At 57.4% G+C, this 57,382-nt stretch carries 54 protein-coding genes (2 of these 54 cut by a window edge); 24 read left to right on the top strand and 30 right to left on the bottom strand.

What is annotated here, in order from left to right:
• The 5 genes from mltG to fabD all read right to left on the bottom strand — a co-directional run.
• On the bottom strand, positions 1-160 hold the 5' portion of the coding sequence (mltG, locus tag DSL70_RS09305; protein ID WP_119307627.1) for an endolytic transglycosylase MltG. It extends 1,277 nt beyond the left edge of the window; 160 of the gene's 1,437 nt are visible here — the first part of the coding sequence; its start codon is at positions 158-160; the stop codon falls past the left edge of the window.
• Between the two features lie 315 nt (positions 161-475).
• A complete protein-coding gene (fabF, locus tag DSL70_RS09310; protein WP_119307628.1) occupies positions 476-1,738 on the bottom strand; it encodes a beta-ketoacyl-ACP synthase II in 1,263 nt (420 codons plus the stop codon).
• A 279-nt stretch (positions 1,739-2,017) separates the two neighbouring features.
• Positions 2,018-2,254 carry an acyl carrier protein gene (locus DSL70_RS09315; protein WP_101533410.1) on the bottom strand — a complete coding sequence of 79 codons (237 nt, stop codon included), beginning with the start codon at positions 2,252-2,254 and terminating at the stop codon, positions 2,018-2,020.
• Positions 2,255-2,589: 335 nt separating this feature from the next.
• On the bottom strand, positions 2,590-3,330 hold the full coding sequence (gene fabG / locus DSL70_RS09320; RefSeq protein WP_119307898.1) for a 3-oxoacyl-[acyl-carrier-protein] reductase: 741 nt from the start codon (positions 3,328-3,330) through the stop codon (positions 2,590-2,592).
• Between the two features lie 170 nt (positions 3,331-3,500).
• On the bottom strand, positions 3,501-4,442 hold the full coding sequence (gene fabD / locus DSL70_RS09325) for an ACP S-malonyltransferase (protein ID WP_119307629.1): 942 nt from the start codon (positions 4,440-4,442) through the stop codon (positions 3,501-3,503).
• Positions 4,443-5,277: 835 nt separating this feature from the next.
• On the opposite strand from fabD, the gene rpsF reads away from it, so the two are divergent.
• The 5 genes from rpsF (at position 5,278) to DSL70_RS09350 (ending at position 8,474) form a co-directional block, all read left to right on the top strand.
• On the top strand, positions 5,278-5,727 hold the full coding sequence (gene rpsF, locus DSL70_RS09330; RefSeq protein WP_119307630.1) for a 30S ribosomal protein S6: 450 nt from the start codon (positions 5,278-5,280) through the stop codon (positions 5,725-5,727).
• 14 nt (positions 5,728-5,741) lie between these two features.
• Positions 5,742-5,975 carry a 30S ribosomal protein S18 gene (gene rpsR, locus DSL70_RS09335; protein ID WP_119307631.1) on the top strand — a complete coding sequence of 78 codons (234 nt, stop codon included), beginning with the start codon at positions 5,742-5,744 and terminating at the stop codon, positions 5,973-5,975.
• A gap of 158 nt (positions 5,976-6,133) precedes the next feature.
• Entirely contained in the window at positions 6,134-7,135 is a 1,002-nt protein-coding gene (locus DSL70_RS09340) for a DUF2232 domain-containing protein (protein WP_162916525.1), read from the top strand.
• Positions 7,136-7,215: 80 nt separating this feature from the next.
• Positions 7,216-7,821 carry a 50S ribosomal protein L9 gene (rplI, locus tag DSL70_RS09345; protein ID WP_119307633.1) on the top strand — a complete coding sequence of 202 codons (606 nt, stop codon included), beginning with the start codon at positions 7,216-7,218 and terminating at the stop codon, positions 7,819-7,821.
• A gap of 227 nt (positions 7,822-8,048) precedes the next feature.
• Complete coding sequence (locus tag DSL70_RS09350) at positions 8,049-8,474, top strand: DoxX family protein (RefSeq protein ID WP_119307634.1); 426 nt, start codon at positions 8,049-8,051, stop codon at positions 8,472-8,474.
• A gap of 105 nt (positions 8,475-8,579) precedes the next feature.
• On the opposite strand, the gene DSL70_RS22735 is transcribed toward DSL70_RS09350, so the two are convergent.
• Complete coding sequence (locus DSL70_RS22735; RefSeq protein WP_119307635.1) at positions 8,580-9,266, bottom strand: GntR family transcriptional regulator; 687 nt, start codon at positions 9,264-9,266, stop codon at positions 8,580-8,582.
• 438 nt (positions 9,267-9,704) lie between these two features.
• On the opposite strand from DSL70_RS22735, the gene DSL70_RS09360 reads away from it, so the two are divergent.
• From DSL70_RS09360 to DSL70_RS09385, 6 genes are all read left to right on the top strand, one after another.
• On the top strand, positions 9,705-11,192 hold the full coding sequence (locus DSL70_RS09360; RefSeq protein WP_119307636.1) for a replicative DNA helicase: 1,488 nt from the start codon (positions 9,705-9,707) through the stop codon (positions 11,190-11,192).
• 243 nt (positions 11,193-11,435) lie between these two features.
• Positions 11,436-12,566 carry an alanine racemase gene (gene alr / locus DSL70_RS09365; RefSeq protein ID WP_205563223.1) on the top strand — a complete coding sequence of 377 codons (1,131 nt, stop codon included), beginning with the start codon at positions 11,436-11,438 and terminating at the stop codon, positions 12,564-12,566.
• A gap of 44 nt (positions 12,567-12,610) precedes the next feature.
• The gene (gene radA, locus DSL70_RS09370) at positions 12,611-14,017 is read left to right on the top strand and encodes a DNA repair protein RadA (RefSeq protein WP_119307638.1); all 1,407 of its coding nucleotides are present in this window, start codon (positions 12,611-12,613) and stop codon (positions 14,015-14,017) included.
• A gap of 122 nt (positions 14,018-14,139) precedes the next feature.
• Positions 14,140-14,697: a CvpA family protein gene (locus DSL70_RS09375; RefSeq protein WP_119307639.1), complete on the top strand. Its 558-nt coding sequence runs from the start codon at positions 14,140-14,142 to the stop codon at positions 14,695-14,697.
• Between the two features lie 331 nt (positions 14,698-15,028).
• The gene (gene purF, locus DSL70_RS09380; protein ID WP_119307640.1) at positions 15,029-16,588 is read left to right on the top strand and encodes an amidophosphoribosyltransferase; all 1,560 of its coding nucleotides are present in this window, start codon (positions 15,029-15,031) and stop codon (positions 16,586-16,588) included.
• 14 nt (positions 16,589-16,602) lie between these two features.
• The gene (locus DSL70_RS09385; RefSeq protein WP_119307641.1) at positions 16,603-17,355 is read left to right on the top strand and encodes an SDR family NAD(P)-dependent oxidoreductase; all 753 of its coding nucleotides are present in this window, start codon (positions 16,603-16,605) and stop codon (positions 17,353-17,355) included.
• Between the two features lie 162 nt (positions 17,356-17,517).
• Here DSL70_RS09385 and DSL70_RS09390 read toward each other — a convergent pair whose 3' ends face one another.
• The 3 genes from DSL70_RS09390 to DSL70_RS09400 all read right to left on the bottom strand — a co-directional run bounded on the left by DSL70_RS09390 (position 17,518) and on the right by DSL70_RS09400 (position 21,631).
• Positions 17,518-19,446 carry an ABCB family ABC transporter ATP-binding protein/permease gene (locus DSL70_RS09390; RefSeq protein ID WP_119307642.1) on the bottom strand — a complete coding sequence of 643 codons (1,929 nt, stop codon included), beginning with the start codon at positions 19,444-19,446 and terminating at the stop codon, positions 17,518-17,520.
• Positions 19,447-19,529: 83 nt separating this feature from the next.
• Positions 19,530-19,910: an ArsR/SmtB family transcription factor gene (locus DSL70_RS09395; protein WP_245418146.1), complete on the bottom strand. Its 381-nt coding sequence runs from the start codon at positions 19,908-19,910 to the stop codon at positions 19,530-19,532.
• Positions 19,911-20,158: 248 nt separating this feature from the next.
• Positions 20,159-21,631: a LysM peptidoglycan-binding domain-containing protein gene (locus DSL70_RS09400; RefSeq protein WP_119307643.1), complete on the bottom strand. Its 1,473-nt coding sequence runs from the start codon at positions 21,629-21,631 to the stop codon at positions 20,159-20,161.
• 272 nt (positions 21,632-21,903) lie between these two features.
• Here DSL70_RS09400 and DSL70_RS09405 point away from each other — a divergent pair, with 272 nt between their 5' ends.
• Complete coding sequence (locus DSL70_RS09405) at positions 21,904-22,515, top strand: LOG family protein (protein ID WP_119307900.1); 612 nt, start codon at positions 21,904-21,906, stop codon at positions 22,513-22,515.
• A 136-nt stretch (positions 22,516-22,651) separates the two neighbouring features.
• Positions 22,652-23,116, top strand: a complete 465-nt coding sequence (locus DSL70_RS09410; RefSeq protein WP_162916527.1) for a DMT family transporter — start codon at positions 22,652-22,654, stop codon at positions 23,114-23,116.
• Positions 23,117-23,135: 19 nt separating this feature from the next.
• On the opposite strand, the gene rarD is transcribed toward DSL70_RS09410, so the two are convergent.
• From rarD to cysS, 3 genes are all read right to left on the bottom strand, one after another.
• Positions 23,136-24,113 carry an EamA family transporter RarD gene (gene rarD / locus DSL70_RS09415; RefSeq protein WP_205563209.1) on the bottom strand — a complete coding sequence of 326 codons (978 nt, stop codon included), beginning with the start codon at positions 24,111-24,113 and terminating at the stop codon, positions 23,136-23,138.
• A 52-nt stretch (positions 24,114-24,165) separates the two neighbouring features.
• The gene (gene cimA / locus DSL70_RS09420) at positions 24,166-25,752 is read right to left on the bottom strand and encodes a citramalate synthase (RefSeq protein ID WP_119307645.1); all 1,587 of its coding nucleotides are present in this window, start codon (positions 25,750-25,752) and stop codon (positions 24,166-24,168) included.
• Between the two features lie 92 nt (positions 25,753-25,844).
• Positions 25,845-27,245, bottom strand: a complete 1,401-nt coding sequence (cysS, locus tag DSL70_RS09425) for a cysteine--tRNA ligase (protein WP_119307646.1) — start codon at positions 27,243-27,245, stop codon at positions 25,845-25,847.
• 939 nt (positions 27,246-28,184) lie between these two features.
• Between cysS and DSL70_RS09430 the strand changes: the two genes are divergently transcribed.
• From DSL70_RS09430 to DSL70_RS09445, 4 genes are read left to right on the top strand one after another with little or no spacing between them, the layout of a single operon-like run.
• The gene (locus DSL70_RS09430) at positions 28,185-28,481 is read left to right on the top strand and encodes an ArsR/SmtB family transcription factor (RefSeq protein WP_119307647.1); all 297 of its coding nucleotides are present in this window, start codon (positions 28,185-28,187) and stop codon (positions 28,479-28,481) included.
• A 14-nt stretch (positions 28,482-28,495) separates the two neighbouring features.
• Positions 28,496-30,028 carry an aminodeoxychorismate synthase component I gene (gene pabB / locus DSL70_RS09435; protein ID WP_119307648.1) on the top strand — a complete coding sequence of 511 codons (1,533 nt, stop codon included), beginning with the start codon at positions 28,496-28,498 and terminating at the stop codon, positions 30,026-30,028.
• Positions 30,025-30,627, top strand: coding sequence for an anthranilate synthase component II (locus DSL70_RS09440; RefSeq protein ID WP_119307649.1), 603 nt, complete (start codon positions 30,025-30,027; stop codon positions 30,625-30,627). Before pabB ends, DSL70_RS09440 begins: the two co-directional genes overlap by 4 nt.
• Positions 30,624-31,484, top strand: a complete 861-nt coding sequence (locus DSL70_RS09445) for an aminotransferase class IV (protein ID WP_119307650.1) — start codon at positions 30,624-30,626, stop codon at positions 31,482-31,484. The genes DSL70_RS09440 and DSL70_RS09445 overlap by 4 nt, the downstream gene beginning before the upstream one ends.
• A gap of 18 nt (positions 31,485-31,502) precedes the next feature.
• Here DSL70_RS09445 and DSL70_RS09450 read toward each other — a convergent pair whose 3' ends face one another.
• The gene (locus DSL70_RS09450) at positions 31,503-32,009 is read right to left on the bottom strand and encodes a CreA family protein (RefSeq protein WP_119307651.1); all 507 of its coding nucleotides are present in this window, start codon (positions 32,007-32,009) and stop codon (positions 31,503-31,505) included.
• A 274-nt stretch (positions 32,010-32,283) separates the two neighbouring features.
• On the opposite strand from DSL70_RS09450, the gene DSL70_RS09455 reads away from it, so the two are divergent.
• The gene (locus DSL70_RS09455; RefSeq protein WP_119307652.1) at positions 32,284-33,882 is read left to right on the top strand and encodes a SulP family inorganic anion transporter; all 1,599 of its coding nucleotides are present in this window, start codon (positions 32,284-32,286) and stop codon (positions 33,880-33,882) included.
• A 109-nt stretch (positions 33,883-33,991) separates the two neighbouring features.
• On the opposite strand, the gene DSL70_RS09460 is transcribed toward DSL70_RS09455, so the two are convergent.
• Positions 33,992-34,462: a flavin reductase family protein gene (locus tag DSL70_RS09460; protein ID WP_119307653.1), complete on the bottom strand. Its 471-nt coding sequence runs from the start codon at positions 34,460-34,462 to the stop codon at positions 33,992-33,994.
• Positions 34,463-34,844: 382 nt separating this feature from the next.
• Here DSL70_RS09460 and DSL70_RS09465 point away from each other — a divergent pair, with 382 nt between their 5' ends.
• The gene (locus DSL70_RS09465; protein WP_119307654.1) at positions 34,845-35,957 is read left to right on the top strand and encodes a DUF2865 domain-containing protein; all 1,113 of its coding nucleotides are present in this window, start codon (positions 34,845-34,847) and stop codon (positions 35,955-35,957) included.
• Here DSL70_RS09465 and gltX read toward each other — a convergent pair.
• The 7 genes from gltX to DSL70_RS09500 form a co-directional block, all read right to left on the bottom strand.
• Positions 35,920-37,260, bottom strand: coding sequence for a glutamate--tRNA ligase (gltX, locus tag DSL70_RS09470; protein ID WP_119307655.1), 1,341 nt, complete (start codon positions 37,258-37,260; stop codon positions 35,920-35,922). The genes DSL70_RS09465 and gltX overlap by 38 nt on opposite strands.
• Positions 37,261-37,305: 45 nt before the next feature.
• A complete protein-coding gene (locus DSL70_RS09475; protein ID WP_245418147.1) occupies positions 37,306-38,964 on the bottom strand; it encodes an NAD+ synthase in 1,659 nt (552 codons plus the stop codon).
• 259 nt (positions 38,965-39,223) lie between these two features.
• Entirely contained in the window at positions 39,224-40,606 is a 1,383-nt protein-coding gene (locus DSL70_RS09480) for a class II 3-deoxy-7-phosphoheptulonate synthase (RefSeq protein WP_119307657.1), read from the bottom strand.
• Positions 40,607-40,864: 258 nt separating this feature from the next.
• Positions 40,865-42,316 carry a ribosome biogenesis GTPase Der gene (gene der, locus DSL70_RS09485; protein ID WP_119307658.1) on the bottom strand — a complete coding sequence of 484 codons (1,452 nt, stop codon included), beginning with the start codon at positions 42,314-42,316 and terminating at the stop codon, positions 40,865-40,867.
• Positions 42,317-42,532: 216 nt separating this feature from the next.
• The gene (locus tag DSL70_RS09490; RefSeq protein WP_119307659.1) at positions 42,533-43,900 is read right to left on the bottom strand and encodes an outer membrane protein assembly factor BamB family protein; all 1,368 of its coding nucleotides are present in this window, start codon (positions 43,898-43,900) and stop codon (positions 42,533-42,535) included.
• Positions 43,897-44,595, bottom strand: a complete 699-nt coding sequence (locus tag DSL70_RS09495) for a tetratricopeptide repeat protein (protein WP_162916529.1) — start codon at positions 44,593-44,595, stop codon at positions 43,897-43,899. The genes DSL70_RS09490 and DSL70_RS09495 overlap by 4 nt, the downstream gene beginning before the upstream one ends.
• 315 nt (positions 44,596-44,910) lie before the next feature.
• Positions 44,911-45,480, bottom strand: a complete 570-nt coding sequence (locus DSL70_RS09500; RefSeq protein ID WP_162916531.1) for an NnrU family protein — start codon at positions 45,478-45,480, stop codon at positions 44,911-44,913.
• A 377-nt stretch (positions 45,481-45,857) separates the two neighbouring features.
• On the opposite strand from DSL70_RS09500, the gene DSL70_RS09505 reads away from it, so the two are divergent.
• Together DSL70_RS09505 and DSL70_RS09510 are read left to right on the top strand one after the other, a co-directional pair.
• Entirely contained in the window at positions 45,858-46,211 is a 354-nt protein-coding gene (locus tag DSL70_RS09505; RefSeq protein ID WP_119307662.1) for a TraR/DksA family transcriptional regulator, read from the top strand.
• 350 nt (positions 46,212-46,561) lie between these two features.
• Entirely contained in the window at positions 46,562-46,963 is a 402-nt protein-coding gene (locus tag DSL70_RS09510) for a L,D-transpeptidase (RefSeq protein WP_119307902.1), read from the top strand.
• Positions 46,964-47,035: 72 nt separating this feature from the next.
• Here the strand turns inward: DSL70_RS09510 and DSL70_RS22425 are convergent, their stop codons facing one another.
• Positions 47,036-47,311 carry a hypothetical protein gene (locus DSL70_RS22425; protein ID WP_205563230.1) on the bottom strand — a complete coding sequence of 92 codons (276 nt, stop codon included), beginning with the start codon at positions 47,309-47,311 and terminating at the stop codon, positions 47,036-47,038.
• 37 nt (positions 47,312-47,348) lie between these two features.
• Here DSL70_RS22425 and DSL70_RS09515 point away from each other — a divergent pair, with 37 nt between their 5' ends.
• Positions 47,349-47,732, top strand: a complete 384-nt coding sequence (locus tag DSL70_RS09515; RefSeq protein WP_245418148.1) for a L,D-transpeptidase — start codon at positions 47,349-47,351, stop codon at positions 47,730-47,732.
• Between the two features lie 190 nt (positions 47,733-47,922).
• Here DSL70_RS09515 and DSL70_RS09520 read toward each other — a convergent pair whose 3' ends face one another.
• The gene (locus DSL70_RS09520) at positions 47,923-48,342 is read right to left on the bottom strand and encodes a DUF2000 domain-containing protein (RefSeq protein ID WP_119307664.1); all 420 of its coding nucleotides are present in this window, start codon (positions 48,340-48,342) and stop codon (positions 47,923-47,925) included.
• Positions 48,343-48,479: 137 nt separating this feature from the next.
• Here DSL70_RS09520 and DSL70_RS09525 point away from each other — a divergent pair, with 137 nt between their 5' ends.
• Entirely contained in the window at positions 48,480-48,950 is a 471-nt protein-coding gene (locus DSL70_RS09525; RefSeq protein ID WP_119307665.1) for an Lrp/AsnC family transcriptional regulator, read from the top strand.
• A 116-nt stretch (positions 48,951-49,066) separates the two neighbouring features.
• On the opposite strand, the gene DSL70_RS09530 is transcribed toward DSL70_RS09525, so the two are convergent.
• From DSL70_RS09530 to DSL70_RS09550, 5 genes are all read right to left on the bottom strand, one after another.
• Positions 49,067-49,882, bottom strand: coding sequence for a hypothetical protein (locus tag DSL70_RS09530; protein WP_162916533.1), 816 nt, complete (start codon positions 49,880-49,882; stop codon positions 49,067-49,069).
• A 124-nt stretch (positions 49,883-50,006) separates the two neighbouring features.
• On the bottom strand, positions 50,007-50,708 hold the full coding sequence (locus DSL70_RS09535) for a sulfotransferase family 2 domain-containing protein (protein WP_119307667.1): 702 nt from the start codon (positions 50,706-50,708) through the stop codon (positions 50,007-50,009).
• A gap of 167 nt (positions 50,709-50,875) precedes the next feature.
• On the bottom strand, positions 50,876-52,423 hold the full coding sequence (guaA, locus tag DSL70_RS09540) for a glutamine-hydrolyzing GMP synthase (protein WP_119307668.1): 1,548 nt from the start codon (positions 52,421-52,423) through the stop codon (positions 50,876-50,878).
• A 239-nt stretch (positions 52,424-52,662) separates the two neighbouring features.
• Positions 52,663-53,232, bottom strand: coding sequence for a MarR family winged helix-turn-helix transcriptional regulator (locus DSL70_RS09545; RefSeq protein WP_119307669.1), 570 nt, complete (start codon positions 53,230-53,232; stop codon positions 52,663-52,665).
• A gap of 130 nt (positions 53,233-53,362) precedes the next feature.
• Positions 53,363-54,658 (bottom strand): RsmB/NOP family class I SAM-dependent RNA methyltransferase, encoded by a 1,296-nt coding sequence (locus DSL70_RS09550; protein WP_119307670.1) that lies wholly within the window; start codon positions 54,656-54,658, stop codon positions 53,363-53,365.
• A 267-nt stretch (positions 54,659-54,925) separates the two neighbouring features.
• On the opposite strand from DSL70_RS09550, the gene DSL70_RS09555 reads away from it, so the two are divergent.
• Entirely contained in the window at positions 54,926-55,405 is a 480-nt protein-coding gene (locus DSL70_RS09555; RefSeq protein ID WP_245418149.1) for a GFA family protein, read from the top strand.
• Between the two features lie 21 nt (positions 55,406-55,426).
• On the opposite strand, the gene DSL70_RS09560 is transcribed toward DSL70_RS09555, so the two are convergent.
• Positions 55,427-56,398 carry a zinc transporter ZntB gene (locus tag DSL70_RS09560; RefSeq protein WP_119307672.1) on the bottom strand — a complete coding sequence of 324 codons (972 nt, stop codon included), beginning with the start codon at positions 56,396-56,398 and terminating at the stop codon, positions 55,427-55,429.
• A gap of 58 nt (positions 56,399-56,456) precedes the next feature.
• A protein-coding gene (gene guaB / locus DSL70_RS09565; RefSeq protein ID WP_119307673.1) for an IMP dehydrogenase crosses the window boundary here: on the bottom strand, positions 56,457-57,382 show its 3' portion. 577 nt of this gene lie beyond the right edge of the window; 926 of the gene's 1,503 nt are visible here — the last part of the coding sequence; its start codon lies beyond the right edge, outside the window — the gene reads right to left on this strand; it ends in the stop codon at positions 56,457-56,459.

Genomic DNA, 57,382 nt, shown 5'->3' on the forward strand with positions numbered 1-57,382 from the left:
ATGTCTTTTCGGTGTCGGACGTCTCATCCGACGGGGCCTTCTCGTCTGAGGTATCCGTTTGGGAGGACTGCTCGCTCTTCTCCGCAGCTTCCTGCGTTTCTGCGCGCTTGTCTTCGTCAGCACCCAGAAGCTCGTCCTTGTCGTCTTTTCCGTCTACCATATCTGCCTCAAGTCAAGATGGTCATCAATTGCGAAAGACCCGGCAAGGATATACCGGGAAGGCCTGCTGGCCCGAAATCGAAATGGAACCCGCACCCGGTCATTAAATCAGCCCGGCATCAGGGATCAAATAGCTGTCACATAAAATATCTGCGCCCTCAAGCAATCAAGCATTCATAGGTCAGACGCTGTACGGAAGTTTCGTGGCGAAAAAGAGACGGCCCGAGGCCGCCTCTTGTCCATGGTCGTGGGTTGCCGTCTCGCGGTGCGTCGGCATAAGGCCGCCAGTACTCCGCGATGCCTCACCCCGGATTTGTCAGTCTACCGCCCGCAAGATCAGCGACGCATTGGTGCCGCCAAAGCCGAAGGAGTTGGACAGCACGACCTTGATGTCCATCTTCTTGGGAGTGTGGGGAACCAGGTCGATCTTGGTATCGACGGAAGGGTTGTCGAGGTTGAGCGTCGCAGGTGCTATCTGATCGCGAATTGCGAGGATCGAGAAAATGGCCTCGACAGCCCCGGCAGCGCCCAGAAGATGGCCGACAGCCGATTTCGTCGACGACATGGTGAGACCATCAGCCGCATCACCGACCAGCCGTTCGATGGCCCGAAGCTCGATTTCGTCCCCAAGTGGCGTCGACGTGCCGTGAGCGTTCACATAATCGATCTGGTCCGGCGTGATACCGGCACGCTTCATGGCTGCACTCATGCAACGGAAGGCACCATCGCCATCCTCGGACGGAGCAGTGATGTGATAGGCGTCACCGGACATGCCATAGCCGATGACTTCGGCATAGATCTTGGCACCGCGCGCCTTGGCATGTTCATATTCTTCCAGAACGACCACACCGGCGCCCTCACCCATGACAAAGCCATCGCGGTCCTTGTCATACGGGCGGGAAGCCTTCTCCGGCGTATCGTTGAAATTGGTGGACAGGGCCCGGCAGGCAGCAAACCCTGCAAGGGCAAGACGCCCGATAGGCGATTCGGTGCCACCGGCGACCATCACGTCCGCATCCCCCAAGGCAATCAGTCGGGCTGCATCGCCGATGGCATGGGCACCGGTTGAGCAGGCCGTAACAACCGCATGGTTGGGGCCCTTCAGACCGTGCCGGATGGAAACATAGCCGGACGCCAGGTTGATCAGACGGCCGGGAATAAAGAATGGGCTGATGCGGCGCGGGCCCTTTTCCTGCAAGTCATAGGCAGCCTTCTCGATGCCCAGCAGACCACCGATACCGGACCCGATCATCACACCACTGACGATCTGGTCTTCATAGCTCTCAGGCTTCCAGTTTGCATCGGCCAAAGCTTCGTCAGCCGCTGCAATCGCGTAGACGATAAAGGGGTCGATCTTGCGCTGTTCCTTGACAGGCAGAACATCATCGGGGTTGAACGTCCCGTTGGTGCCATCGCCCAAAGGCAGCTGACAGGCCACACGACAGGCCAGATCGTCGGTCTCGAAGCCGGTTGGACGTTTCGCGCCGCTCTTGCCTGCAAGTATATTTGACCAGGTCGTTTCAACTCCATTGCCAAGCGGGCTGACCATCCCCAAACCGGTTACGACAACTCGTCTCATCCTCAGTCTCCAAATATTCTTGTTTATACCCTCGCCTCTTCCGGATTCTATCGGGGGCGAGTGAACCTTCACACTTTTATTACCCGGAAAAGCCACAGGACGTAAGCTTTTTTCAGGAGTTATTCATTTCAGACTTACCCAGCCAGTTCAAGCAGGTAAAAAGCCCAGCTTGGGCAAATGGGTGCCTTGGTCGTGAAAACAAAAAACCGGAAGGAGCAAGGCCCCTTCCGGTTTCAAAATCACCATTTGGACCAAGATAGAATGGTCCCGCCGAGCAGATTAGCTGGCAGCCTTGGTCAGGAAGGAGACAGCGTCGCCGACCGTCTGGATGGTCTCGGCAGCGTCATCAGGAATCTCGGTTCCGAATTCTTCTTCAAAAGCCATGACCAGCTCAACGGTATCAAGGCTGTCTGCGCCCAGATCGTCGATGAAGCTTGCAGTGTCGGTAACTTTTTCAGCGTCAACGCCGAGATGTTCGATCACGATTTTTTTTACGCGTTCAGCGATATCGCTCATTTTCTTTCCTCAAAATTAGCGTTCGATCAAGTTTGGAAAAACAGCTTGCTTTGGCCAATTGCCGAACAAATCTCTTTCCCGATTTTGCACACTGCCAATTGGCCCACCAGATCCGACCTTAGAATCCTGCACAGTGAACCTGGCTGTTAAACCGCTTCCAATCAGCCAATTACAGATGGCCATCACCGGAATTCGCGCGGTTCGTAACACACTTTCTTGCGCTTGAGAAGATCAGGAATGAGCCAGAGAAGCAATTGTTTCCTTCTTCCCATCCTTTTCCAAGCAATTAAAACCGTCTTTTTAAGAAATTCAACCAAAAAGACGCTTCGATCCTGTCAGATCATTGCCATGCCGCCGTTGACATGGAGAGTTTGACCCGTGACATAGGCCGCTTCGTCACTAGCCAAGTAAACTGCAGCACTTGCTACTTCTTCAGGCAGCCCCATGCGCGCGGCCGGAATCGCCGCATTGATGGCTTCCTGCTGCTTCTCATTGAGCTTGTCGGTCATCGCCGTCTTGATGAAGCCCGGCGCGATGCAGTTGGCCGTGATGCCCCTGTTGGCAACTTCCTGAGCGAGGGATTTGGTCATGCCGATCATCCCAGCCTTGGCTGCGGCATAATTACCCTGCCCCGGATTGCCGGTTACACCGACCACCGAGGAGATGGAGATGATGCGACCATGGCGGCGTTTCATCATGCCGCGCAGAACGGCGCGCGACAGACGCATGGCCGACGTCAGATTGACCGTCAGCACCTGTTCCCAATCCTCGTCCTTCATCCGCATGAAGAGGCCATCACGAGTAATGCCAGCATTGTTCACCAGAATGTCGAGCTGTCCCATGGCCGCTTCCGCATCGCTGGCCAGAGAGGCGATGGATGCAGCGTCGGACAGGTTCGCAGGTGTGACAAACACGCGCTCGCCCCCCAGTTTCTCCGCCAGAGCCTCAAGAGCTTCAACACGGGTACCAGAGAGGGTCACAGTTGCCCCCTGAGCATGCAGCGCCACAGCAATCGCTTCGCCGATTCCACCACTGGCTCCGGTCACCAGAGCGCACTTCCCGCTCAAATCGAACATAATGTCTACCTCCAAGAGCACCACCCGTTCATCCATCATGAAATGATGGGCTCATTGTTTCAGTCAAAGGAAGCCAAAGACAGCATCTTCTGCGAGCAGATCCGCCGTCTTGGGCTAAAGGATATTCGAGCCTTGGATATACGCATCCATATCGGATTTGCAAATGCCTGTCAGGCGAGTTTTCCAAGAGCAAGGTCGATATCGGCAGGTTCGCCCACGTTGAACGTCTCGATTCCCTTGACAATCCGCTTGGCAAGACCGGACAGCACCTTGCCGGTGCCGATCTCGAACAGGCAGTCAACCCCGTTGCCAGCAAGCCATGCAACAGATTCGGACCAGCGCACCATGCCGGTAACCTGATCAACCAGATGCTTGCGAATGGCTTCCGGCTCCGACACGGAGCTGGCCAGAACGTTGGCAACAACCGGAACAGCAGGCTTGTGGATGGTAATACCGGCCAGCGCTTCGGCCATGGCTTCGGCAGCAGGCGCCATCAGGGCGCAATGGAAAGGTGCGCTCACCGGCAGCAACAGAGCGCGCTTGGCGCCCTTCTCCTTGGCAAGGGCAGCTGCGCGTTCGATGGCATCCCTGGCACCGGAGATCACGACCTGACCGGTCGCATTGTCATTGGCCACCTGGCAGACTTCGCCATCGGCGGCTTCTGCGGTAATCGCCTTGACTTCATCCATGGTCAAACCGAGCACGGCTGCCATTGCGCCTTCTCCGACCGGAACAGCTTTCTGCATGGCATCGCCACGGATGCGCAAAAGGCGGGCCGTGTCGCCAAGGCTCAGAGCGCCCGAAGCGGCAAGCGCGGAGTATTCCCCAAGGGAGTGCCCTGCGACATAGGCAACCTTCTTGGCCAGAACCAGTCCCTTCTCTTCCAGCACCCGCAGCGCAGCGATGGACGCAGCCATCAGCGCCGGCTGGGCGTTGCGCGTGAGGGTCAGCACATCGGCCGGGCCATTCCACATGATGTCGGAGAGCTTTTCACCCAGAGCGTCGTTGACTTCTTCATACACTGCACGTGCGACAGCGAACTCGTCGGCCAGAGCCTTGCCCATGCCAACAGCCTGACTACCCTGTCCGGGAAAAGTAAAAGCTACACTCATGACGTTTCAACCTTGTTCGTTATTTCGGGCGCTTCGTTTTCTTGCGCCTCGATACTTCCTGCGCCCAAAGCGCACCCTTTCAAAAGAGCCATCCGGACCGGACAACAAGCGCTCAATCGGGCCATTCTTGACAGCTTTTTGACAGCTTTATGAAATTCTTCGTTCGCTAATGGATTTATTGATCGACAGAGTCAAGACTTTAGCAGCAGAACGATGCGGATTCTTGGGCTTTTCACGCAAAACAGGCACCACCGGTGACGCTTATTCACGGCGCAAGTTCGCCAAATGGCCAAAATAGCAGACCACCTGCCCATGGAAAAGGTAACGACTTTACCTCATTCACAAGCCTGTCACACTAGAAAAGGCAACGCTGGACAACAGATCACTGGCGCCATGTTACAGACATCCGCAAGCAGCGGCACCTCAAAAGGTGTTTCAAACAGCGGCAGCGCCTCACGCCCCCCCATTACAACTGGCAAATAGGAACTGAGGCCGATCCAATCAGCCGCAGGAAACATCGCGCGCATGGTTGCGATGCCCACATTTCCCGCAGAAACGTTGAATTTTGCCTTGCCAATTGAAAAAATTCGGCTATAAAGCCCGGATCAGCTTGGCGAGGCCGAGGGCTGAAAGGAAGACTATTGTCCGCATTCTGCACTGTTCCATGGAACAGCCAGAAGCGAGATCGATAGCAGGAAAGAGATCTTTCCGACTTCCGGTGTCTTCGCTCTTTAAAGCAATTAATTCTCAAAAGAGCCTTGTCTTATAAGGCTTTTTGGAGGCTTAGCGCCGGTCGGGCTGATGTGTTGAAACTCTAATAGACAAGGCAGGAACAATGGCGCTTTACGAGCACGTTTTCCTTGCTCGCCAGGACATCTCTCAGCAGCAGGTTGAGGCACTGGTTGAGCAATACAAAACCCTTATCGGTGAATATCAGGGCACTGTCGGCAAAGTCGAATTCTGGGGCCTGAAATCCATCGCTTACCGTATCAACAAGAACCGCAAGGCTCATTATGTTCTGATGAACATCGACGCGCCTTCCGAAGCCATTGTTGAAATGGAACGTCAGATGCGCATCAACGAAGACATCATGCGCTTCATGACCATTCGCGTTGAAGAACACGAAGAAGATCAGTCTGCCATGATGCAGAAACGCGACCGCGAAGACCGTCGTGGTGGTGGCCGTGGTGACCGTGGTGACCGCAACGATCGTGGCCCGCGCGGTGATCGTGGTGACCGTCGCCCGCGTCGCGAAGATCGCGACTTTGACAAAGTAGCTGAGTAAGAGGAGCAAGAATCATGTCTGGAGCACGTCGTCCTTTTTTCCGTCGTCGCAAAACTTGCCCTTTCTCTGGTGAAGGTGCACCGAAAATCGATTACAAAGACGTTCGTCTTCTGCAGCGCTACGTTTCCGAGCGCGGCAAGATCGTTCCGTCCCGTATCACGGCAGTTTCTGCCAAGAAACAGCGCGAACTGGCTCGGGCCATCAAACGCGCTCGCTTCCTGGGCCTGCTGCCTTACGTTATCAGCTAATCGCGGATAGCCATGAAGATCCTGTGAAGGGCGCTTGTCGCCCTTCATTCTCCCCTCTCAGGGGACTTGCAATCGATCTATCGTTGGGACAGGCAAAGTGACCTGCCTCTAACCGCCAGCAAACGACCATGCAACGGTCAAGCGGGACAGCCAAGAGAATGAACAACTACCTGATCATAGGCATTGTCGCCGGTCTCTGCACCGCGCTTCTGAACCTCTCCGGCTATGTCGGCGGGATGTTCGGCCTCGGGATCATTCTCATCGTTCTTTCCCCGCTTCCGCTCATGATCGCCACGCTCGGCTGGGGATCCTTCACCGGTCTTGTAGCCGTCATCAGCTCCGGCGTTGCTCTGGCTCTGCTGATCAGCCCGCTGGCCGGTCTTCTCTTTATGCTGGTCAACAGCATCCCGCCCTGGTGGCTGTCCCGTCTGGCAACGCTCAATCAGCAGAATGCCGAAACGGGCGAAATCGTCTGGTATCCTGTGGGCCGTCTGCTGATGTGGATTGCCGGAATCGCCGGCATCACCAGCCTTGCCATGTTCATTCCCTTCGGCTTCAGCATGGATCAGTATCGCGACGCGATTGCGACCATGATGAACGAGGTCTACAAGGCCGAACGGATGGCCCTGCCACAGGGAACGGCGCTGACCATCGACGATCTGGTGACCATCATCACCTGGATGGCACCAATGGCTTCCGTGCTGACGGTGATGTTCGGCTCGATCATCAATCTCTATCTGGCAGGCAAGATTGTCCAGAAGTCCGGACGTCTGGCGCGCCCGTGGCCGGACCTGCATCAGTTGACGGTGCCGCCCGTGGTTATCGCCATTTTTGTCGTCAGCCTCATTCTGGTGCTGATGCTCAAGGGCCTGCCGCAGCAGTTGGCGCAGATCGTCATGTCCGCGACAGGGGCTACGCTTTTTCTGGTTGGCCTGTCGGTCCTGCACTTTGCGATCAGACGGTCGCCTGCCCGACAGATCATTCTTTGGACAAGCTATTTCCTCATGGCCATTTTCCAATGGATCGGCGCGCTGCTGGTTCTGCTGGGCGCCATGGAAATCCTCTTCAATGTCCGCTCCCGTTTGCCCCGTTTGCCATTGCCACCGCGCAGATCCGGCACCAACGGGGAAACCGAAGACAGGGATGGCGGAGATACCTGACTACGGGGGCAACCCCGACCGAATTCAAATATAGACAATGGAAATCGCCATCACCTCACGATGGCTAAATGGAGACTAAAATGGAACTGATCCTTCTTGAACGCGTTGCCAAACTTGGCCAGATGGGTGACATCGTATCTGTACGCACCGGCTATGCTCGCAACTATCTTCTGCCTCAGGGCAAGGCAATCCGTGCTTCCGAAGCCAACAAGAAGCGCTTTGAAGCCGAACGCGCCCAGCTCGAAGCACGCAACCTGGAAGCCAAGAGCGAAGCAGAAGCACTCAAGGAACGCATTGGCGAAAAGACTGTCATCGTCATCCGCGCCGCTTCCGAAACCGGCCAGCTCTATGGTTCTGTTTCTCCGCGCGACCTTGCTGACGCCCTGTCTGAAGGCGGCATTTCCCTCACCCGCACCCAGATCTCTCTTGACCGTCCGATCAAGACCATCGGCATGCACTCTGTAACCGTGATCCTGCATCCGGAAGTCGAGCTGATCGTTACTGCCAACGTTGCCCGTTCGCAGGATGAAGCCGAACGTCAGGCTGCTGGTGAAGATCTGTCCCAGACCGAACGCGACGAAGCATTCGAGTTCGAAGAGGATCTGGAGCTGGACGAAGAGCTGCTCGAAGAAATCGAAGGCGAAGAAGTCGCTGAAGAAGCTGCTGACGAAGCAGAAGAAGAGTAAGCCACTCTTCCCGACGCTGGGAGGCTTCCTGACGTCGAACAAAAGATATCTGATGAAAACCCGGCCTCTGGTCGGGTTTTTTGTTGGCTGCGGAAGATTTTCTCGCTCTGATGACGCAAATCAAATTGGATTTTGTATTGTATAATATACTGCATACAAGAAAGAATCCTCCTTGGAACAATCAACAATCCTGATCTTGACAAAAGACCAAATCAACGGAGCCATCAATGAAACCAGCGTTCGAGCTAACCCCTTTTGCCCTGCTTCGCATCGTTACCGGCCTCATCTACATTCCTCACGTCCTGTTCAAGTTTCAGGCGTTTGACATGCTGCTGGGATACTTCGCCAAGGTCGGTCTTCAGCCAGCCCTCTTCTTCCTGATTCTGGCCATGATCACCGAAACGGCAGTTGTCATCGGCCTGACGTTCAACATCCTGACCAAATGGCTCGGCCTTGCCTCCACTGGTACCATGATGTTTGCCGCCTACACGACGCTCTTCACCAAAGGCGAATTCGTCTGGACATGGAACAAGGGCGGCATCGAGTATATTTTCCTGCTTGGCTTCGTGTCATTCATTATCGCGTGGGAAGCATGGCGGCAGGAAAAAGCGGAATATGGCCGTTACTTCTTCCTGTGGCCCAAGAAGGCCTGACAGGTCGACCCTGATTTCAACAAACGACAAGCGGGCCGCAAGCCCGCTTTTTTGTTTGGAAAGGAAAACGCAACGGTTTGGAGCCTATCGCTCAGCAATACCGTATCAATGGGCTGTCTTGAGGTAGATCCGCCCCAGTCCTCGCGCGAGCGCCTTCTCCGCCTCGGACGCGTCAATGGTCAGATAGTCGGAGAAAACCCTTGTCGCCTCTTGCTCATCGCCAGCCAGTATCAGTTCAAGCACCGACTGCTGGTTCCGAAAATAAGCCCGTTTGCAAACATAGCCCTCAAGCATCACCTTGCGCAAAAAGCGGATACGAGCGGAAATGCTGCCGTTGATCTGCACCATCACCGGATTCTTGGTGAGCATGGTGATGTCATGAAGGAAAGCCTGATCCGCGCGAGCCATTTCGCATGGAGGCATGTCATTGCCATGCGCCGCCATCTGCTGGGTCGAGGCAAGCAGCGCTTCAACCTCTTCCTTCCCTGCCCGCGCAAAAACGATCGGCAGGATGGAAAGATGGAATGTCTTGTAGGCTTCGGCCAGATGCAGAACATCCTCCAGATCAAGGGTCCGGCAGAAAAAGCCGTAGTTTTTCCTGAAGTCAATCAGATCCTCGGTCACCAGCCGGTTCAGCGCCTCACGGATCGGGGTGCGGCTCACCCCCAGCTCCTCGGCCAGTTCGGTTTCGTTGATTTTGGCACCAGGCATGAAACGGAATTCGATTGCCATTTCACGCACTGCAGAAAACACATCTGTCGTTGATGAAACCGTGCCAGTTACCTGTGCCATAAATCTCGTACCTTGATATCACTTTTCACAGAAAGGTCAGAAATCTTGAACTCTGACCTTTGGTGACGGAAAAGCCGGGCGGGAAGAGACAGCACGGAGAATACTGCCATTTCAAATGGCTTTGTTTCCACATTGCAGCCTATCGAAAGCAGGATAATCGCCAATCTGGGCAATCTCAAGTTCGATTGTTTCAAAAAGCAATCCTTGACAGGTTATTATGCCAAAACCTAAACCAATTGGACACTTTTCAATGGCCAACTTGGTGGAATCGGCGGCGTTGAGTCGAGTCTGACAGGACTCGAAAGCGGTGGAGAGTCCAGAAAAAATCTGAGGAAAAATTTTCCGCTGTTGATTGCCGTGAATTGCTAATTGGGCGCTTCAAATTGCTGTCCCTCTGTGTCTAGTTAGTTCATCTCACAGCAAGGATGAGGTTCAGAAATGGAAACCGCTGCAAAGCTCGAAAAGTCCGAGACAATTACCGCTCGTCAGGCTCCTCACAACCTGGAAGCCGAGCAGCAGCTGTTGGGTGCGATTCTGGTCAACAACCAGACCTATGATCGTGTTGAAGCCTTTCTGAAACCACACCATTTCTTTGACCCGAATCTGCGCGACATTTTCGAGAAGATGTCCAAGCTGATCCGTGCGGGCAAGATCGCCTCGCCAGTCACGCTCAAGACCTTCTTCCCGGCTGACTTCACTGTCGCCGACATGCCGATCGACATCTACCTGCTGCGCCTTGCCTCGCAAGCAACCTCCATCATCAACGCCGAGGACTATGGCCTGCTGATCATGGACTTGGCAACCCGGCGCAATCTGATCGAAATCGGCACGGATGTGGTCAACGTCGCCTATGACGCACCGATCGACACGCCGCCACGCCTGCAGATCGAGGATGCCGAAAAGCGCCTGTTCGAACTGGCCGAAACCGGTGGCGAAAAGGGCGGGTTCCAGACCTTTGCGACAGCCGCAACCGAAGCCATCGAGATGGCCGAAGCCGCCTACAAGCGCGACGGCCAGCTTTCAGGTATTTCAACCGGATTGACCGACCTCGACCAGAAGATGGGTGGCCTGCAGCATTCGGACTTGATCATTCTTGCCGCCCGTCCCGCCATGGGCAAAACCTCGCTGGTGACCAACATTGCCTATAACGTGGCCTCCGCCTATCGCGCAGAGGAGCAGCCTGACGGCACGTTGAAAACAATGAACGGTGGCGTTGTCGGTTTCTTCTCGCTCGAAATGAGCGCCGAGCAGCTGGCCACCCGTGTTATCGCCGAGCAGGCAATGGTGTCTTCCGAAAAGATCCGCCGAGGCAAGGTGGATCAGGATGAGTTCGCCCGCATCGCCCAGAAGGCGCAGGAAATGCAGATCACGCCACTGCATATCGACCCGACCGGTGGTATTTCCATCGCCCAGCTGGCCGCCCGTGCCCGCCGCCTGAAGCGCCAGAAGGGGCTTGATCTGCTGATCGTCGACTATCTGCAGCTGCTGTCCGGCTCCGCCTCCAAGGCCTCACAGGGCCGCGTGCAGGAAATCACCGAAATCACGACCAACCTCAAGGCCCTGGCCAAGGAGCTCAGCGTTCCGGTGATCGCCCTGTCCCAGCTTTCCCGTCAGGTGGAAGCCCGAGACGACAAGCGGCCGCAGCTCGCCGACCTTCGTGAATCCGGCTCCATCGAGCAGGACGCCGACGTCGTGCTCTTCATCTACCGCGAAGAATATTACAAGATGCGCGAAGAGCCGAAGCCGGGCACCGAGGAGCATTTTGCCTGGCAGTCCGAAATGGAACGCTGCATGGGCAAGGCCGAAGTCATCATCGCAAAACAGCGTCACGGTCCAACCGGTATCGTGCCCCTCGCTTTCCAGGGCGAATTCACGCGCTTCTCCGATCTGGCGCGCGACGAATACATCCCGGAAGCCTACGAGTAGAGCGCCCTTATCTTCCCGATCGACGCCACTTCTCCGCCCGGCAGATAACAGCCTGGCGGGCAGTGGCATTCGGCTTTTTGATATTGCACGGCCCGGTGCGACAAGTCTAAGATGCTGTCGAATTTCAGACCTCCTCGTTCCTGACACGACCATGCGGCATCCTCCCCGATAGACCGCCCTGTCTGCCCGGCACCGCAGAAAAGATTGACCATGCCCGAATTTTCTCTCCCCCACATTGCCCATTTGACAGCCCCCGATTCGCACCTTGCCGGCAGCCATCTGACCATTGACCTTGCCGCACTTGCGGACAACTACCGTACCGTGGTGCAGAAGGCACCGACTGCCGAATGCGCCGCCGTCATCAAGGCCGATGCCTATGGCACGGGTCTTGAGCCCTCAGCCCAGACCCTCTGGGATGCAGGTGCCAGAACCTTCTTTGTTGCCCATCCGCAGGAAGGGGCCAAGACCCGCGCGCTGCTGCCGGAAGCAACGATCTATGTGCTCAACGGGTTGGTCGGCGACGACAGCTCCGCAGAGTTTGACTACTATCGCATGAACGCGCTGCGCCCGGTTCTTGGCTGTCGCGAGGAAGTCACCCTGTGGCAGGACTATTGCGCGGACCGCGGGGAATCCCTGCCCTGCGCCATTCATTTCGATACCGGCATGAACCGCCTCGGCCTTAGCCTTGCCGATGCTGAAGAGCTTTCAACCGCCAGGCAGCAGGCAAAGCCCGCCTTTGCCCTTGAGCTGATCATCAGCCATCTCGTCTGCGCCGATGAGCCAGCCCATCCCAAGAACCGTGAACAGCTGGAAAAATTCCGCGCCGTGCGCCGCCTGTTCCCCGATGTCCGGGCATCGCTTGCCAACTCTGGTGGTGTGTTCCTCGGTCCGGATTACCATTTTGATCTCTGCCGGCCGGGGATAGCCCTTTATGGCGGCGCCGTTGTCGACGGAGCCCCGAGCCCGATGAGGGTGGTAGCCACGCTCAAGACCCGCATTCTGGCCACGCGCACCGTCGCCAAGGGGCAGACCGTCAGCTATGGCGCATCGGAAACCACCAGGCGCGACAGCCGTCTGGCCATCGTCTGCCTCGGCTATGCCGATGGCTATTTGCGTAGCGCCAGCAGCAGCGACGCGAAAAAGGGCGCCAAAGTCTCGATCAACGGTCACCCAGCGCCGATCATCGGTCGCGTCACCATGGACCTGATCATCGTTGATGTGACAGATATTCCCGCCGACAAGGCAAGGCGCGGCGACTGGGCGGAATTCTTCGGCAGCCAGATCGCCCTTGATGATGTTGCCAAAGCCGCCGGCACGATCAGCTATGAATTGCTGACCAGCCTTGGCTTGCGCGCCCTTCGCAACTATCTATAGTCACGAGAAACCGAACCAGACGGGATTCGCAAGAAAGGCTGTCCATGGCGCGCAAGAAATCGACCTTTGTCTGCCAGTCCTGCGGTGCAGTGACCAACCGCTGGGCTGGGCGCTGTGAAGCCTGCGGCGAGTGGAACTCCATCGCCGAAGAGGCGGACAGCGCGGGCATCGGCGGATCGCCCAAGACCGTGCGCGGCAAATCAGGACGGATTGTCGAGCTGGTCCCCCTGTCCGGCGAGGAAAAACCGGCCCCGCGCATCGAGACCGGCGTCGGCGAACTGGACCGCGTCACCGGTGGTGGCTTCGTCAAGGGCTCTGTTCTGCTGCTCGGCGGCGATCCGGGCATCGGTAAATCCACCCTGCTCATTCAGGCCTCCGCAGCACTGACCCACCACGGCCACCGCGTGGTCTATATTTCCGGCGAGGAAGCCATCGATCAGGTCCGAATGCGCGCCGCCCGTCTGGGGTTGGCCAAGGCATCGGTGCAACTTGCCGCCGAAACCAGCGTCGAGGACATTCTGGCAACCCTCACCGCGGGCCCGCCGCCGGAAATGGTGGTCATCGACTCGATCCAGACCCTCTGGACCGAAGCAGCCGACAGCGCTCCGGGTACGGTTACCCAGGTCCGCGCCTCGGCACAGGCGATGATCCGCTATGCCAAGCAGACCGGTGCCGCCGTGATCCTCGTTGGCCATGTCACCAAGGACGGCCAGATCGCGGGCCCCCGCGTCGTCGAGCATATGGTGGATGGCGTTTTGCATTTCGAGGGCGACGCCGGACACCAGTTCCGCATCCTGCGCGCCATCAAGAACCGTTTCGGCCCGACCGATGAGATCGGCGTCTTCGAGATGACCGGAGGCGGCCTCTCACAGGTGGCCAACCCCTCCGCCATGTTCCTTGGCGAGCGCAACACCTCGACCCCCGGCGCTGCCGTTCTGGCCGGGATGGAGGGCTCCCGCCCGCTGCTGGTGGAAATTCAGGCGCTCGTCGCCCAGTCGCCGCTTGGCACGCCGCGCCGTGCGGTGGTTGGCTGGGATTCAAGCCGCCTGTCGATGATCCTTGCGGTGCTCGACGCCCATTGCGGCGTGCGCCTCTCCGGCCATGATGTCTATCTCAATGTCGCCGGCGGCATGAAGATATCCGAACCGGCGGCCGATCTTGCGGTCGCGGCGGCTCTGGTTTCCTCGCTGGCGGGCATTGCGCTTCCCTCTGATTGTGTCTATTTCGGCGAGGTCAGCCTGTCCGGCGCCATCCGCCCGGTATCGCACACGGCGGCGCGAATCAAGGAGTCGGCCAAGCTCGGCTTTGGCAAGGCGCTGTTGCCGGAAGCCTCGCTGAAGTCGATAAAAGCCACGGAACTGGAGCTTGCAAGCCTGACAACCCTCACCGATCTGGTCGCCCGGATCGCATCAGGGACAGAAATCCTGTCACAGGACACACAAGACGCATAAGAACTTGGCGGAAAGGCCTTGCTCTTGCCCCTTTCTTGGCCCTATAGAAGGGCCTAAACGCAATTTTGCCGAGGTCTGACAGAGCTCAGCCCCTGCTCGGCCAAACACGGGATGACTTAACGATGCCCATCACGCTCCTTGACGGGATTTTTATTATCGTCTTGCTGATCTCAGCTTTTTTGGCCATGATCCGCGGCTTCGTGCGGGAAGTCCTGTCTATTGCCGCGTGGCTCGCAGCCGCTTTTGCAACACTCCGCTTCACGAATGATCTTCTGCCCTACGTCAAAACCTATCTGCCCGAGCCGATCGTTGCCCAAGCGGCGACCGCTCTGGGCATTTTTCTGGTGACGCTGGTCGTGGTGTCCTTCATCACCATCAAGATTTCCGACTTCGTGCTCGACAGCTCCATCGGTGCGCTTGACCGCACGCTGGGCTTTGTCTTTGGCGCCATTCGCGGTGCCGTGCTAATGGCCGTTGCCATGGTCTTCTTCAACTGGTTCGTTCCGAGCGACAAGCAGCCGGACTGGATTGCTCAGGCCAAGGCCAAGCCGCTGCTCAACACGGTTGGTGATCGTCTTGTCAATCTGCTGCCGGATGACCCGGAGGTGCGGATCAAGGAGACCCTTCAGCTCAATCGGGACAACACGACCGAAGAGCCGGAAGAAGCGCCACAGGAATAACCATCATGCAGTCACGCCGTTCTGTCATGGATAAAAGACACCGGAATGACCAAAGCATAGATGACTGAAACCACCTGCTGTGATAGACATTGCAGCAACAAGATTGGCGGGACCCTCCCGCCATTCTGCATTCTGGAGCCATTGCATCACTTTTGAGCTCACTTGGGTGCGAGATGCTCTAGACATCAGAACAACAAGAATATCGGGCCTTCCCCTCTCGAAAGTCCGCATGCATTTCGCCTTGATTGGCTCATGCGCTGCCCCAGGCGGTGATGGTATCAAACAAAGACCTGAAGCGCCCCCGCGTTTCACTTGAAAGGATCTCACGCACATGTCGGAAAAGGGATTTTCTCCTCAGTCTCACTCCCTCTCCTCCATTGACCAGACCAATCCGGCATCAGGCGAACTATCCGCCAGCCAGCCAGCCGGATCTATCGATTGTTCCTTTGATGACTGGAAGTGCGAAGGAGACACCCTGCATGAAGAATGCGGCGTCTTCGGCATCCATAATTTCGCAGATGCATCCGCTCTGGCAGCTCTTGGTCTTCATGCCCTGCAGCATCGTGGTCAGGAAGCCGCGGGCATCGCCACCTATGACGGCAAGCACTTTCATCTGGAGCGCAAGTTCGGCCTCGTCGGCGACAACTTCTCCGACGCTGCAACCATGGCAAAACTGCCAGGCAGCAACGCAATCGGCCACAACCGCTATTCGACAGCCGGTGGCGCGGCCCTGCGCAACGTTCAGCCGCTGTTTGCCGAACTGGAAGGCGGCGGCATAGCCATCGCCCACAATGGCCAGTTCACCAACGCCATGACCCTGCGCAAGTCGCTGATCAAGCGCGGTGCCATCTTCCAGTCCACGTCGGACTCCGAAGTTGTGTTGCAGCTGATCGCCAAGAGCCGCGAATCCAACATCATCGACCGCTTCATCGATGGCATCCGCCAGATGGAAGGCGGCTATGCCCTCGTTGCCCTCACCCGCAAGAAACTGATCGGCGCCCGCGACCCGCTCGGCATTCGCCCGCTGGTTCTTGGCGACCTCAACGGCTCGCCGGTGCTTGCTTCCGAAACCTGTGCGCTGGACATGATCGGTGCCGATTTCGTTCGCGAGATCAAGAATGGCGAAGTGGTCGTCTGCACCGACGACGGCGTAGAGAGCTACCATCCCTTCCCGGACCAGCCCGCCCGCCTCGATATTTTCGAATATATCTACTTCTCCCGTCCCGATTCCTTCATTGCCGGTCGTTCCGTATATGAAGTCCGCAAGGCGATGGGCCGCGAACTGGCCAAGGAACATCCCCTCAAGGTCGACGTCGTGGTTCCGGTGCCCGATTCCGGCGTGCCTGCCGCTCTCGGCTACGCGCAGGAAGCCGACATCCCGTTTGAACTCGGCATCGTGCGCAACCACTATGTCGGCCGAACCTTCATCGAGCCGACCCAGCAGATCCGCGCCCTTGGCGTGCGCCTGAAACATTCGGCCAACCGCTCTCAGGTCCAGGGCAAGCGCATTGTGCTGGTCGACGACAGCCTCGTGCGCGGCACCACCTCCTCCAAGATCGTGCAGATGATGCGCGATGCTGGGGCAACCGAGGTGCATATGCTGCTGGCCAGCCCACCGATCACCCATTCCGACTATTATGGCATCGACACGCCGGACCGCGAAAAGCTGTTGGCAGCCCAGTATGATCTGGAAGGCATGCGCAAATATATCGGCGCCGACTCCCTCGGCTTCATCTCGATCGATGGCATCTATCGCGCCTGTGGCTATGAAGGCCGCAACAACAAGAACCCGCAGTTCACCGACCACTGCTTCACCGGTGACTACCCGACACGCCTGAAGGATCTGGAAGCCTCTGAAAACCACAGGGCACTGGGTCTGCTGGTCGACTAGGGAGAAGAACATCGATGACTGAACAGCGTCTCAAGGATCGCATTGCCGTTGTCACGGGAGCCTCCCGCGGCATCGGCTGGCACGCCTCTCTTGCCCTGGCACGGGAAGGCGCGCACATCATCGCCGTTGCCAAGACGGTTGGTGCTCTGGAAGAGCTCGACGACGAGATCAAGGCCATCGGTGGGTCTGCCACTCTGGTCCCGCTCGATCTGATGGACTATGAAGGCATCGACCGGCTCGGCGGCGCGATCTATGAACGCTGGGGCAAGCTCGATATCCTGCTCGGCAACGCCGGGCTTCTGGGTGCGGTGACGCCGATCACCCATCTTGATCCGGTCAAGGACTGGGAAAAGGTAATGGGCGTCAATCTGACGGCCAACTGGCGCCTCATCCGCTCGCTCGACCCGCTGCTGCGTCAGTCCGATGCCGGTCGGGCGCTTTTCATGACGTCTGGATCGCCGCACAAGTGCAAACCCTACTGGGGGATCTATTCGATCACCAAGGCGGGATTGGAAGCGATGATCCGCACCTATGCCGGCGAAATTGAACAGACCAAGGTGCGGGTGAATTGTTTCAATCCGGGCCCGACCAGAACCGGCATGCGCGCCAAGGCCGTGCCTGGTGAGGATCCCAATATTCTGCCACATCCAAGCGAGTTGGCACCCCATATCGTCAACTGTCTTGTGCCGGACTGTCAGGAGCATGGCCGCATGTATGATTTCCGCACGGCCAGTTGGAAAACCTACGGCACACCGGTCTACGACTAGAGCCGCGGCAGGCGGAATTGGACTCTGCACTCAAGGGCTTGGCCCGAAAAGAGGATTCATTTTCGCAACCGAAACAAACCCGAATCAATTTACAAAAAACCATCGACAACATGCTGTATTGTCGATGGTTTTTATTTTCTGTTCCATAATCAGAACACAAAACTATTCAGCAGGCTGAAGCTCCGGGGCATGGCTTGGCAGATAGCCCTTGTTGTCCCCCTCCACAGCCTTGCGCAACCGCTCCTCGGCCTCGCTTGCTTCGCGCTGACGATCCCACATGGAGGCATAAAGACCACCCTGAGCCAACAGATCTGCGTGGCGTCCCCGCTCCTTGATCCGGCCTGCTTCCAGCACGATGATTTCGTCTGCTCCAATGACCGTTGACAGGCGATGGGCGATGACCACCGTCGTCCGGTTCTGGGAAACCTCGTCCAGCGCCGCCTGAATTTCCTGCTCCGTGTGGCTGTCCAGTGCCGAGGTCGCTTCGTCAAGCACCAGAATCGGTGGTGCCTTGAGAATGGTCCGGGCAATGGCCACACGCTGCTTCTCGCCACCGGAGAGCTTCAGCCCGCGTTCGCCCACTTCGGTATCAAACCCGTCAGGCAGACTGTTCACAAAGGTCGAGATCTGGGCCATTCGGGCGGCGGCCTCTATTTCCTCACGGTTCGCCGAAGGGCGGCCATAGCCGATGTTATATAGCAGCGTGTCGTTGAACAGCACCGTATCCTGCGGCACCATGCCGATGCTTTTGCGCAGGCTCAGCTGTTGCACATCGCGGATGTCCTGATCGTCGATGAAAATCCCGCCGCCGGTGACATCATAGAAGCGGAACAGCAGGCGCGAAATCGTCGACTTGCCCGCACCGGATGGCCCGACAATGGCAACCGTCTTGCCAGCTGGCACCTCAAAACTGATGCCTTTCAGGATCGGGCGGGCTTCATCATAATGGAACTGCACGTCCTCGAAGCGCACCGAGCCCCCCGAAACCGCGAGTTGCTGGGCGGCAGGTTTGTCGAGCACTTCCGGCGGCTGCCCCATCAGATCGAACATTGCTTCCAGATCCACCAGCCCCTGCTTGATCTCGCGATGCATGGAACCGAAGAAGTTGAGCGGGATCGACAGTTGCATAAGCAGCGCATTGATGAGCACGAAGTCACCCACCGTCTGGGTGCCTTGCATGACCCCATAGGCCGACAGGGCCATACAGACAGCCATGCCGATGGAAAAAATCACTGTTTGGCCGAAGTTGAGCCATGCAAGCGAAACCCACGTGCTGATCGCCGCCTTCTGATAGACCGCCATCGAGCTGTCATAGCGCACCGTTTCCATGGCCTCGTTGCCGAAATATTTGACGGTCTCATAATTGAGCAGACTGTCGACGGCCTTGGAGTTCGCGTCATTGTCCGACTGGTTCATGCGACGACGGATATCGATGCGCCAGGAGGTCACCTTGATCGTGAAGGTCATATAAAGACCGATCATGGCCACCACCACGATGACATAGACAAAGTTGAACTGGAAGGCGATGACGATCGCCATGAAGAGGCACTGCAACAAGGTCGGAACCGCATGCAGAATCGTGTGGCGCACCACACCCTCGATGGCGTGCGTGCCGCGCTCGATAACGCGCGAAAGCCCACCGGTGTGGCGCTGCAAATGGAAGCGCAGAGACAACTGATGCAGATGTTCAAATGTCTTGAAGGACAGGTTCCGCACCGCATGCTGGCCCACGCGCGCAAACAGAGCATCACGCAGCTGGTCAAAGCCAACGTTCATGATCCGCGCCAGCCCATAGGAGGCCACCAGCAGAATCGGAATGCTCAGCCAGCCGACCACGCCAACGCCATCCGGCGCATTGCTGTCCGTCAGGGCATCCGTCGCCCATTTGAAGAAATAGGGTGTCAGAACATTGATGATCTTGCCAAGCGCCAGCGCAGCAATGGCCAGAGCCACCCGCATTTTCAGATCCCGTCGATTGGCTGGCCAGATATATGGCCACAGTTTGCGCAAGGTTGAGAAGGCGGATGCTTCCGCGTCAATGTCCTTAGCACTTTCATTTCCCGGTCTGGAAATGGAAGGTGTTTTTCTCATAGAAATATGGTCCTGCAATTGTCGGCCGGAGGCCGTGGGAAGGATGCACACTAATCCGCGGCATACCCCAGTCTGAATTGTGGTCAGCCCTCAGCAAAGAACGCCGCACTTTGCGAGAGAAACCAGGAAACCTTGTCCGAGTTGACCCGGTAGTGAGACTGCTGCCCCGCCGTCTCCCACTCAATGAAGCCGCACTCGCGCAACACCTTGAGATGCTGAGAGACGGTCGACTGGGCAAGAGGCAGAGACGAGCAGATATCGCCGCAGCAATGCTGGTGAGACCCAAGCTTGGAAAGGATCATCAGACGGGCAGGATGGGCAAGAGCCTTGAAGGCGCGGGCAAGCTCGATATGCGGCCCCATCTCGCTGGTGATGTCGGCACCGCAGCAAAAGCCATCGGCCTTTTCCTCAGGCCGGGCATCACCACAACACCCCTGCCCGCTGCCATGCGTCTCATCGACCATTGTCATCTCCCATCTCGTCATCACCGGTCCAATAGCAGGCGACAGAGCTCATCGGCATTTGCCGATCAATAGACCATCCCTCCCGCAATGGCAAGGCTCCATCGTAATTTAACGATGAAAGTATCCCACCGGAGCCGAATACCGCCGGAACTTGCGCGCGCCCACACCCCACCAAACAGAAAATGGCTCGAAGCACCAGCTCCGAGCCATCATCAGAACTTTGGGAAATCAGTCCCGAAAGGAACCAATCAGCCAGCCGCCGGGGTCGGTGCAGGTGCCTCGACCGGGGCTGTTTTCTGATCAGGCTCCTCGACGGCATCAAAATTGTTGTCCCAGCCATCCTGCCCGTGAGGCAGCTCAAACACCTGACCGGGATAGATCCAGTGCGGATCGCGGATCTGATCGGAGTTGGTGTCATAGATGGTGGAATAGCGGATCCCCGCACCATAGACACGGCGGGCGATCGTCCAGAGATTGTCGCCGCGCCGGATGATCACCTTTTTGGTTTCAACCGAGCCGGATTCAGCAGATGCGCTAACCCCGTGCTGATATTTGTCACCCAGAGAGCCCTGCGCCGTAACGTTGAGGATCAGACCCGGCTGCTTGGAGAAAGACACCTCCGCGCGGGTCAGAACCTGACCGTTGGCACCGTTCAGCATATCCACGCGCGCGACGTGGCTTCCGTCTTTTAGATCAACCTTGTTGTCAAACAGGAAGCGTCCGGTCTCGCCGCTCTTGCTGTTGGCGACCTCGCCGTTGTCGATATAGAGCCGCAGGATGGAACCCGCAGGCTCAGCCGCCCCGGCAACGAACAGCGTATCGCCTTCAATTTCAACAGCCTCAATCGCGACGGTCTGACCAGCCACGGCGGCCACAGACGGCGCCGCGTCAACCGCAGGGGCCGCAGGCGCTGTCGTCGCCGGAGCGGCTGGAGCAGCTTCAGGAGTGTCTGTCGAAACGCTTGCCTGCTGACTTTCAGCCGACGGAGTGGCGGGCTCCTGAGTTGCTGCCGGTTTCTCAGCAGAGACAGCTGGCGCAGCAGCTTCAGGAGTGGTCACGCTGGCAACCTCGGTCTGCCCGGCAGCAGGAGCCGGAGCCTCAGAAGCGCTCTTTTCAGGAGCCGCACTCTCATTGGATTTGGCAACACTGGCCAGAACCTTGGAGGCCTGCCCCGGTGCCGTCTCGACCACCAGAAGATCACCGGAGCCATCCTCGGAGCGGGAAACTGTCACGGAGCTGGCAGAGGCCACAGCCTCGTCGCCATCCTTGGCCTTCGCAGACAGGGAAAGATCTGAGACGCCTGCCCCGAGCGGATCGCTCAGCACCATAACCCACTCGCCATTGACATCGGCAACAGCCTTGGAGAGAGTCGCCTCACCATTTTTCAGCTCGACAGTCCAGCCCGGCTGGGCACGTCCGGCAACAAGCGTGTTGCCGTTCGGCTCAACCCGAACGATATCAAAGGTCGGCGCGGCATCGTCTGCGGGCGCAGCTGCCTCGGCCTCGGTCTTTGTTGCTTCTGTGGTGGCAGGCTTGTCGGCAGCGGGCTCTTCAGCCTTCTGCCCTGAAGGAGCAACTAGGGATGTCACAGGCGCAAGCCCTTTCTTGATACCGTCAGACGCTCCGCCGAGACCGATCCGGTCACCGAAAACGCCAATACCGACAACAACGGCAACAATAACACCGCAAACAATTGCGACAAATGGAGCAGCAGATTTCATCCTATAATCACACTTCAGTTGTGCCGATCAGCGGCAGCGCCACATCAAAACCCGGATCAAACACCACCTTGCGCCACAGGCAACAGCGCTGCCAATGGCGGAAAGACCGGTTTGTGCTTCAGACACCTTGATGCACCTAAAACCGCTGAAAATCTACAGATTCTCAAACATCCAAGGCAAGTCCTAACCTTTTTTTAACACCCGGACAAGGCTGAGCAAAAAATAGCAGCAATCTGCTTGACCCAACCTTGCACGAATGCCACACAGCAACCATGGCAACTTTACAAAAAATCTGCGTCTATTGCGGCTCGGGCTGCGGCAACAATCCCGTCTTCGCACAAGAGGCGCGCCTGCTTGGTCAGGAAATGGCAAAGGCAAACATCGGTCTGGTCTATGGAGGCGGTTCAGTCGGCCTCATGGGCATCCTTGCAAAGAGTGTACTGGAGAATGGCGGCCATGTCACCGGCATCATTCCCGGCTTTCTCAAGGACAAGGAAGTCATGCTAGCTGATGTACAAGACTTGCTTGTCACCGGTGACATGCACGAAAGAAAACGCAAGATGTTTGATGCCGCGCAGGCGTTTGTTGCGCTACCCGGAGGCATCGGAACCTTGGAGGAGCTGGTAGAAATGCTCACCTGGGCTCAATTGGGCCAGCACAAGAAGCCGGTTCTATTGGCCAATATTGAAGGATTCTGGGATCCTTTGGCCAAACTGCTTGATCACATGCGCAAAGAAAGCTTCATCCGGCAGGACATGGCCGTTTCCTACCTGTCCGCCCACCACGCAAGAGACATCGTGCCCATGCTCCACGAAGCGGTTGCCAGCCTTCCCGATGCAGACATCGCCAGCACCACCCTGCAGGACAGTCTCTCAACCCTTTAGGTCCCGGCCAGAAGGGTAGCGACCGCCCCCCGATTCTATCCACATGCCGTGTTGCGATTGCAGCAACGATACCATAGGATCCGCGCGCAAATCTCGACCACCCCAACATGGCAGCCTTGACTGCCCGGACGGCACCATGAATCAACCTGCAACCCTTGGCGCTCTGGCCGCCCTCATCGTTGGCGTGGTCGTTTCCTTTCAGGCGATCCTCTCAGCCCGCATTTCTCTGGCCGACAACGCAGCGGCCACCGGACTGGTGATGTATGTTGCCGGTGGTGCGATCGCCGTAACGCTGCTGGTACTATTCACCAACACCGGAACCCTCGCCATCGCCCCGCTCGGCTGGCTGCGCATCGTGCAGATGCTGTTGGGCGGCATGGCGGGCATCATCATCGTCGTCGGTTCGGCCTTCGCCTTTGCCAAGGTCAACCCGGCCGCTGCAGTGGTGCTCATCATCTTCGGGCAAATGGCGATCGCCCTCATCGCCGACTATCTTGGCTGGACGGGACAGGCACCAACCCCCATCGACTGGCGCCGGATTGCCGGTCTTGCCCTGTTTGCTGCCGCAATCTGGTTGTTGCTCACACCGTCAAAAGACTAGGCGATCAGGGACTAGACGCTCAGAGCGCCGGAGTTGGTTTCTTCCTGCGGCGGGCTCTGGAAAGCGCGTCATAGGAATAGACCGCCACCGACAACCAGATCAGGCAGAATGTCGCCAGCTTGCTCATGGAGATGCTTTCCCCGAGGACAAAAACCGCGATCACGAACTGGATCGAGGGATTGAGATACTGCATGATCCCGATCGTGCCCATATCGAGCCGTCTGGCAGCGCCCGAAAACCAGATAAGCGGCAATGACGTCATAACGCAGGAAAAAATCAGCAGCCCCATTGTCATAGGGTCGGATAGCAGAAAATGCCCCTGCCCGGCAGCTTGCAGATAGATGATATAGGCAAGCGCAAGGGGTGCAATGACGATCAGCTCGACCAGCAGGCCCAGATTTGGGCCAACCGGCACGATCTTGCGCAAATAGCCATAGGCTCCAAACGTCAACGCCAGCAGGAGCGAGACAATCGGCACGGTGCCGAGCAGAATCATCTGCAGCACGATTGCCGAAACGGCGAGGATGATGGCCACGATCTGCAGCCGCGACAGCCGCTCGGACAGCAGCAGATAGCCCGTTGCAACATTGACCATGGGCACGATGAAATAGCCAAGACTGGCCTCGGTTGCCTGTCCATGCCCCACCGCCCAGACATAGGTCAACCAGTTACTCGTGACCAGCACACCAGTGGCGATCAGCAACCCGAACACCCGAGGCTGCCGTATCACCGGCCAAACTTCGCGCCAGCGACCACGCAAAAGAAACCACAGCGCCATTAGCACCAGAGACCACGTCACCCGATGCGCAACAACTTCCACCGCAGGCACATGGGCAAGCAGCGAGAAGTAGATCGGGAAAACACCCCATGAGCCGTAGGCACCAAAGGCGAGAAGCAATCCGACCCGGATATCCCGGGGATCCTTCTCCGAAGGCACAGCAATGGCCCTATCGGAGACGGACGGCAAACCGTCCGCCATTTCAGTGGTCTGGCTCATAGGGTCTCGATTTCTCTCCCGCGGGAAAACACTTCGGCCCGGGGCAACATGATCAGGAATATTTGAAAAGCTTGAAGGTAATGGAATCCAACAAGGCCTGGAAGGAAGCGTCGACAATATTCTCAGAAACGCCGACTGTAAACCACCTGTGCCCGGCTCCATCCCGACTTTCTATCAGAACGCGGGTTATAGCATCCGTACCACCATTGAGGATACGCACCTTGTAGTCCACCAGCTCAAGGTCGTCGATCTTGCCCTGAAGCCGGCCCAGATCCTTGCGCAGCGCCAGATCGAGCGCGTTGACAGGGCCGGTCGCCTCGGCCACCGACATCAGCTTCTCGCCATCAAGCCAGATCTTGACCACAGCTTCGGACAGGGTCACCAGCTCGCCATTGGCATTGTGCCGCCGCTCGACCATGACGCGGAAACTGTCGATCTTGAAATATTCAGGCACGCTGCCCAGATGGCGGCGCGCCAACAGCTCCAGCGATGCGCTCGCCCCTTCATAGGCATAGCCATGCGCTTCCCGCTCCTTGACCATGGAGAGAAGATCGACCAGTCTCGGGTCGGATTTCTCCACATGCAGACCCATGCGCTTCAACTCGTCGATCAGGTTGGACATGCCCGCCTGATTGGACACCAGCACCTTGCGATGGTTGCCCACCAGTTCCGGGTCGACATGTTCATAGGTCTGCGGATCCTTGAGGATGGCCGAAGCATGAATGCCAGCCTTGGTCGCAAAGGCGCTGGCCCCGACATAGGGCTGGTGCCGGTCGGGGGCCTTGTTCAGCAGTTCGTCAAAACTCCGCGAAATGCTCGTCAGCTCGGCCAACTTCTCGTCAGAAACCCCGATCTCGAACTTGTCGGCATATTCCTTCTTGAGCTTGAGGGTCGGAATCAGCGTGATCAGATTGGCGTTGCCACACCGCTCGCCAATGCCATTGAGGGTGCCTTGAATCTGGCGCACCCCGGCTCGGACTGCACTCAGCGTGTTGGCAATCGCCTGTTCGGTATCATTATGGGCATGAATGCCGACATGCGTGCCCGGAACATGGGTCAGCACATCGCTGACAATGTCGAAGATCTCGTGCGGCAACGTACCGCCGTTGGTGTCACAAAGCACAACCCAGCGAGCCCCGGCCTCATAGGCTGTGGTGACGCAGGAAAGCGCATAGGCACGGTTGGCCTTGTAACCATCAAAGAAATGCTCGCAGTCGACCAGAGCTTCCTTGCCAGCCGCATTGGCGGCCCTGACAGAATCCGTAATGCCTTCGAGATTTTCCTCGTTGGTGCAGCCAAGCGCCACATCGACATGATAGTCCCAGGATTTGGCGACATAGCAGATCGCGTCCGACGCCGCATTGATGAGAGCCTGAACGCCCGGATCATTCTCCACCGACCGCCCCGCCCGCTTGGTCATGCCGAACGCCGTGAAGGTGGCCTTCTTCGTGCGCTTTTCCGTAAAGAAAGCATCATCGGTCGGATTGGCACCGGGATAGCCGCCCTCGACATAGTCCACGCCCAGATCATCCAGAATGCCAGCAATGAGAATCTTGTCTTCTACGCTGAAATCGAGGCCGTTGGTCTGCGCACCGTCGCGCAAGGTGGTATCGAACAGATAAAGACGTTCCTTGGTCATGTGTCTGGTCCTGAAGTGATAGGGTCTGGTCAGGGGCACGCGGGGTGCCCGGTCTAAAAAAGCGGGGCTCATCAAGCCCCGCCATGCATTCTTCAGCCTTCAAGACTCCATGTCGTCTCGAATGAGCCGGTTTCCTTGTTCTTGCTGTCCTTGAGAACAACACCCATGGCGGACAATTGATCACGCAACTCGTCGGACTTGGCGAAGTCCTTGTTGTTGCGCGCGGCAAGCCGTTCATCAACAAGCGCCTGAATGGCTGCCTCGTCAACTTCACCAGCGCCTGCCGGGCGCCAGTCAGCCCAGGCCTTCGGATCCTGCGCCAATACCCCGATCAGCTGCTGCAACGATGCCTTGAGGGTAGCGGCTGCCAGCTTGTCACCCTGCGCCGCCTTGCCGCGCAAGCCATGCAACTCGGCAATGGCTTTCGGGGTATTGAGATCATCCGCCAGCGCCGCCACGACAGCTGCATCCGGCTCGGAAGCCTCGACATCGGCCGTCAGCGCATACCACTGATCCAGCATCCGCTTTGCTTCCTTCACACCATCGGCCGTCCAGTTGAACGGTTTGGTATAATGGGTCGTCAGCAGCGCAAGCCGGATGGCCTCGCCCGGATATTTATCGATAAGGTCATGCACGGTGGTGAAGTTGCCAAGAGACTTGGACATCTTCTCGCCCTCGACCTGAACAAAGCCATTGTGCATCCAGACCTTTGCCATCGCCTCGTTGCCATGGGCGCAGCGGGACTGGGCGATCTCGTTCTCATGATGCGGGAAGGTAAGGTCGATACCGCCGCCGTGGATGTCGAAGACCTCGCCCAGATGCTTCTCGCTCATGGCCGAGCATTCGATGTGCCAGCCCGGGCGCCCCTCGCCCCAAGGGCTCGGCCAGCGCGGCTCGCCTTCCTTGGAGGGCTTCCACAGCACGAAATCCATCGGGTTGCGCTTGTAGGGCGCCACCTCAACACGGGCACCGGCAATCATGTCGTCCACCGAACGACCGGACAACTGGCCATATTCGGCCATACTGTCCACCGCGAACAGCACATGGCCTTCGGCAGCATAGGCGTGACCCTTCTCGATCAGGGTCCCGATCATCCGCAGCATATCCTCGATATGCTCGGTCGCCCGCGGCTCGATAGTCGGACGCAAGGCCCCGAGCGCATCCATATCCGCATGATAGAGCGCCGTGGTCTCGTCGGTGAGTTCGCGAATGGAAATGCCGCGCTCAGCCGCCCGGGCATTGATCTTGTCATCCACGTCGGTGATGTTGCGCACATAGGTCACATGCTCGGCACCATAGACATTGCGCAGAAGCCGGAACAGCATGTCGAAGACAACCACCGGGCGGGCGTTGCCGATGTGGGCCGTGTCATAGACTGTCGGCCCGCAGACATACATGCGAACATTGTCGGGATCGAGGGGCTCAAAGGCCTCTTTCCGTTTGGTGAGCGTATTATACAGCATCAACTGAACTTGTTCAGCATGTCCGGTCATTGACCCATTCCCAATTCTACTGCCGCCTGTAGCGGCCAACCAAAACAAAACATCAGGCAACCTTTCAGCAGAAAGGCCCCAAACCGTCGCGCAACCGCACATTTGCCGTTGGCCGGAAATCGTTTCATGTTTTCAAGGGATGAGCGAAACGGCTCCAGCCAGCAAAGGTGCTAGTGGATAATAATCGAACCAATAATGCAGCAGTTGGTAGGACGATCCGTTTTCATGCCGCCACAATGGCCAAATTGCCCTGCCACGTCAACTGCTCATTTGCCAAATTGCCGCGAAATTCAGAGCGACTTTCCGACACAACCCCTAAACCAAACCCTGCCCCCCGCATAAGCCTCCCACCCGCCCAGATCAGCGCCGAAAGAGGACAAAGCAGATGCCGGGGGATGGCCATTCATGAACATGAATTCAAGATGAACACCCACCTCAGCATTCGTTCACGTCTCACGCCGTAGCATGGCCTTACAGAACAGATCCGCCAGTAGCGGGCCGGTCAACCGACCGCCGCCAGCAAGAGGCGGGCTCTAAAGGGATACGGCAAAGAACCCATCCCAAGGCTTTATGCCTTAACCAGTCGCACCCAATCTTTGCCGCATGGAGGCTCCTGACATTCTATGTCAGGAGCTTTTCCATTTCCGGGCCGGAGCAACTCCCGCGTCCCTTCAAGGCGTATCCTTGTGCGGCCCTGCTCTTGTCAAATCTACCCAACACCAATTGCCAATTTGGAGAAATTTCAAATTTTCGCCGGAAAGAGCATTTATGACGTGTGAAAATACTTCACTCTGGGCTGACAATCGGTATAGTGCGAGGCCAAACCCTCCGGCATGTGGAGCCGTTTCCTGCCGTGAGTTCGCGATCATGTGCGCTTGGGCTGACAATTCATGGCGTCAGGATTTTAGGCACCTGGCTTATATAAACTGGCAAAAGAAAATGAATATACAAAAACTAGAACAGAATTCCGAAGAAGCCGCGAATTTTCTGAAACTCCTGGCATCCGGCCCCCGCCTGCTCATCCTCTGTCAACTTATCGAAGGCGAGCAGAATGTCGGCACGCTGGCCGAAAAGACCGGCCTGCGCATGACCACGGTTTCCCAGCATATGGCCCTGATGCGTGCCCAGAGCATCGTTTCCACGCGCCGCGATGGCACGACGATCTACTATTCCCTCGCCAGCCCTGTGGTTGAAGAAGTGCTCGCCGTGTTGCACAAAAGCTTCTGCGGAGCCTAATCCCAAGAGGCACCATGGTTGCACGTTCCTGCGCAAAAGCCCCTCAACCGCTCGTTCCTGCACCACTCGTCCATGACGTGCCTTTCACGGATCCCGCAAACCTGCTTGACGCATTGAAGAGCCAGCCATTTCTGGCTTTTCTGGATAGCGCAGCCCCAACCCCGCATCTGGGGCGCTATTCCTTCCTGACCTTTGCGCCGTTTGCCCTGTTCAGCGCCCGGGGTGGCCGCGCCTTCTGGAACGGGGAAGCCCTTCCCGAAGCTCCTTTCATTGCCCTTGAAAAGAAACGAACCCAGTTCGCGATGGCCTCGGCCGGGAGCGATCTACCGCCTTTTCAGGGAGGTGCCCTTGGCTATTTCTCCTATGAGGCAGGACGCCTTTTGGAAAAGTTGCCGCTGACCTCCCGCGAAGACCCGAACGCCCGGGACATCCTGCTGCCATTCTACGACCTCGTGCTGGCTGTCGATCATTTCCCGACGAATGGCTCAGCGCCAAGTGCCCGTGTCTTCTCCTCCGGCTGGCCGCATCAAGGCGCAGACAGGGAGCACCATGCCCGCGAGCGCCTCTCGTGGTTCTGCGACCGGCTGGAAGAGGCAAGCCGCTTTCAGGCTGAGAGGTCGATGCGCCCATCATCCCCCAGTCACATCCGGGGCTGGCGCTCCGATGTCAGCCGCACCGCGTTTGAAGGCTCCATCGAGCGAACCCGCCATTACATCCGTCAGGGAGACATCTTTCAGGCCAACATAACCCAGCGCTTTTCAGCTCCCGTACCTCAAGCCGACCGGTCAAGCCCGCTTGCCTATTATCACGCCATGCGCAAGCACAACGCCGCCCCCTTTGCCGCCTATCTTGACTGTGGCGATCATGTCATCGCCTCAAGCTCACCGGAACGCTTCATCATCCTGAGCGAGACCGGAGATGTCGAGACGCGCCCGATCAAGGGCACCGCACCACGCGATCTTACCGATCCAGCGAGAGACAAAGCCCTTGCCGATGCCCTTGCCGCGAGCGAGAAGGACCGGGCCGAGAATGTCATGATCACCGACCTGATGCGCAACGACCTCTCCCGCGTCTGCCAACCGGGCAGCATCAAGGTGCCCCAGTTGTGCGGGCTGGAAAGCTATGCGCGGGTGCATCATCTGGTCTCGACCGTCACCGGCAGGCTGCAAGAGCCAAACGGCGCCGTCGCTCTGCTCAGTGCCACCCTGCCCGGCGGCTCCATCACCGGCGCACCGAAAATCCGCGCCATGGAGATCATCACCGAGTTGGAGGACCTGCCGCGCGGCGTCTATTGTGGAGCCATCGGCTACATCGGCTTTGACGGCGCCATGGACACCAACATCGCCATCCGCACAGTGACCTTCAGGGATGGCATGGCCCATTTCAACGTCGGCGGCGGCATAACCATCCTCTCCAACCCGGCGGAGGAATATGAGGAGTGTCTGCACAAGGCCTCGGCCCTGTTCCGCGCCTTTGGCACCACGCTCGAAGCCGAACGGCAGACGCTGGAACAAGGCCCACAGCCCGACGCGGAAGAGCAGCCATGATCCTCATCCTCGACAATTACGATTCCTTCGTCTTCAACCTCGCCCGTTACTGCGAGGAATTGGGCGAACAGGTCACCGTCTACCGCAACGATGCGCTTGAGGTGGCCGACATAGCCCGCCTCGACCCTGACATCATTCTCTTGTCGCCCGGCCCCGGCAGGCCGGAGGATGCAGGCATCATGATCGACGTCATCCGCCATTTCTCGGGCCATATCCCCATTCTCGGCATCTGCCTTGGCCATCAGGCCATTGGCCATGCCTTCGGGGCCGATGTCGTCCTTGCCAGCCATCCCATGCATGGCCGGTCGAGCCACATCAGCCACGGGGGCACCGGCGTTTTCGAGGCGATAGAAACGCCGCTGCAGGTGGGCCGCTACCATTCGCTGGTGCTCGACCCGGCGACCATCCCCACCGCGTTACGGGTCACCGCCCTCTCCGAGGAAAAGGAAATCATGGCCATCGAGCATGCCACACACCCAACGGTCGGGCTGCAGTTTCATCCGGAATCGATCCTCACTGATCGGGGGCACGATCTCATCAGCAATTTTCTGCGCTTGGGCCGCATGAGCACCACCCGTGCCGGAGGGCAAGACCGATGAAAGCTGCGATCCTCAACGGCACCCTTTATCAGGGCGACGCCTGCGACAGCCTCACCCTGTCTGCGTCTGATCGCGGCTTCCTGCTTGGCGATGGTCTGTTTGAAACCCTGCCTGTCCTCAATGGTCAGCCGCTCTGGTGGTCCGATCACAAAGACCGCCTGACCCGAAGCGCCCGGATGATCGACCTGCCGCTGAATATGGAGCTGCTGGACCAGATGGTCGTGCGCCTCAGTGCAGTATCCGATGGGCAAAGCGCCATCCTGCGCATCGCCGTTTCGCGCGGCGCTGGCGGGCGCGGTCTGCTGCCGCCCGACACGCCCAAGCCGACCCTTCTGGCAACGCTCGTCCCATTGCCCGCTGGCCTTGCCTTTGCGGATGTGACCCTCGCCACCAGCACCATCCGGCGCAATGAACACTCAGTCACGGCCCGCATCAAGAGCTGCAACTATCTCGACAATATCCTCGCCGCCCGCGAGGCAGAAAAAGCCGGCGTAGGCGACGCCCTGCTGCTCAACACTGCCGGCAATGTCGCTTGCACGACCATCGGCAATCTCTTTGCCCTTGAGGGCAACAGGCTGACGACACCACCTCTTGCCGATGGCGTCCTGCCCGGCATTCTGCGCAGCCAGTTGCTGGCGCTTGCCAACCGGTGGGGATTCGAATGCCGTGAGGCCTCGATCGACCTTCAGACATTAAAAAAGGCTGATGGCCTCCTGATGACCAACAGCCTTCGTTTCATCCGGCGGGTGACCGAGCTGGACGGTCATCGCTTCACAAGCCCCCCCGATGACGAGATTGCCCGCTTGCAATCGAGCCTCAGACAGCATGTGGCGACGATAACGGGCACAGCCCCCTGATCCACGACAGTCTTGCGGCTATTTCAGCCAATCCTCACAGCGCGGCGCTTCCTGTGTTCCCCACGGCATGATGGGCACTGTCGAGGTCGAGTTTTTCGGGCTACCCTCGATCAGCTTGTCGGAATAGCTCAGATAGACCAGCACGTTCCGTTTCTTGTCGCAGCCACGCACGATCCGCATCTTCTTGAAAAACAGCGACCGGCGCTGTTCGAACATCTCGTCACCCTGCTCGAACTTGTCCTTGAAGGAGATCGGACCGACCTGCCGACATGCCAGAGAAATGTCGGAAACTTCCTCGGCAACCCCAAGCATCCCGGAAACCCCGCCCTTTTCCGGCACGGTGTAATGGCAGGCAACCCCGTTGACCAGAGGATCATCAATGGCATAGGTCGCCAGTTTGTGATCCGGCGTCAGAAGCTTCCAGACGGTGGATTTCTTGAAAATCAGTTCCGGATCATCGGAGGCAAATGCCGCCGGAACACCCAAGGCAACGGCAAGCGCGACACCCATCAATTTGCGAAGCATGACAAAATCCTGTTTGTTGAATCAGTTCGTGACCATTGCAGCCAGCTCATTCGAAAGCCTCGCACAGGCACAGCAACCTCTGCGTGACATTGTGCCTGATATAAGGTCAAAGACGGGAAAAATCGAGATGCAGCCCAGCTATGCAACCTAAATTGCCCCGCTCTTGCTTGCCATTGATAGGCATATACGGTAGAAAACCGGCGAATTATTCGAATTTATACGTATTTCGAAGCGCCCTTTGGCCCTTCTGACCAATCCCCACTAGGATGCCTCCATGACCACACAGACCACCGCCAAGGATGGCCTGCGCGAGCGATCGTTTTCTGACTTTTCCGCCAGCCAGCTAAAAACCGACACCCTTTCGGGCCTGACCGTGGCCCTTGCCCTCGTCCCGGAAGCTGTTGCCTTTGCCTTTGTGGCTCAGGTTCACCCGCTCGTCGGCCTCTATGCAGCCTTCATGGTTGGCCTCATCACCGCTGTTTTCGGCGGAAGGCCCGGCATGATTTCCGGCGCGACCGGCGCTCTCGCCGTGGTGATGGTCAGCCTTGTGGTAACCCATGGCGTTGAATATCTGTTTGCCACCGTCATTCTGATGGGCATTTTCCAGATTCTGGCAGGCATCCTGCGCTGGGGCAAGTTCATCCGCATGGTGCCTCATCCGGTGATGCTCGGCTTCGTCAATGGTCTCGCCATCGTCATCGGGCTGGCACAGCTGAGCCAGTTCAAGGTGAAGGATGCCTCGGGTGCCATGACTTGGATGACAGGCACGCCGCTATACATCATGCTTGGTCTGGTTGGCGTGACCATGGCCATCATCTGGCTCGCCCCCAAGCTCACCAAGGCCGTTCCGGCGCCGCTTCTGGCCATTCTTGCCGTCTCCTTGCTGGTGATCGGACTTGATCTCGATATCCCGCGCGTTGGCGACATGGCACGGATTGCCGGTGGCCTGCCGGATTTCCACATCCCGATGGTGCCACTAACACTGGATACGCTGCAAGTCATCGTACCCTATGCGGCCATTCTGGCTGCCGTCGGGCTGATTGAAAGCCTGTTGACCCTTAATCTCGTTTCCGAAATGACCGATACCCATGGCGGCGCCTCCAAGGAATGCATCGCACAGGGCACGGCCAATGTCGTCACCGGCTTCTTCGGCGGCATGGGTGGCTGCGCCATGATCGGCCAGTCGATGATCAACGTGAAATCCGGCGGTCGCACCCGCTGGTCCGGCATTTCTGCAGCTCTGTTCCTGCTCGCCTTCATCCTGTTTGCCTCCGGCCTCATCGAACAGATCCCGCTGGCCGCTCTGGTCGGCGTGATGTTCATGGTCGTTATCGGCACCTTCGCCTGGCGCAGCCTGCAGATCATGACCCGCATTCCGCGCCATGACGCCTTTGTCATCGTGCTGGTCACCGCTGTGACCGTTTATTCCGACCTCGCAGTCGCAGTGATCGTCGGCGTAATCGTCTCGGCGCTGGTGTTTGCCTGGCAGGCCGCCAAGCGCATCGACGTGCGCGTCGGCACCGAAGAGCATGGCTGGAAGGTCTATGAACTGCGCGGCCCGCTGTTCTTTGGCTCCATCGCCAGCTTCAATGAACAGTTCGATCCGAAGTCCGATCCCGATGACGTGGTAATCGAGTTCCTGGGCGCCCGTGTCTGGGACCACTCGGCCCTGCAGGCCATTGACACCCTCGCTTCGAAATATGAAGAGCAGGGCAAGAAGCTGCACCTGCGCCATCTTTCGACGGACTGCAAGGAGCTGTTGCAGAAGGCAGATAAGTTCATCGAGGTTTCGGTGATCGAGGATCCCCATTACGAAGTGGCCGTCGACTATGCCGAACTGTTCGGCAAGAAGCAGGCCGCCCAGACCAGCTAAAGCCGATCAAAGCGCCCCCCCTGCGAACCAATCAGCAAAAAGAAAACCCCGAAAGCCTTTGAAAGCTGTCGGGGTTTAGTTTGTCCCGCCCTGCAACCGGGGCAGACCCTCAGGCCAGATCGCGATAGGCTCCGCCGTAATAGATGAGCGGTTCGCCATCTTTCACCGCGATGTCGACCACACGGCCCAACAGGATGACATGATCGCCCGCATCAATGATCTGTTCGGTCGTGCAGTCGATCTGCACCAAAGCGCCGTCGATCATCGGGGCTCCCGTTTTGCGCGCCTGCCATCCGGTTTGCTCAAAGCGATCCTCGGCGATCATCGCAAACAGGTTTGAGGTCTCTTCCTGCTCACAGCTCAGAATGCTGACACCATAAAAACCACTGGTCTTGAAGCCATCAAGCTGAAGGGAACTCTTGTCGAGTGACCAGAGCACCAGCGGCGGATCAAGCGACACCGAATTGAAACTGTTGACTGTCAGCCCCAGCGGTTCACCATCCTTGCCAAGTGTTGTAACGACGGCAATCCCGGTGGCAAAACGGCCAAGGGCCTGGCGAAACTCTGTTGCTTCAATCATCGAACATTCCAAACACTAAAGCCCCCGGCCGAAGCGGTTGGACCGCCTGCCAGAAGGCTGACTTCACAAGATTTTTCCGGTCTCTTACCGTAGTTTTCCATAACAGGACAAGAGAAATCGGCCCAAAACCGCCACTCTTTGGTCTTGGATTTCCGGCTTTCCTGCACAAAAGACAAATTCGGCGCAATTTTTCCTTCCTTTTCATGGCCCGTCGAAGGACAGGACAGAAAAATTGACTATAATTTCGCCTCATTCGGAGGTGATTCTGAAGCAGAATTGGCTGCAGGCACACCTCGGGTTTGCCTGTTTCCGGCCGGTTGGCTACCTTGAGCGCAAGCCCCCTTTGATAGATCAGTAAAATAAACGGATTCGGGACCTGACAATGAAAAGGCGTATAAGTCTAGCCGGTTTGCTTTTCACGGCACTCTTCACCGCGCAACCGGTCACGGCCCAAACCTCATGGTCTCCCAACGACCAGATGTGCGCCCAGCTTGAGGGCGATCTGGCGCGCCTGCAGCGAGGCAACAGCTCCACTTCCTCGCGCAATTTCGAGAAATATGACGCCGCTGTCCACAAGCAGCAGGCCGAACTCGACACCGCCATGCTGCGCTCCAAGAGAGATGCTTGCGATGGCGGCCAGTTCTTCCTTTTCCGCAAGACGCCAAAAGCATCCTGCCCGGCGCTGCAAAAGCGCATCCAAGAAATGCAGCGCAATCTGGCAGCGCTGGAACGCAAGCGAGCCCAGTTCGCTCCGGCCACCGGCAACAATGACCAGATGAAGGCCCAGATCCTGCAGCAGTTGGCTCAGGCCCGCTGTGGTGAGCAATATGAGCGCTTTGCCCAGCCCGTGCGCCAGCAGCGCCGGGGGCTGTTCGGCTCCCTGTTCGGAGGCAACGATTCCGTTCGCGAATATAACCTCAAGCAATATGACATGCCGCAGATCGGCACATTCCGCACGGTCTGTGTCCGCTCTTGCGATGGCTTCTTCTTCCCGGTCAGCTTCTCGACCACGGAAAGCGGCTTTGCCCGCGACGCGCAGGTCTGTCAGTCGAGCTGTCCCGGCACCGACGCCGAGCTCTACGTCTACCACAATCCCGGCGAGACCTCGGACGAGATGGTCTCCCTTTCCGGTCGTCCCTATCAATCTCTGGAAACAGCCTATCTTTACAAGAAGGAGTTTGTACCGGGATGCTCCTGTCAACGACCGACAAGCCAGCTTGCAACGCTTGGCAACAGCGGCAACGCCCAGCGCCCATCGGCGGATGTAAACCTGCTGCCCAATAGCCCGAGACGAACCGAAACCGCACCAAGCATTCCCCTGCCTCTGCCCAAGCAGACAGCAATGATCGACCCGGACACCCAGGATCTGGCGCGCTATTCGATGAAATTCGAGCCCTATCAGCCACCGGAAGTCAGTGCGGTCACCAATTCTGTCCGCACTGCTGATGGCCGCTCGATCAGGATAGTCGGTCCAAAGTTCTTTGGTAACCAATGAACGGCAGGAAAGCCGCCAGTTCCGGACCATGTGAATAGCCCGTAAGCGCCACGCGCAGCGGCATGAACAGGGATTTGCCCTTGCGGCCCGTCTCTGTCTTGAGCGCGGTTGTCCATGTCTTCCAGGTCATGGCGTCCCACGGCTCCTGAGGCAACAGCGCGATCGCCTTGGCGTAGAAATCGGCATCCTCCGGATCACGAGCAACCGCATCGCTCGGCAGTCCCTCATGGGCGACATGCCACCATGCCTTGACTTCCGGCAGGCGTTCGATATTGCCCCGCACCGCGTGCCAGAAGGGTTCACCCCCGGCAACGCCCATCGCCTTGAGCCGATCCTCGACACTCGCAAAATCGGTCTCGTGCAAGATGCGGGCATTGAGATGGCCAAGATCTGCCATATCGAATTTCGAAGCGGATCGGGACACCTTGTCGAGCGCAAACAGCTCGGCCAGTGCCTCCATATCGGCAAGCGGCTGGACCGGATCGGATGTGCCGTTGAGCACGGCAAAGATTGCCACCGCCAGAGGTTCATATCCCTCTTCACGCATGGTCCGGATGGAAAGCGACCCGAGACGCTTCGAAAGCCCCTCGCCGCTGGCATTGATGATCAGGTTGTGATGGGCAAACTTCGGGCTTTTGCCCGAGAGCAATTCGAACAGCTGGATCTGAACCGCCGTGTTGGTCACGTGGTCATCACCACGAATGACATAGGTAACCCCCATGTCGATGTCATCAATCACCGACGGCAGGGTGTAGAGATAGGTTCCATCTTCGCGGACAAGAACCGGATCGGACACGCTGTCGCACTCGATGCTCTGCTCGCCACGGATACCATCCTCCCAGCGGATGGTCTTCTGGTCCAAGAGGAAGCGCCAATGCGGCTTGCGTCCCTCGGCTTCATAGGCGCCAATTTCCTCGGCGGTCAGATTGAGGCCAGTGCGATCATAAACCGGTGGCAACCCGCGCGCCCTGAGGCGCTTGCGCTTGCGGTCCAATTCATCCGGCGTTTCATAGCAGGCATAGAGACGCCCCATCTGCCTCAAGCGATCGGCGACCGTATCATAGAGCCCCATGCGCTCGGACTGGCGCTCGACCCGGTCCGGCTTGATCCCGAGCCAGGCGAGATCCTCGGCGATATTGTCTGCATATTCCCTGCGGGAGCGTTCCTGATCCGTATCGTCATAGCGCAGAATGAATTGCCCGTCCGTCTTCATGGCCACCAGCCAGTTGATCAGCGCCGGGCGCGCGTTGCCAATATGGATATTCCCCGTTGGAGAGGGTGCAAAACGAACGATCTCAGCCATCAGGCAGACTTCCTTTAAGTGGATTGTTGGGTCGGCGGGGCTCGATCAGCCCCGGTCACGGAACCCGTTGGTAATCGGATAGCGACGATCCCGGCCGAAATTCTTCTCGCTGAGCTTGACGCCCGGCGCAGACTGACGCCGCTTGTATTCGGCGATATAGAGCAAATGCTCGATGCGGCGCACCAGCGCAGCATCATGGCCACGCTCGGCGATTTCGTCGATGCTCATTTCCTTCTCGACCAGACATTCCAGAATGTCATCGAGAACCGGGTATTCCGGCAGGCTGTCCTGATCGGTCTGGTTCTCGCGCAGCTCGGCCGTCGGTGCCTTGGAAATGATGTTGGCAGGGATCACTTCGCCCACCGGCCCCATCGCCCCATCAGGCTTGTTGGCGTTGCGCCACTCGGCCAGATGATAGACCGCCATCTTGTAGAGGTCCTTGATCGGGTTGAAGCCGCCGTTCATGTCGCCATAAAGCGTGGCATAGCCAACCGACATTTCGGACTTGTTGCCCGTAGTGACCACCATGTGGCCGAACTTGTTGGAAATGGCCATCAGGATCGTCCCGCGGGCGCGTGACTGCAGGTTCTCCTCGGTCACACCCTCGTTTGTGCCCTCGAACAGCCCCGACAGAGCACTGGCAAACCCTTCAACCGGCTTGACGATATCGACGATATCATAGCGCACACCGAGCGCCTTGGCGCAATCGGCGGCATCCTTGAGGCTCGCCTCGGAGGTGTAGCGATAGGGCAGCATCACGCAGTGAACGCGCTCGGCGCCCAGCGCGTCGACGGCAAGAGCCGCGCAGATTGCCGAGTCGATACCGCCTGAAAGCCCCAGCACCACGCCGGGAAAACGGTTCTTGTTGACATAGTCCCTCAGTCCCAGCATGCAGGCAGACCATGCGCTGGCATCCCGGTCCATGACCGGTTCGATTGGGCCGGACAGCTTCCATTTGCCATCGATCCGCTCGGCGACCAGTACCTTCTGGTCTTCCTCGAACCCGACCATCTGCATGGCCAGCGAGCGGTCTCCATTGAGCGCAAAGGAAGCGCCGTCGAACACCAGCTCGTCCTGTCCGCCAACCTGATTGAGATAGACCAACGGTAATTCCGTTTCGATCACCCGCTGCAGGGCAACCTGTTGGCGCACTTCCCATTTGTCGAGATTGAACGGCGATCCATTGGGAACCACCAGCATCTCGGCGCCGGTTTCAGCCAGACATTCGCAGACCTCGGTATCCCAGATATCCTCACAGATCGGAACCCCGACGGCAACGCCGCGCAGGTTGATCGGCCCCGGCATCGGCCCGGCAAAGAAGACGCGCTTTTCATCAAAAACGCCATAGTTGGGCAGATCGGCCTTGTAGCGAACGGCCTGAACTTCGCCATTGTCCAGAAGACAGACCGCGTTATAGAGCCGCTCGCCATCGACCCATGGCGACCCGATCAGAATGGCAGGTGCATCCCCTTCGGTGATTTCCGCAAGCTTCTCAACGTGCTCGCGGCAGGCTTCCTGAAAAGCGGGTTTCAGAACGAGGTCTTCGGGAGGATAGCCGGAAATGAACAGCTCACTGAGCACCAGACAGTCGGCTCCTTGCTCGGTTGCCACTTTATGCGCTGCGCGGGCCTTTTCGGCGTTACCCGCAATATCCCCCAGCAGGGGATTGAGTTGAGCAAGGCTGAAAACAAGTCTTTCGGTCACGGCGCGATCCTGTATTGCTGATAGTAAGAAGCCGAGAGCTTACAAACTCTCGGGTAGAGATATAAAGCCAGTGAATGCGATAATCCAATGTAAAGTGACGGCATCAGCTACCCGTTGTCCGATCACAGGCGGTTATTCACCCGCCAATGCAGCAGATCACAGAGGCAGGTCCGTCATTCAGGGATCTTGGCAACCGCAGACAAAAGAAAAGCCCGACAGGCTGCCGGGCTTTTCAAAAGAAACGTCAATCGGAACCGGCCTAGTAAGGCGCAATGGCGCTTGCCTGACGGCTGGCGCGGTCCTTCTTGATGTTGTCGGCGATGAGGAATGCCAGTTCGAGAGCCTGATCGGCATTGAGCCGCGGATCGCAGACCGTATGGTAGCGGTCAGACAGATCATCCTCGGAGATGGCGTGGGCACCGCCGGTGCATTCGGTGACATTCTTGCCGGTCATTTCCACATGGATACCGCCCGGATAGGTACCTTCCGACCGATGAACCGCAAAGAAGCTCTCGACTTCCTTGAGGATCCGTTCGAATGGACGGGTCTTGTAGCCGTTGGCGGCCTTGACCACGTTGCCATGCATCGGATCGCAGGACCAGAGCACCTTGTAGCCTTCCCGCTTGACGGCCTTGACCAGACCCGGCAGGTGATCGAACACCCTGTCCGCCCCGAAACGGGTGATCAGCGTCAGACGGCCTGCTTCATTCTCCGGATTGAGCACGTCAATCAGACGCAACAGCTCGTCTGGAGTCAGGCTTGGGCCGCACTTGAGGCCAACCGGATTCTCGATGCCGCGGAAGAACTCCACATGGGCATGATCAAGCTGACGCGTCCGGTCACCGATCCAAAGCATATGACCGGACGTGGCGTAATGCATGCCGGTCGTTGAATCAACGCGCGTGAAGGCCTGCTCATAGCCAAGCAGCAAAGCTTCATGGCTGGTGAAGAAATCGGTCGAACGCAGGGCCTCGGTCGTTGAAGGATCCACGCCGCAGGCGCGCATGAAGGCCATGGCTTCCGTGATCCGCTCAGCCAGCTCGCGATAGCGCGGACCTTGCGGACTGTCCTTGAGGAAATCCATTGTCCACTGCTGCACGTGATCAAGGTTTGCGTAACCACCCTGCGCAAAGGCACGCAGAAGATTCAGCGTGGCAGCAGACTGACGATAGGCCATGACCATGCGCTGCGGATCCGGAATGCGCGACTCGGCCGTAAACTCGGTATCGTTGATGATGTCGCCGCGATAGCTTGGCAGTTCCACACCGTCAACAGTCTCTGTCGGCGAGGAACGCGGCTTGGCGAACTGACCAGCAATACGACCAACCTTGACCACCGGAGAAGCGGCGGCAAAGGTCAGAACGGCTGCCATTTGCAGGAACACACGAAAGAAATCGCGAATATTGTCAGGATGATGCTCCACGAACGCTTCAGCGCAATCGCCGCCCTGAAGCAGGAAGCCTTCACCCTCAGCAACTCGCGCCAACTGCTTGCGCAGCTTGCGCGCCTCGCCAGCAAAAACCAGAGGCGGATAGGTTGCAAGCGTGCTTTCAACAGCTTTGACTGCTTCGGCATCGGGATAATCCGGCACCTGCTGGATCGGTTTTGATCTCCAGCTGTCCGGTGTCCAGGTCTTGCTCATTTTGTCCTCTTTTCGCTTTGCTGAATGCCTGACTACAGGCTTCTAAAACAAGCCGGCCCCACTGTCCTGACGAGAGGATCGTAAAGAGGGGGCCGGTCGCTCGTGTTATACACACCAAGGTAGGTGGATGCCATAGATGTTTGCCAAAAGCGATGAAAAAAGACGTCATCAATTGGTCACAAAATGACAATTCGACAACGATATTCGGCATCTTATTACCGAAACGAGATCACATCTGACAAAATCCGGCAAGAACCGCTAGTAAATCTTGCGCTTGGCCGCCTTTGCTGCATAGGGGTTATCCCCCCTGCGCATCAGCATCCGAACAGGAACGGCCGGAATATCAAAGGTATCCCTCAAATCGTTGAGAAGATAGCGCTGATAGCTGTCCGGCAGGTCTTCGGGCCGCGAGCACATGACCACGAAGGTCGGCGGACGCGCCTTGATCTGCGTTGCATAGCGGATCTTGATGCGACGGCCACCAACGGCGGGCGGCGGATGCCCCTGGGTGGAATCATTGAGCCAGCGATTGAGACGCGAGGTCGAAACGCGACGGTTCCAGACCTCGTAAATGTCAAGCACCGCCTTCATCAGCCGGTCCAGATTCCTGCCCGTCAGGCCTGACACCGGAATGAGCGGAACATTGCGCATCTGCGGCAGCAGCCGCTCGGCCTTCTCGCGGAGATCGGCCAGCATTTCCTGAGGGTTCTCGACCAGATCCCACTTGTTGAGGGCAATGACGATGGCCCGCCCTTCCCGCGCCACCAGATCGGCGATCTGCAGGTCCTGCTTCTCGAACGGCTTGGTCACGTCAAGGGTCACCACAACCACTTCGGCAAACTGGATCGAACGCAGGGCGTCAGAAACGGAGAGCTTCTCAAGCTTTTCCTGCACCCGTGCCTTGCGGCGCATGCCAGCGGTATCAAACAGCTTGAACTTGCGATCCCGGAATTCCCAGTTCACCGAAATGGAGTCGCGCGTGATGCCAGCCTCGGGGCCGGTCAACAGACGGTCCTGTCCGATGAGATGGTTGATCAGGGTCGACTTACCTGCGTTCGGTCGCCCGACAATCGCCACCCGCAGGGGCTTGGTCGGATCATAGAGCGGCGTTTCGGCTTCGTCGTCCTCGATGTCGACATCAACGAGCGGCCCGTCGTCTTCAGCCAGCGCGGCCTCGACATCATCGTCTTCAACAAGGCCCAGCTCGACCTTCTTGGCATCATCATACTTGACGAGTTCTTCGTAAAGATCAGACATGCCTATGCCATGCTCGGCAGAAACCGGCATGGGTTCACCAAGACCCAGCGAAAAGGCTTCATAATAGCCCGCATCCGATGCCTTGCCTTCGGACTTGTTGGCGAGCAGCACAGTCGGCTTGCCAGCCTTGCGCACCATCGCCGCGAAATGCTCATCCATCGGAGTGATGCCCGCACGGGCATCCATCATGAACAGCACCACATCAGCCATGCCGATGGCTTCTTCGGTCTGCAGGCGCATGCGCGTTTCCAGCGCATCTTCCTCGGCGACTTCAAGCCCGGCGGTGTCAATGATGTTGATATGCAAATCGCCCAGTTGCGCGTCGCTCTCCCGCCGGTCACGGGTCACCCCGGGGCGGTCATCGACAAGCGCCAGCTTCTTGCCAACCAGACGGTTGAACAGCGTGGATTTGCCTACATTGGGTCGGCCGACAATGGCCACATTCAGTTTCATTTCATCTCGTCCAAATCAGATCGATCCTGTGTCGCGTCACTGGAATTGACCGCAATCCTGCAGCACTTTCCCGACAGATCGAATGGGGCAGACCAGTCACAGAACCGCTCTTAGCCGACCGCCCCCAAATAGCACGGCACCCCGGAGCTGCCAAAGCAACCCCGGGGTAGCCGGTGAAATAGCAAGAGGACACCAGCCCGGACGGGCCGGATCCTCCTAGTTATAAGCAGCCAGACGGCCTGACCCGCTCAGTGTAATCAAACGCCCGCTGACAGCAATTGGCGGAACGAAGACGGGGTCCTTGGTTTCCCGCGTCAACGTGATCTGACCATTTTTCGGATCAACCGCAGCCATCTTGCCGTCGCTGGATGTTACCCAGAGGCGGTTTCCTGCCAGAACAGGCCCAGCCCAGCTGGTGCTCTTTTTCTTGCTTCTAACGGTCGGAAGCTGACTTGACCAGCGAATTTTGCCATTCTGCCGGTTAAGAGCAACCACACGGTCATCCAGATCGACCACAAACAGCGTATTGCCCGACACGACAGGCGTATGAATGGAACCGAGGGATCGATCCCAGATCCGTTCGCCATCCCGTGCCCGCACCGCAATCGTGTTGCCGCTCACGCTGGCCGCAAAGACAACGCCGTCAAACACCACCGGGCCACCGGCGATGGCCGAAATGCCGGAAATGGCATAGCGACGGGAGCCCTGAACGATCGTATCGGACCAACGGCTTTCGCCAGTCTTCAGATCGATCGCAACCAGTTCACCCGAGGTGCCGGAGAAATAGACCATATTGCCGCTGACTGCCGGTGCGCCAGACCCCAGCAAACCTGTGCCCTGAGGGATGCCCTCGAAGGTCCAGACTTCCTTGCCATCGGAAACATTGACTGCAAACAGCGAGTTGGTAGCAGAAACAGCCAGAACCAGATCGCCAGCCACAACAGGAGCGCCGCGTGCCGGTGCGTCCATCTGGAAGGTCCAGAGACGACGCCCCGTACCCGCATCAAGAGCGACCAGTTCGCTAAAGCCCGTCGAGGCAAAAACCCGGGCGCTGTCCATGGTGACTGCGCCACCAAGAGCTACACCCTTCTCGCTTTCGGGCCGGACAGACTGGTTCCAAATGCGGCTACCGTTGGAAACACTATAGACCGACACCTGCCCATTCGGGCTGTAGACTGCAACGCGACCGCCGACAGAAACCGGGCGCGCCGCTGCGCGTTCATCCGAATCCCCGCCGCGAATGGCTGCGTTGACACTCCAGACCCGATTGCCCTGACCACTGAAGGAGACGTTCGGGGGATTGTTTGTTGCCGTTCCTCCAGCCTGTGTCCAGGAAGAGAAATCAACCGCTCCCGAAATGGAGACAGGCGACTGGTCCTCCACCGTCGCCACCGCGGCGGTATCAAACAGGGCCTGGCGCTCACCGGGCAGAATGTCCTCCGGTGTCTTGAACGGGTTCATGTCGCCCGCAAAGTCAGATACGCTGGAGCAACCAACCAGACCGGCGACCAGCGCCAGCATTGCAGCCTTGCTTGCATATCCCAGAAAACGCGACCCGCTACTCACCCCCGTTGCTGTCCTCATTGGGCAGTCTCCTTGGCGTCTTTGCCAGCCGCTGCAGGCTCTTCATACTGCGAGCGGATGTAGTTCACATAGACCTGCGCACGCTGACGCAATTCCGGCGGCGTTTCCGCATCCTGCGAAATGCGCTCGGCAATCGGCATCGCCTTGGCAAAATCCTTTTTCTCCAGATAGGCCAGCATCACCAGCTCCCGGGCCGAATGACGGAAGCCGTCATTGTCCATCAGGGCGGTGAGTTCGTTGATAACCTCGTCGGCCTTGCCCTGATCCAGCATCAGCGCGTTAGCGCGAATGCGGGCAAGACTCTGAATGACAGCCGGAAGATCAGCGTTGCTGGCAGCATCCTTGAACAGGGCGACCGCGGCATCCGTATCACCCAGAGCAGCCTTCTCGGAAGCGATGCGCATTTCAGCAAGCACCGGATAGCCACCGTTTCCATCAGCCTTGATGGCTTCCAGAGCCGCCATGGCCTCATCCTTCTTGCCTTCGTCCGACAATTGCAGCGCCTGAATGAACGCGTCACCCGACTTGGCAGCCTGTGTCTGGCGCCAATACTCGTAGCCCTTGTCCGCGGCAGTTCCCAAAACGACCAGAAGAGCGAAGCCAATTACATAGGGACCAAACTTGTCCCAGAGTTTCTTGATTTGCTCGTGGCGCAGCTCTTCATCGACTTCACGAATAAAATCGGACTCAGACATCATTCCTCGCTTGCACCGGACAATTGGACCGGCAGACTTTCTTTTCGACTGCCCACGGGCAGACCAATATTCCGTTTCTGTTGCGGGACATTAGCCGGTCCCAGTGCATGACGCAATCATGCAATGCGGCGCAATTGCTCTCCCAAGCGGGAAAAACGCGAAAAACCCCCAAGTGGAGCAACACGGAGGCGACTTTCGAGGGATGGGGCCGATTTTTCTCGACAACTGCCCAGCCTTCTCAGCTCTTTGGCAAGCAAACATGGCCGCAATGGGACTGCCCGTCAGGTCAGCCCGATTTTGGCCAGTTTATCCGCATCAAAACAGCGGACTGACACCAAACGCCCACTGGTGTACGCCAAAGATCATGGCACAATAGAAGGCAAGCCCGAGACCGACAGCATAGAGATCGCCCATCACGCTCCCTTCGGGAACAACCACCAAACCTGCCCGGATCCGGCGCTTGAGTGAAATGCGATAGCTGACGGCATATAGCAGGAAAAAGCCGAACAAGATCAAGTCCGACAGTTCGCCGTTGGCCAGCAGATGCGCAAACGCCCAGGTCTTGATGGCAATGGAGAGAGGAGAGGTCAGCTTCTGCTTGATCTTGCCCTTGAACACCGCTGCAAACAGAAAGATCACCGCAAACAGCATCAGTGTCGCCGCCAGATGTTTCGTCCAGATCGGCGGATACCAGAGAATGAGGGTGCCCTTGGAGGCAAAATAGCCGACATAGACCAGCGCAATGGCGACAAGAGCAACGACACCATGCATCATGCGATAGCCCGTCACCCCGACCCGGCTGACGAACCCTTCCTTGAGCGACACATTCTGTGGAACCAGATGAATGGCCAGAAAAAGAGCCAACCCGACACAGAGCATTATCATGAACCAATGAACTCCAGCTTGAAAACAGATTGCGGACAGCAAAAGACCACTCGCCCGCATTAAGGAATAGTACCTAAACAGTGCGAGCGGTAGCCCGCGGCACCGCAAAAGTCAAATCTTGAATGTCAAATTCAAGACACCATACCCGTCAAATCTGCGTCAAAATCGCCCATAAGCAGCCTTTTCGAGATCATCCATTGGGCCTGATAGACAAATAATTGATTGACCTTCCCGAGCCATTGCCGCAGGCTCTCAACTGGAGTTTTGGCCAAAATCGGGGCCTGATCACGGCATAAGTTTGCAAACACCCAATTTCAACCAGCAAAAACTGTCACCAACGACGCGCTTGCCCATCGTTGCAACAACAGGAGTCACCCATGCCCATTTCGCCCAAAACAGCGATGGCGTTACTGGAAGGCCGGCGTATCGAAATCAACGCACTGAGCGACCTGTCAAAAGAGGCGCGCGGCGTCGTACCGCTTGATCAGCAGAGCGTGGGGCGGCTTTCCCGGATGGATGCCCTGCAGGGGCAAGCCATGGCCGAGGCAACCCAGAGGCGCCGCATTCTCGAACTTCAGAAAATCGAACAGGCCATCAAGCGCCTCGACAGCGGCGACTTCGGCTATTGCGTCGAGTGTGACGAAAAAATTCCCTTGGAGCGACTGGAACTGGACCCGACAGCGACTCTCTGCGTCGCCTGCGCCACCAAAAAGGAAAAGTCCGGGAAATGACCACACGCGAGGTGTGCCCCTCGCAGCCAGTCGCATTTCTGGCGGCAAAACCGTCAAAACAGCCTCAAGTGAGACTCAAAGGTTACACTGCATATTTTTTTGATGGGTAAAACCACGTGGCAGGAGTGACAACACTTCTTATTCGATCAGGAATTCGTATTCTGCTCTTGTAATTTTCAAGACCAGTGCTTATCGACACGATCTTAACAAGCACCCGCACTCAATTTCAGACAAGTGATACATCCGGAAGGGACACCATCATGCTGGCTCAGGGCAGTTTGATTATTTCTACACTCAAGACGATCTTCAAATCGCCTGCAAAAAAGACCGCAGCCATAGGCGCGGTATTGATGACCCTCGCGGGTACTGCCCCCGGCCATGCCACTTCCGATAACACGGTCCAGATCAGGATCGACCTGTCCAAGCAGCAAATGTTCGTTTCCGTCAACGGCTGGCGCAAATACACTTGGCCAATCTCTTCAGCCCGTGACGGCTTCAACACGCCGGAAGGTCTCTATCGCCCGGTGCGGATGTATGAGGACTACCGGTCCAAGGAATACAACAACGCCTCGATGCCCTATTCCATCTTCTTCTATCGCGGCTACGCAATCCATGGCACGACAGCCATCAAGTCTCTCGGGCAGCCCGCCTCGCACGGCTGTGTGCGCCTGCATCCGGACAACGCCAAGGAGCTTTACGAACTGGTGGAGCTGAACGGCAAGGACAACACCCGCGTCTTCATTACTGAATAACCCCGGATCAAAGCATCAGCTAAAATCAACACAAAAGCTCGCAATATTGGCGGGCTTTTTTCGTATCAATGGCTACACCATTTCTTTACCATAGAAGTTAAAATTCAATTCAAACCAGACGCACCCCGAGAACACTAGAACAATATTAAGATTCGCGGGCAAAACTCGTAGTAAAGCAAACAAATCCACTGCACGGGGATATGGGATCATGATGCTACGACGCGTATTCATTTCATTGGCCTGCTCACTGGCCTGCATGGCAGCTTTCGCCAGCAGCGGCGTTGCATCAACAACGAAGGCAACTCCGAAAGAGGAAACCATCATTGATGCGATGAGAAGCCAACCCATCTTTGGTCAACTTCGCCTGCTCGGCGACACAGCATCCATGACCAAGGCCTCTACCAGAAAACCGATTGTTGCCAAGATCGACATTTCCGAACAGCGCATGAATGTCTATGTCAATGGCCACATCACCCACAGCTGGAAGGTCTCGACGGCGCGCAGCGGTTATTACACGCCACGCGGGGAATATGCCCCCTATCGCATGCACACCATGTGGCGCTCGCGGAAGTACAACAACGCGCCGATGCCCTACGCGGTCTTCTTTCACAAGGGCTGGGCGATCCATGGAACAACGTCCATTTCGCGCCTTGGCCGCCCGGCCTCCCATGGCTGCGTGCGGCTGCATCCGGACAACGCCAAAACCCTCTTCAAGCTGATCAAGTCAGCTGGCGGCATGAAATCCGCCAGGGTCATCATTTCCAACTGACGTGCCTCCAGCCCTCCTCCTCCCGGGCATCCTCCTCATGGAGGCATCAAAAGCGCGACCGGCGTCTCCTCCCAATGGCCGCGCTTTTTTCTTGCCCGAACGGACCCGCAAGGGCGCTCCACCTCCGTGAGACACCACCAACGCTTCCCCAACAACCTCCGACCCCAAAAGCCTCCGACCCCAAGAGCTCCTACCTGAGGAGCTTCAGCGACCCGGTCAGGGAGCGAATCCACTTCGTCGGCCCAACCAACCCCAGACCATCAATCGGCTCGCCGGAAAGATCCCTGTCCGGGAAGGTCTTTTCATAGTCGGCATAATCATGCAGCGAGCGGGCAAACGCCGGAAACGGCACCACAGCCCCCACATCATCGCGGCTCCCCAGCGCCTTGAGCAACAAAGCCCCCATCGTCTCCTGCGTTGCCTGCAGAATGGGAACCGGCAGGCAGGAACTGACGTCAACCGAGCGCCCAGCCTGATCGGCAAGACTGCGCCCGGCCAGCAATGGCTGCCTTGCGCCAAGACCAATGGCAATGGCGCTGGCCGTGTTGGCGATCAGACCAACTGGCATATCCGGGTTGATGACAATGGCAAGGCGAAGATCACTTAACATAACGGACTTGGCTCCTTCTAATTTGAACGCGCCGATCCTAGTCCGGTCTTTGGGTAATTTTCTGCCTTTTATTGCCAACTCCCATCCAATTAAGGTAGAGTCTACCTAAAACTTAATAAACCGGGAAATTTGTGACCATGTCTTATTCCGCCGCCGACACGCGCATCCTCAAGGCTCTTCAGGAGGATGGCCGCCTCACCAATCAGGCACTTGCCGACAAGGTCGGGCTCTCCACCTCCCCATGCTGGCGCAAGGTGCGGCAGCTGGAAGAGGACGGCGTCATTGATGGCTACTCGGCCCGGATCAATCGCCGCGCGGTCGGACTTGGCGTTCTGGCGTTCATCCGCGTCAAGATCGACAGCCATAGCGAGGAAGAATCCGAACAATTCGCCCGGCAAGTCCAGACCCTTGACAGTGTGGTTGCCTGCTACAGCCTTGCGGGCGACGCTGATTTCCTGCTGCAGGTCGTAGCGAAGGATCTGGATGACTATGCCGACTTTGCGATGGACGAAATCCGTCGCCTGCCGCGCATCAAGGAAATGCAATCATCGATGGTGTTGCGGGAAATCAAGCCCTTTGAAGGCTACCCCCTCAGCCAGCTAAAATAGGCTGTCATGACACAGAAAGGGCGCTTTGCGGCGCCCCTTTAAAAATGACTTCGTCATACAGTCGCAGCTTCAGATAGCCACCCTGATCCGCACTTTTGTTAAGGGCAATGAGGCTGTCAGGCAGACCACAACAAGCGCGTTGTCGGAAACTGTTCAAAGCAATAGTCGTAGACTTCGGAATAAAACGCCCGGATTGCCTCATCAAACTCGGTGTCTTCCACTGCATTCCATGTCTTGTTGACCTTGATACTGGCAAATTCAGGTTTCGGTTCAACTCCCAGATAGCAGGAAAGGCGGCCAATCTCCGCTGGTGTGAACATGCTCTCATATATTCCGACATAAACCTGTTCCTTGCCAAACACCTCCACGGCGTTCTTGTGGGTCTCATCATACCGTGTGCGAATGATGCAGTGTTCATGGCAGTAATGCTGCCCCAACGCTCTGGTAAAGTCCGTTTCCCCGTCAACAATCCCAGCCTTGTAATGCCGACGATCCAGATTGAAGCGAACCGAGCTTCTGATCCGTCTCAACGGATCCCTGATCAGAAGAACCGGTTTGACCACAACACCCCTCTCGGCGAACTTCTGTTTGATGGACTGAAGGCGCTTTGCCTTCAAACCACTGTATGAGGGCGTAATGTCTGCTGTTATCGTCACGTCCTCTGTAAAAAGGGACGTGAAATAGTCAAAATAGTAGCCTTCTTCATTCTGCATGCGGAACCGTTGGCTCTGCCTTTCCTTCTGGTCCGAAGCGAGCGTATCGAGCGTTTCGGGATCAACGCGGTTGCCGCGCAGTATCCCGATATCGAGAGCATCCCATATGTGATACTCCTTCGAAAACCCTTGCCCAAACCGGGGGGACTGCTTCAGATATTCATGAAGCCAAGAGGTACCACATTTCTGTGCGCCCAATAGAAGGATGAATGTCTTCATTTCTGCTCCTTCGTCCATAGCAAAAACATCGCATCCGGTTCAGGATACAGACGGCAAGAGCCAATCCAGAAACGAACCGCAATGGCACTTGGTCACGGCACGGACCCAAACTGCGAGCACCCGATCAGCACATCAATTGATCCATCAACTGCGGGGTGAGCCCGGCGATATCGGCAAGCTTTTTCACGCAATCATAGTCAGCCTTCAGAAAAAGCCTGAGATTGTCCATCGCCCTGTCACTCAGGACAAGCCTCTCCGCGTCGGTTTTCTCACTATGCTGATGTTCACTGAAAACATCTGTTACGCCAAGAAACTGCTCGATGTCGCGATTGAGAGTTTCCTGGGTCATCACCGCAAACAATTGCTCCCTGCGCAACCGCTCCAGCAAAGGAGACAGATAGAAACTGATGTCTTCCTTGAGATGATGGATAGCAAGCCAATCCTTGACCGCAGCCAGTTGCAAGCGCCCACCATTGTCATAGAGGCATTCGGCCAGATGACTGAGCGTGCCATATTTCTGCAGGATTTCATATTCGCCACTGAAGCGGAACTCCTGCACTTTGGTCTCCACCACAAGATGGTATCGCCAGTTGAAGGCTGACAGAACCCGGCGGACAGGGTTCCGGACCACAATCAGGTAACGCGCGTTCTGCTGATAGTAGGGCTTGCGGATATGGACACGCTTCACATGAGCAAATTGTGCCTTGATGACGGGGCTCGCCAGAAGCGCATTATAGAGCGTCTCACCACCACATTTGCCGATATGGATATAGGTCAATTGAGACGGCAAACCGGCCTCGTATTTTTCACGCACCAGTTCATCCATGCAAAACCCCTTGCGTCAAGCTTGTGTTGATTGCGGCCTCTCTCCCCGGCAGGAGAAGACAGAGAGATGATGACAAACAGGAAAGAGTTTCGGGAAAGCTGAATAGGAATGGATGACAAAACGCAACAAGCCGCAGGGACATAGTCACCTGCGACTTGCAAAATCCGTTATTCCCACTCGATCGTTCCGGGGGGCTTGGAGGTGACGTCATAGACGACACGGTTGATGCCCTTCACTTCGTTGATGATGCGGGTGGCCGCCTTGGAGAGGAAATCCATGTCGAAGTGGTAGAAATCGGCGGTCATGCCGTCGACCGAGGTCACCGCGCGCAGGGCGCAGACGAACTCGTAGGTGCGGCCATCGCCCATAACGCCAACGGTCTGAACCGGCAGCAGCACGGCGAACGCCTGCCAGATGGCATCATAAAGGCCAGCCTTGCGGATCTCGTCGAGATAGATCGCATCAGCTTGCCGCAGAATATCCAGTTTCTCACGAGAAATTCCGCCCGGACAACGGATCGCAAGACCCGGTCCCGGGAACGGATGACGCCCGACGAAGCTTGCTGGCAGACCAAGCTCGCGGCCAAGAGCACGAACCTCGTCCTTGAACAGCTCACGCAGAGGCTCAACCAGTTGCATGTTCATGCGCTCGGGCAAGCCGCCCACGTTATGGTGCGACTTGATGGTGACCGAAGGACCACCCGTAAAGGAGACCGACTCGATCACATCCGGATAGAGCGTGCCCTGTGCAAGGAAGTCAGCACCGCCGATGCGGTTGGCTTCATCCTCGAACACATCGATGAACAGCCCGCCAATGATCTTGCGCTTGCGTTCCGGATCGGTCTGGCCTTCAAGGGCCGTAATGAAGATCTCGGAGGCATCCACATGCACCAGCGGAATGTTGTAGTGCTCGCGGAACAATCCGACGACCTGCTCGCTCTCGTTCTGGCGCATCAGACCGGAATCGACATAGATGCAGGTGAGCTGATCCCCAATGGCTTCGTGAATAAGCACGGCGGTCACGGAAGAATCAACACCGCCGGACAGGCCGCAAATCACCTTCTTGTCACCAACCTGATCCTGAATGCGCTTGATCGCGGCGGCACGGAACTGCGCCATCGACCAATCAGCTTCACAGCCACAGATTTTGTGCACGAAGTTCGAGAGCAGCTGAGCTCCGTCTGGAGTGTGCACCACTTCCGGATGGAACTGGACGCCATAGAATTTGCGATCCTCATCGGCAATCGCAGCAAATGGAGCCCCTTCGGACGTTGCTATGACATCAAAGCCTGCGGGCAGACCATCTACGCGGTCTCCGTGGCTCATCCAGACCTGATGGCTGGTGCCAAGCGCCCAAACCCCGTCAAACAGCGGGCTCTTTTCCTTCACGGTAACGAAGGCGCGGCCATATTCCCGATGATCCGGGCTTTCGACCGTACCACCCAACTGCAGACACATGGCCTGCTCGCCATAACAGATACCGAGAATGGGGATACCTGCGCTGAAAATCACCTGAGGAGCACGAGGAGACCCGATATCGACCGTAGAAGCTGGCCCACCGGAAAGAATGATCCCATCAGGTTCAATATCGTGAAAAGCCTGTTCCGCATTCTGAAATGGCACAATCTCGGAATAGACACCCGCTTCGCGCACCCGTCGAGCAATTAGCTGAGTGACCTGAGATCCAAAGTCGATAATGAGAATCTTGTCCGTCATGCGTCCCTTTCCCTAAAGGCTACAAGCTGGCAAAACAGCCTTGGTAGAATTCATCCTCCCTCTTATGCCGAAGCCATGGCAAAGGCAATCTCTGTGTCGACTTTTTGCGACCACAGAAAGCCAAAAAAGGCAACTTTTCCAAATGAGGGGCCCGGCTCTTGGCAGAAGGGAGTATGGCAGGCCGCAAAGCGCCTCACCGCCCGGCATGAACAGCCACGCCAGCGGTTCAGACGCAGACTTCAGCGCAAGGTCTTCAAGAGCTGTGACAGGCGAATCCGATCCTGCACATTCATGCCCTTGAGAAACTCGATCTCCATGTTCATAACGAAATGGCCGATCTCCGAGGCGACATCGCGCCCTTTCTTGGTGGTCTTGAGCACCACCAGGCGCTTGTCCTGCTTGTTGACGTCGCGCTTGATCAGCTTGCGGTCCGTCAATCGCTTGGCCGCACGGGAGACTGCCACCGTGTCGAGTAGCGTCTTGGGCTCGATCTCACGCACCGAAACCTCGCCGTCCCGCGCCAGACTGGCCAGCACCTGCCACTCGGCCATGCTCATGTCCCACTCGTCATGCAGCACCTTGCCGATGCGGCGCGAAATCCCCTGAGCCACTTCCAGAATGCGATAGGGCAGGAAATTTTCCAGAGTAAAGGCCTCGTCATTGGCAAGGGCCGTCGCCGGAGTTGTCCGGGTTTTCGACCGGGCCGGAGCAGCATCGGTCTTTTCAGGCTTGCCCTGATCCCTCTTCGGGGCCAGTTCCGGCAAGGTGTCGAACATGGAAACCTGAATGGCATCACCAGACTTGGACATGACTTCATTTCACTCGTTATGATTCTTGTTGGCACGATTATGCCACAGCAACACCGGAAGACAACTTTGATTCACTGGACATGAAATTTCATCAACCACCTGAAATGGATGATCAAAACAATACCAGAAATCAGTCCGGCCGATACTCCATGACAGAGAAGAAGAAGCCGTCCGTATCCGTCGAATGCGGCGTCAGGGTAACGCTCATCATGTCCGAAGACCATGGCTTGGGCGCATCAAAGCCATAAAGATCCTGCCAGACCTCCCCGGCAGAGACCAACTCGAAGTCAGGATTGTTGGCAATGAAATGATAGATCTGCTCTTCATTCTCAGCCGGCAGAACCGAACAAGTAATATAGACAAGATAGCCGCCCGGGCGCACAAACTGACGAGCTTCGGCCAGCGCCAACTGCTGCTCTTCGATGCGTTTGTCAAGCTGCTCCTCATTGAGCTTCCACTTGGTTTCGGGTCGACGACGCCAAGTACCGGTCCCCGTGCAAGGCGCATCAACGACAACGCGATCCATGCGACCGATGAGATCATCCAGCGCCCCTTCGTTGGGAGTCCGCGTCTGAACATTGCGCACCCCGTTGCGGGTCAGCCGGTCAACGATCGGCGCCAGCCGGGACGCATCGATATCAAAGGCGTAGATCTGGCCCTTGTTTTCCATCTGCGCCGCCATCGACAAGGTCTTGCCGCCAGCTCCGGCGCAGAAGTCGAGGACCTGATCGGATTTCTTCGGAAAGATCAGACTGGAAACAATCTGGCTGCCTTCGTCCTGAATTTCATAGAAGCCCTTGCGGAACGCCGGATCGCCCTGAATGTTCGGCTGGCGATAATCGCCACCTTCAGCCGGGAAGCGCAGGCAATCGTGGCTCAGCTTGGTGCGCCGTGGCTTGAAGCGCGACAGCTCCTTTTCCACTTTCTCAATATCGGCCTTGAGGCGGTTCACCCGGATGTCAACCGGCGGGCGGCGCGAGAAAGCCTTGGCTTCCAGCAGCGCATCGTCCTCGAAGGTCTCCATAAAAGTACCTTCGAGCCACTCGGGGATATCGCCCTTGACCCAGAAGGGAGCATCCTTGAGCGAGCGGGCCTCGATGGCGGCCACTTCCTTTTCGCTCAGTGCTTCGGGAGAATGCGGATCGTCAGCAAGAACAGCGGCCAGCTTGTCGGCAGAGTGATTCCAGTCGAACGCCAGCGCCGCAAGACCAAGGGAACGGGCACTGTCGTCGCCCATCCGCCAGGCATGGGACGCACGGCTGCGCAGGGCGTCATAAACGATGTTACCAATGGCAGACCTGTCGCCAGACCCGGCAAAACGATGCGACCGTCCCCAGTCCTTGAGCGCTTCGGCGACCGGACGCTTGCGGCCCTCCACTTCTTCGAGCACCTCAATAGCGGCTTGCAGACGTCCACCCAGTTTCATGTCGTTCCATCCTGACTCATTCTATTGGCGGAAAGCCCCGCCTTTGGATAGTTGGATGTAAACGATCAGGCGCCGGAGTCCAAGCCTGCATTTCGAGTTTTTTCGCCGCAAATGCCGTTTTGGCAGAAATTATTTCAAATGACATGACCCGGCCCTTTCATGCAGAGCGCAAGTTGCGACGATTTGCATGATCCCAAAGGCCAGACGATCTGGCAAACACCCGCCGGAGAATGCTAAAAGGAATCTCGTCAACCAAGGGAGGAACCATTGGACCAACACTACCCCCTCACCGGAGGCTGCAGCTGCGGCGCGATCCGCTATCAGATTGAAACCGCACCGATGATCGTCCATTGCTGTCATTGCACATGGTGCCAGCGGGAGACCGGATCGGCTTTCGTCCTCAATGCCCTCATCGAGGCGGAGAGGGTCACACTGCTCAAGGGTGCGCCGGTCTGCATCAACACACCTTCAGCCAGCGGCAAGGGTCAGAAAATCTGGCGTTGCCCTCATTGTCAGGTCGCGCTGTGGAGCAATTATGCTGGCAGTGGTGACAAGGTGCGTTTCGTCAGGATCGGAACGCTGGACCATCCCGGCACCCTGCCCCCGGATATCCATATCTACACCTCAACCAAACTCGACTGGGTCACCCTGCCCGATGGCGTTCCCGCAGTGGAGGAATATTACAGATTGTCCGAGGTCTGGAGCCCGGAAAGCATCGAGCGCAAGCAGCGGCTGTTTCCGAAATAGGCAATCAGCAAATCTGACGCACTAGAACCATTTCAGCCATTTGAAGACAAACAGCTGCACCAGCACGAGCATCAACAGAAGGCCACTGAAGATCCAGAAGGCATAGCCGAAGCTTGCCCCGGGAATACCGGCAACATTGATTCCCAACAGGCCGGTCAGAAAGCCCAGCGGCATGAAGATCGCGGCGATCATCGAGAGGATATACATGTGCTTGTTGAGCCGGTCGGCCTGCACATGGGAAATCTCGTCCTTGACGATCTGCGCCCGCTCGCGAATGGAATCGAGGTCTTCGACATAGCGAACGAGGTGGTTGTAGACTTCCTGCAGATGGCGCCGATGGGTGGTGCTGAGCCATTCGAAATCAGCCATACGGAAACTGTCGATGGCGTCCTTTTGCGGTGCCATGTAGCGGCGGAACATGATCGCCTGAATGCGCACATCGATGATGGCGCCACGCAGATCAGGGTTGCTTTCCACCAGCACCTGCTCCTCAATATCGTCGGTGCGCTCGTCTAGCGCGATGAGGATAGGCTCCATGCGCGCAAACAGCCGCTCGCACAGCATGGTCACGAAATGGCCGGTATCCTTTGGCCCGCCTCCGGCCAACAGCTTGTCCTCTATGTCACCGGCTGCGCGAATGCGGCTGCGACTGACGAGAATGATCCGGTCCTTCTCCACCCACAGACAGATGGAGACCATGTCTTCCGGATCCTCGTTTTCATTGAGATTGACCCCTCGCAGCACAAGTACCGCCCCGGCGCCGATCTGCGTCATGCGCGGACGGCTTTCCTCATCAAGCAGGGCATCGATGGTGAAGGGATCAAGAGAACCGATTTCCGCCTCGAGACAGCGCCGTGCCCCGGCGTGGTTGCCATCCAGATGAAACCAGACAAGACCCTCGGCCCGTTCCTCCTTGGAGATACGGTCAGCAGGCAAGGCAGTCGCTCCGCCTTGCCCGTCTAGCAGATATGCCCGCAAAAGATGGTCTGTCATGTGGGTCCCCGAATTATTCACTTTCGAAAGAACTACGACAGACCATTCAATGCGTCAATCAAACCGTCGTTCCATAATTTGGCGACTCACGGGTGATCGTGACATCGTGGGCGTGGCTCTCACGCAGGGAAGCCGAAGAGATGCGGACGAATTTCGCCCTCTTGCGGAATTCTTCCAGATTCTTCGAGCCGGTGTAGCCCATGGCAGCCCTGAGGCCACCAGCCAACTGATGCAGGACAGCCGAAGCGGAGCCCTTGTATGGCACCTGACCTTCAACACCTTCCGGCACCAGTTTCAGCGTATCGCGCACTTCTGCCTGGAAATAGCGGTCAGCCGACCCGCGTGCCATGGCACCAACGGAACCCATGCCTCGGTAGGATTTGAAGGAACGACCCTGATACAGATAAACCTCTCCGGGGCTTTCGTCCGTACCGGCCAGCAGCGATCCGGCCATGGCCACCTGCGCGCCACCGGCAAGAGCCTTGGCAAAGTCACCGGAGAATTTGATGCCACCGTCCGCGATAGTCGGAATGCCCTGCTCTGCCGCAGCAGCCGCGCAATCCATGACGGCGGTCAACTGGGGCACACCAACACCGGCAACGATACGCGTGGTGCAGATGGAGCCCGGCCCGATGCCAACCTTGACCGCGTCGGCCCCGGCATCGATCAGTGCCTTGGTGGCGTCTGCCGTGGCAACGTTGCCTGCGATCAGCTGGACATTGTTGCTTTCCTTTTTGATACGGGCGACCGTGTCAAGAACACCCTGGCTGTGACCATGGGCGGTGTCGATCACCAGCGCATCGACTTCGGCATCGATAAGCGCCATGGCACGTTCAAAGCCATCATCCCCGACCGAGCAGGCAGCAGCAGCGCGAAGACGGCCCTGAGCATCCTTGCAGGCGTTGGGGTTGAGGCGGGACTTCTCGATGTCCTTCACGGTGATCAGGCCGACGCAGTGGAACTTGTCGTCAACGACGAGCAGCT

This window comes from Cohaesibacter haloalkalitolerans, from assembly GCF_003574655.1.
GTDB classification, from domain to species: Bacteria; Pseudomonadota; Alphaproteobacteria; order Rhizobiales; family Cohaesibacteraceae; genus Cohaesibacter; species Cohaesibacter haloalkalitolerans.

Coding starts and splice junctions, on each gene's coding strand:
- DSL70_RS09480 (WP_119307657.1), bottom strand. CDS start 40,606: ATGAGCAAGACCTGGACACCGGACAGCTGGAGATCAAAACCGATCCAG.
- DSL70_RS09385 (WP_119307641.1), top strand. CDS start 16,603: ATGACTGAACAGCGTCTCAAGGATCGCATTGCCGTTGTCACGGGAGCC.
- radA (WP_119307638.1), top strand. CDS start 12,611: ATGGCGCGCAAGAAATCGACCTTTGTCTGCCAGTCCTGCGGTGCAGTG.
- rpsF (WP_119307630.1), top strand. CDS start 5,278: ATGGCGCTTTACGAGCACGTTTTCCTTGCTCGCCAGGACATCTCTCAG.
- DSL70_RS09510 (WP_119307902.1), top strand. CDS start 46,562: ATGACCCTCGCGGGTACTGCCCCCGGCCATGCCACTTCCGATAACACG.
- DSL70_RS09405 (WP_119307900.1), top strand. CDS start 21,904: ATGGCAACTTTACAAAAAATCTGCGTCTATTGCGGCTCGGGCTGCGGC.
- DSL70_RS22735 (WP_119307635.1), bottom strand. CDS start 9,266: ATGGCACAGGTAACTGGCACGGTTTCATCAACGACAGATGTGTTTTCT.
- DSL70_RS09445 (WP_119307650.1), top strand. CDS start 30,624: ATGAAAGCTGCGATCCTCAACGGCACCCTTTATCAGGGCGACGCCTGC.
- gltX (WP_119307655.1), bottom strand. CDS start 37,260: ATGGCTGAGATCGTTCGTTTTGCACCCTCTCCAACGGGGAATATCCAT.
- rplI (WP_119307633.1), top strand. CDS start 7,216: ATGGAACTGATCCTTCTTGAACGCGTTGCCAAACTTGGCCAGATGGGT.
- DSL70_RS09360 (WP_119307636.1), top strand. CDS start 9,705: ATGGAAACCGCTGCAAAGCTCGAAAAGTCCGAGACAATTACCGCTCGT.
- DSL70_RS09545 (WP_119307669.1), bottom strand. CDS start 53,232: ATGTCCAAGTCTGGTGATGCCATTCAGGTTTCCATGTTCGACACCTTG.
- DSL70_RS09450 (WP_119307651.1), bottom strand. CDS start 32,009: ATGCTTCGCAAATTGATGGGTGTCGCGCTTGCCGTTGCCTTGGGTGTT.
- DSL70_RS09340 (WP_162916525.1), top strand. CDS start 6,134: ATGAACAACTACCTGATCATAGGCATTGTCGCCGGTCTCTGCACCGCG.
- cimA (WP_119307645.1), bottom strand. CDS start 25,752: ATGACCAAGGAACGTCTTTATCTGTTCGATACCACCTTGCGCGACGGT.
- fabG (WP_119307898.1), bottom strand. CDS start 3,330: ATGTTCGATTTGAGCGGGAAGTGCGCTCTGGTGACCGGAGCCAGTGGT.
- rpsR (WP_119307631.1), top strand. CDS start 5,742: ATGTCTGGAGCACGTCGTCCTTTTTTCCGTCGTCGCAAAACTTGCCCT.
- purF (WP_119307640.1), top strand. CDS start 15,029: ATGTCGGAAAAGGGATTTTCTCCTCAGTCTCACTCCCTCTCCTCCATT.
- pabB (WP_119307648.1), top strand. CDS start 28,496: ATGGTTGCACGTTCCTGCGCAAAAGCCCCTCAACCGCTCGTTCCTGCA.
- DSL70_RS09515 (WP_245418148.1), top strand. CDS start 47,349: ATGACCAAGGCCTCTACCAGAAAACCGATTGTTGCCAAGATCGACATT.
- DSL70_RS09390 (WP_119307642.1), bottom strand. CDS start 19,446: ATGAGAAAAACACCTTCCATTTCCAGACCGGGAAATGAAAGTGCTAAG.
- DSL70_RS09525 (WP_119307665.1), top strand. CDS start 48,480: ATGTCTTATTCCGCCGCCGACACGCGCATCCTCAAGGCTCTTCAGGAG.
- DSL70_RS09350 (WP_119307634.1), top strand. CDS start 8,049: ATGAAACCAGCGTTCGAGCTAACCCCTTTTGCCCTGCTTCGCATCGTT.
- DSL70_RS09410 (WP_162916527.1), top strand. CDS start 22,652: ATGAATCAACCTGCAACCCTTGGCGCTCTGGCCGCCCTCATCGTTGGC.
- DSL70_RS22425 (WP_205563230.1), bottom strand. CDS start 47,311: ATGGGTTGGCTTCTCATCGCATCAATGATGGTTTCCTCTTTCGGAGTT.
- DSL70_RS09315 (WP_101533410.1), bottom strand. CDS start 2,254: ATGAGCGATATCGCTGAACGCGTAAAAAAAATCGTGATCGAACATCTC.
- DSL70_RS09460 (WP_119307653.1), bottom strand. CDS start 34,462: ATGATTGAAGCAACAGAGTTTCGCCAGGCCCTTGGCCGTTTTGCCACC.
- DSL70_RS09500 (WP_162916531.1), bottom strand. CDS start 45,480: ATGATAATGCTCTGTGTCGGGTTGGCTCTTTTTCTGGCCATTCATCTG.
- DSL70_RS09535 (WP_119307667.1), bottom strand. CDS start 50,708: ATGGATGAACTGGTGCGTGAAAAATACGAGGCCGGTTTGCCGTCTCAA.
- fabD (WP_119307629.1), bottom strand. CDS start 4,442: ATGAGTGTAGCTTTTACTTTTCCCGGACAGGGTAGTCAGGCTGTTGGC.
- DSL70_RS09530 (WP_162916533.1), bottom strand. CDS start 49,882: ATGAAGACATTCATCCTTCTATTGGGCGCACAGAAATGTGGTACCTCT.
- DSL70_RS09560 (WP_119307672.1), bottom strand. CDS start 56,398: ATGACAGACCATCTTTTGCGGGCATATCTGCTAGACGGGCAAGGCGGA.
- DSL70_RS09455 (WP_119307652.1), top strand. CDS start 32,284: ATGACCACACAGACCACCGCCAAGGATGGCCTGCGCGAGCGATCGTTT.
- DSL70_RS09375 (WP_119307639.1), top strand. CDS start 14,140: ATGCCCATCACGCTCCTTGACGGGATTTTTATTATCGTCTTGCTGATC.
- DSL70_RS09465 (WP_119307654.1), top strand. CDS start 34,845: ATGAAAAGGCGTATAAGTCTAGCCGGTTTGCTTTTCACGGCACTCTTC.
- DSL70_RS09520 (WP_119307664.1), bottom strand. CDS start 48,342: ATGTTAAGTGATCTTCGCCTTGCCATTGTCATCAACCCGGATATGCCA.
- DSL70_RS09440 (WP_119307649.1), top strand. CDS start 30,025: ATGATCCTCATCCTCGACAATTACGATTCCTTCGTCTTCAACCTCGCC.
- cysS (WP_119307646.1), bottom strand. CDS start 27,245: ATGACCGGACATGCTGAACAAGTTCAGTTGATGCTGTATAATACGCTC.
- DSL70_RS09490 (WP_119307659.1), bottom strand. CDS start 43,900: ATGAGGACAGCAACGGGGGTGAGTAGCGGGTCGCGTTTTCTGGGATAT.
- DSL70_RS09400 (WP_119307643.1), bottom strand. CDS start 21,631: ATGAAATCTGCTGCTCCATTTGTCGCAATTGTTTGCGGTGTTATTGTT.
- guaA (WP_119307668.1), bottom strand. CDS start 52,423: ATGACGGACAAGATTCTCATTATCGACTTTGGATCTCAGGTCACTCAG.
- DSL70_RS09495 (WP_162916529.1), bottom strand. CDS start 44,595: ATGTCTGAGTCCGATTTTATTCGTGAAGTCGATGAAGAGCTGCGCCAC.
- DSL70_RS09395 (WP_245418146.1), bottom strand. CDS start 19,910: ATGGTCGATGAGACGCATGGCAGCGGGCAGGGGTGTTGTGGTGATGCC.
- der (WP_119307658.1), bottom strand. CDS start 42,316: ATGAAACTGAATGTGGCCATTGTCGGCCGACCCAATGTAGGCAAATCC.
- rarD (WP_205563209.1), bottom strand. CDS start 24,113: ATGAGCCAGACCACTGAAATGGCGGACGGTTTGCCGTCCGTCTCCGAT.
- DSL70_RS09505 (WP_119307662.1), top strand. CDS start 45,858: ATGCCCATTTCGCCCAAAACAGCGATGGCGTTACTGGAAGGCCGGCGT.
- DSL70_RS09550 (WP_119307670.1), bottom strand. CDS start 54,658: ATGAAACTGGGTGGACGTCTGCAAGCCGCTATTGAGGTGCTCGAAGAA.
- fabF (WP_119307628.1), bottom strand. CDS start 1,738: ATGAGACGAGTTGTCGTAACCGGTTTGGGGATGGTCAGCCCGCTTGGC.
- DSL70_RS09430 (WP_119307647.1), top strand. CDS start 28,185: ATGAATATACAAAAACTAGAACAGAATTCCGAAGAAGCCGCGAATTTT.